Here is a 55956-nt window from a genome sequence, read left to right as displayed (position 1 = left end):
ATCTCAACCGCCTGCGGCGGGGTCGGGTCGAGAGCATCGAGACCTCCGGCCTGCACATCGACGTGGTCCGCGACCTCAAACGGATCAATTCGCACATCACGGCGATTGCCTACGAGGTTCTGATCACCGAGGAACCCCGTTGGCTGGAGCGCAAGCGCGCCTGATCCCGGCCACCCGGCCGCTTCCGGATGCTTCGCACTGCTGGCCGTGCCATATCCGGCCGCCTCCTGAAACCGATCGAACCCGGCGTTTACAGCCCCCACGAGCGCGGAGGGCCAGCCTTCTGTCCGCGCAGCCGCAGCCCGGGTCTTGCGAAGGGGCTTGTTCTCTCCGGAAGAAAAGACGTAAAATGCATAAGAACGCATAAATTGCGAAGTCTGATGGATCTCAGGGAATGCAGGATTTCGGGGCTGCCTTTGCGGAAGCCTTTGCGCTGATCGTCGGATTGGATGCGGAGCTGGTGGCGATCATCGGCTTGTCGCTGCGGGTGACCTTTTCCGCCGTGATCATCGCCTGCCTGCTCGGTTTGCCTTTGGGCGCACTGCTCGCCGTCGGCCGTTTTCCCGGCCGTGGCGTCGTCATCGTCGTGATCAGCGCCCTGATGGGCCTGCCGCCCGTGGTCGTCGGCCTGGCGGTCTATCTCATGCTTTCCAGCGCCGGGCCGCTGGGGGTCCTGCAACTGCTCTACACCCCGACGGCGATGATCATTGCCCAGGCCGTCCTGGTGACGCCCATCGTCGCCGCGCTGACCCGCCAGGTGGTCGAGGATCTGCACGGCGAGTACGACGAACTGCTGCGCTCCATGGGCAGCAGCCGTCTCGGTACGATAGCGACGCTGCTTTGGGATGCCCGCTACTCCCTGCTGACGGCGGCTCTGGCTGGGCTCGGGCGTGCCCTGGCGGAGGTCGGTGCGGTGATGATTGTCGGCGGCAACATCGCCCATGTGACCCGGGTGATGACGACCGCCATCGCGCTGGAAACCTCGAAGGGCGAGTTGGCGCTGGCGCTCGGCCTCGGCATCATCCTGGTATGCCTTTCGATTCTCATCAACGCCGGACTCCTGGGCCTGCGGCGCACGGCGGAGCGCCTGGCCTATGCCTGATGGTGCCGTGATGCCGCTCTGCGAGCCCTGTCACCCGCAGCCGAACACGCCTCCGGCGGTTGTGCTTGATAACCTGGTGCTGGAGCGTGGTGGCAAGCGGCTGATCGACGGTCTCAGCATGACGGTCCCCGCGCAGGGTGTGACGGCCGTCATGGGCCCCAACGGTGCCGGCAAGAGCCTGGCGCTGCGCCTGATCGCCGGGCTCATCGCGCCGAGCGCCGGGCGCCTGGAATGCATGGCGGGCGAAGAGACGCGTCGGCGGATCGCTTTCGTCTTCCAGAAACCGGTTCTCTTGCGCCGCTCGGTGCGCGCCAACCTGGATCATGCGTTGCGCACCTACGGGACGCCGCGCCGGGAGCGCGCGGAGCGCCTCGCCGAACTCCTGGCTCTTGGCCAACTCACGGAGCTGGCCGAACGGCCGGCCCGGGTGCTGTCCGGCGGCGAACAGCAGCGTGTCGCCATGGTGCGTGCCCTGGCCGCGGCGCCCAAGGTGCTGCTGCTGGACGAGCCGACCGCCAGTCTCGACCCGCAGGCAACGGCGGCCATCGAAGCTCTGATCCGCCGCGCGGTGGACGATGGCGTCAGCATTGTCCTGGTGACCCACGAGGCCGGGCAGGCCCAGCGCCTGGCTGACAACGTTTGCTTTCTGCACCAAGGCCGGCTGCGCGAGGCGGCGCCGGCCGCTGCGTTCTTTCACAGTCCCAGCAGCGTGGAAGCACGTGCCTATCTGGCCGGTGAGTTGCTCATTTAGAGCGCCAACCCATACCTTGAGGAGAGAGGTCCATGCAGGTGAAAGCCCTTACGTTCGCAGTCGCCCTGGTCGCAGCCACAGCCATACCCGCTGCCGCGGCCTGGGCCGAAGACTTCATCATCGTGCAGTCGACGACCTCGACCCAGAACTCCGGCCTTTATGATCACCTGTTGCCGCAATTCCAGGAGGCCAGCGGGATCGAGGTGCGGGTTGTCGCGGTCGGGACCGGCCAGGCGATCAAGAACGCACGCAACTGCGACGGCGATGTGCTGCTGGTTCATGCCAAGCCGGCGGAGGAGAAGTTCGTCACCGAAGGTTATGGCGTCAGCCGCGCCGATGTCATGTACAACGACTTCGTCATCGTCGGACCGGCCGACGACCCGGCGGGTATCGGTGGCGGTGCCGACGTGGCCGAAGCGCTTGCCAAGATAAAGCAGTCAGAGGCGGTTTTTGCGTCGCGCGGCGATGATTCCGGTACCCACAAAAAGGAACTGGCGCTCTGGAATGCCGCCGACGTCGATCCCAGCAGCGCCAGCGGGACCTGGTACCGGGAAACCGGCTCCGGCATGGGGGCGACCTTGAATGTCGCCATCGGCATGGGCGCCTACACCATGACCGACCGGGCCACCTGGATCGCCTTCGGCAACAAGCAGAACCACAGGATTGTTGTCGAGGGCGATACGCGCCTCTTCAATCAGTACGGCGTCATCCTGGTGAATCCCGAGCGCTGCGAGAACGTGAAGGCCGAGATGGGCCAGAGGTTCATCGACTGGATCCTCTCCGACGAAGGCCAGTCCGCCATCGCCGACTACACCCGCGATGGTCAGCAGCTCTTCTTTCCGAACGCCCGGATGAGCTAGCGCTGGATGAGCTGAGGCCCAGTCAGCCTGGACGGCGTGCGGCAAAGCGCACGACCTGCGCGATGCCGCGATGCCGCCGTCCTTCTTCCAGGTGCACCTCTCCCTCCAGCGCTTCCACGACAGTCAGGCCGGGTGTGGCCGCCCGCAGTTCGGAGAGATCATAGAGCAGGTCCGGATTGTCCGGCCCCATGGTTGGCTGAGCGGCCTGCGCCTTTGCAAAGGCCTCGACGACCAGCCAGCCCCCGGGGGCGAGCGCTGCTGCGGCCTGGTCAAGAGCGCGCAGCCGCGTGCCTGTCGGCGCCTGCAGGTAGAGCAGCGTTATCAGATCCCAGGTCTCGGCGGGTTTCGCGCTCCAACTGTCCAGATCGGCGGTCAGCCGCTTAACCGCGACGGCGTTGTCCCGGTCGAAGGCCAGGGCCCTTTCGGTGGCCACCGCGGAGATGTCGAGCGCCGTAACGGTCAGGCCTTGCCGTGCCAGCCAGGCTCCGTTGCGCCCGTCGCCATCGGCCAGGCAAAGCGCACTGCGCGCGTCGAAGTCCGAGCGGGCGGTCACCATCCGGAGGTATTCGTTGGGCGCCGTCCCGAACGGCGGTTCGTCCGAGGCTGCGTAGCGTGCGTCCCAGCGCTGCGCTGCTGAGGAGGGCTTGGTCATCCCGGCCGCCTGTCCTTCGTGAGACCGTGATCTAGGGTCCGTTCCACTGGACCCGGCCGAAGCCGCTGACATCGTATCCGCCAAGAGCTTCGGCTTTCTCCGCGAAGGCCGGGCGGCGGCAGAAGGCCATGAGGCTCTGCATCGGCGGTTCGAACCAGCAGCGGCGGTCGGCGACCAGATCGAAGCGCTCCTCGGCGAGGGCGAGGAAGGGCAGTCCGAACTGCCGCGCCATGGCCTGCAGACCGAGCGCGGCTTCCGCGTCCCCGGCGGCGACGGAGGCCGCCGCTTCGGTTTCCGTGCGCGCCAGTCCGGGCAGCCAGTCGATGTCTTCCGCCGAGAGGCCGTCGCGCTTCAGCAGGTGATTCAGCAGCAGCGCCGCACCGGCGGCCGGCTGGCGCCGAACCACCTTGCGTCCGCGCAGATCGGCGGGTGCCTGCACGTCTTTTTCCAATCCCTTCGCCAGGATCAGTCCCTGCTGCCGCCGGGCGAACTCGACCACCACCACCGGCTGGCCCGCCAGCTTCGCGGCGACGTGATTGACGTTCCAGTCGTCCCGCGCTGCCTCGAAGACATGCATGCCGGCGGCAGCAGCTTCGCCGGTTGCGATCCGCTCAAGCCCGTCTAGGGAGCCGTCGAAGAAGGTCGCGAGCCCCGATCCGGACTCGCGAATGGCCCAGTCGAGCAGGGGATCGTGGCTGCCGGCGACCACATTGGGCCGCGCCGCGGCCGGCTTGGTCGCGCCTGCGCTGCCGGTCAGCCAGGCTTCCAGTTCCAGTCGCGGAAACAGCAGCTTGCCGGTGACGCGCCGGCACGGGATCTCGCCCTCGGCGGCGAGGTCATAGACCTTGCGTTCCTTGACCCGCAGCAACTCGGCCACTTCCTTGGTGGTCAAGAAGGCGGGGGAAGCCTCTCCCTCTGTCATGGCTGGGCTCTCATGGGCAGGCTCTCATGGCCGAATGCCACGATGACGGGGGGATGAAACGATGACCACGCGGGTGCCCTCGGGTGAAAGAAGTGCCAGTGGAAAAACCTTGCGGGCGGATGATAGGGCATCGCCGATCGCAAAGGCAAAGCCAGCCAGGCAAAGCGGCCTTTCCTCGGCGGACCTGGAGGCAATGATCCGGACTCTGTGCTGCGGGTCGTTTCGGCAGCCTGCTGGAATGCACAAATTCTAGGCGCCGCTCTGGACATGATTAATCCCTAGGCAAATGAGAATTATCGTTGTTTTACAAATGTTTGTATACGACGTTTCCCCGCCGGCAAGGAATTGCGCGGACTTCCGCCGCAATCATCCCCGCTCCACGGACTGGCACGCGGCTTGCTGAGACTATGAGTGCAGGGCGTCTAGGGTTCCGGCCGTTTGGGTGACGGTGTCTGGTCCGAGAGGCGCACTCCGGGCAACGCACCCGGAGCCACGGCGGGCCAAAATCCCGGGAGATCACTGCAAGAGGTCTGAGGCCGTCTTACAGGTGATTCCCATTCCTGATGTCGACCTCTGACGCAAAGAAACGAGATCGAACAGGAGGTTTGGGATGCTGCAGTTTCTATCGCAGAGAGGGGTCGGGCGGCGCAGCTTCGCAGCGATTGTTGCCGCGCTTTGTTTTGCGGTCTTGACCGCATCGGGTCAGCCGGCGGAAGCCGCCAAGAAGGAGAGCTTCCGCATCGCCTGGTCCATCTATGTCGGCTGGATGCCCTGGGCCTATGCCGACGAGATGGGCATCGTGAAGAAGTGGGCGGACAAGTACGGCATCGAAATCGAAGTCGTGCAGATCAACGACTACATCGAGTCCATCAACCAGTTCACCGCCGGTGCCTTCGACGGCACCGTCATGACCAACATGGATGCGCTCAGCATTCCCGCCGGCGGCGGTGTCGATTCGACCGCGCTGATCCTCGGCGACTTTTCCAACGGCAACGATGGTCTGGTGGTGAAAGGCGGTGGAGGTATCGCCGCGCTGAAGGGCAAGAACGTCAACCTGGTCGAGCTTTCGGTGTCCCACTACCTGCTGGCCCGGGCGCTGGACAGCGTGAAGCTGGCGGAGCGCGATCTGACGGTCGTCAATACCTCCGACGCCGATATGGTGGCCGCCTTCAAGACGGCGGATGTCGAGGCGGTGGTCACCTGGAACCCGCTGCTGAGCGAGATCGCCGCCGAGCCGGGCGCCAAGGTGCTCTACACCTCTGCCGATATTCCCGGTGAGATCATCGACATGATGGTGGTGAACACCGAGGTTCTGAGTGCCAACCCGGACTTCGGCAAGGCGCTGGTGGGCGCCTGGTACGAGACCATGGCGATCATGTCCGCTGACGACGAGGCCGGTAAGGCCGCGCGCACTTTCATGGGCGAAAAGTCGGGCACCGACCTGGCGGGCTATGAAGCGCAGCTCGCCACCACCAAAATGTTCTACGAGCCCGCCGAGGCGATCGCCTTCGCCAAGAGCCCGGAACTGGTTGAGACCATGGACGTTGTGCGGCAGTTCCTTTTCACTCACGGCATCCTGGGCGAGGGCGCACCGAGCCCGGACTATGTCGGCATGACATTCCCCTCCGGCGCGACGCTGGGCGACCAGGGCAACACCAAGCTCCGCTTTGACGCCAGCTTCATGAGCATGGCCGCGGACGGCATGCTGTAAGGCGCGGCGGATTTGCCAGCGGCGCGGCATGGCACGGGCACTGAACCGGCGGCCGGGGCGGGCGGGACTGATCCTGCTGGGGGCCTTGCCCTTCGTTGTCCTGGTCGCCGTCTACCTGGTCGCCTCCGACGCCCGCCTGGCGGTCAATCCGGCGGACAAGCTGCTGCCGTCGCCGGAAAGCCTTGCTGCCGCCATCGATCGTCTCGCCTTCCAGGCCGATCCACGCAGGGGAACCTACATCCTATGGTCGGATACGCTGGCCAGCCTGCTGCGCCTCTTCCTGGGGCTTGCGATCGCCACCGGCATCGCGCTGGCCGCGGGAATCGCCATCGGCCTGCTGCCCCTGGTGCGCGCCGCCTTCGCGCCCCTGGTGGCGGCCCTCTCCATGGTGCCGCCGCTGGCCATCCTGCCGATACTCTTCATCGTCTTGGGGCTCGGCGAGCTGTCCAAGGTCGTCCTCATCGTCATTGGGATCGCGCCGTTTCTGGTGCGCGATCTCTCCATGGCCGTCGGCAGCCTGCCGCGCGAGCAGCTCGTGAAGGCGCAGACCTTGGGAGCCTCCACCTGGCAGATCGTGACCCGTGTCGTGCTGCCCCAGACCCTGCCGCGCCTCATCAGCGCCCTGCGGCTTTCGCTGGGGCCGGCCTGGCTCTTCCTTATCTCAAGCGAGGCCATCGCCTCGACCGAAGGGCTCGGCTACCGGATCTTTCTGGTGCGCCGCTACCTCGCCATGGACGTCATCCTGCCTTACGTCATCTGGATCACGCTGCTCGCTTTCCTGCTCGACTATTTGCTGCGGCTGCTCGCGCGGCGCGCCTTCGACTGGCTGCCGGGGGAGCAGCAGCCATGAGCCTGATCTCGGTCAGAGACGTCTCGCAGACCTATGGCGCCCAGACCGTGCTGGAGCGCATCAACCTGGACATTGAAGCGCAGGAGTTCTGCACCATTGTCGGCGCGAGCGGCTGCGGCAAGTCGACCTTCCTCAGGCTGCTCTTGAGCGAGGAGCGCCCGACCCGCGGCGTTATCGAACTGGACGGGGCCCCGCTCGGCAGCGAGCCGGATGCCGACCGTGGCGTTGTCTTCCAGCGCTACTCGGTCTTTCCCCACCTGACGGTCATGGAGAACCTGATCCTGCCTTTGGAACTGCGGGCTTCGAAGCTGTGGGGCCGGCTCTTCGGCGCGCGCCGGCGCGAGGCCATGGCACAGGCCGAACACCTGCTGGAGCGTGTTGGCCTCGCCCATGCCCGCGATGCCTTTCCAAAGACCCTTTCCGGTGGCATGCAGCAGCGCCTCGCCATCGCCCAGGCCCTGATGCCCCGGCCCAAGGTTCTGCTGCTGGACGAGCCTTTCGGCGCGCTCGACCCCGGCACGCGGGCGCGCATGCACGAGATCATCCTGTCGCTCTGGCAGGAAGAGAAGATGACCATCTTCATGGTCACCCATGACTTGAAGGAGGGCTTCAAGCTCGGCACGCGCCTGCTCGTCTTCGACAAGCTGCGCTGGGACCCCCATGCGCCGGAGGCCTACGGCGCCACCATCACCTACGACCTGCCGCTGAAGGATCGCCGAACCCTGCCTGACGGCGTCGCTGCCGCTGTGAGCGGGAGCGAGCGCGACGACACTCAACGCCTGCCTGAGAACAAAGGATCTCTTGATGTTTTGCACTGATAACCGCCGGCGCGCCACCAAAGCGGCCGGCCCCGCGGCGCACCTGCCGGGAAGCCGGCGCCACCACCACCCGGACTTCGACAAGATGCAGCTCCAGGGCTGGCGCTCGGCCCTGAAGGAGGCCGACCTGCCGGAAGACGGCTGGCAGAAAGAGCGGCAGTGGGCGGTAAAGGTCGGCCTGGCGGCGGCGGACAGCATCGAGGACCGGGGCATCTCCACCTTCGCCCGGGGCGAACTGCCCCACTATGCCGGCATCAACACCTTCCTGAAGGCTCCCTATATCGAGGACGTGGCCAAGGTCGGCGGCTACGACGCGGCGGTGATGGGCGTGCCCTTTGACGGCGGCACGACTTATCGGCCCGGTACCCGCTTCGGGCCGCAGGGTATCCGCCGGATCTCCGCCCTCTACACGCCCTACAACTACGAGATGGGCGTCGATCTGCGCGAGCAGATGACGCTCTGCGACGTCGGTGATGTCTTCACCATCCCGGCGAACATCGAGAAGACCTTCGACCAGATCTCCCGCGCCGTCTCCCACGTGTTCTCCTCCGGCGCCCTGCCGCTGATCATGGGCGGCGACCACTCCATCGGTTTCGCCACCGTGCGCGGCATCGCCCAGTGCACCTCCAAGCGCATCGGCATCATCCACTTCGACCGCCATGCCGACATCCAGGAGAAGGACCTGGACGAGCGGATGCATACGACGCCGTGGTTTCATGCCACCAACCTGGAGAACGTGCCGGCGACCAACCTGGTGCAGATCGGAATCGGCGGCTGGCAGGTGCCCCGCGAGGCGGTGGTGGAGGCGCGCAAGCGCGATACCACCATCATCTCCATGGCCGATGTGGAGAAGCTGGGCCTCGATAAAGTCGCCGAGATCGCCCTGGAGACGGCCTGGGCAGGGGCCGATGCCGTCTACCTGAGTTTCGATATCGATTCCGTCGACTGCGGCTTCGTGCCCGGCACCGGCTGGCCGGAGCCCGGGGGCTTCCTGCCGCGCGAGGCTCTCAGCCTGGTCAGCAAGGTGGCCGCCGAGGGGATCTGCGGCATGGAGGTGGTGGAGGTCTCGCCGCCCTACGACACCTCCGACATCACCTCGCTGTTTGCGACGCGTGTGATGGTCGACGTGCTGGGCACTCTGGTGGCTCACGGCAAGCTGGGTGCCCACCGCGCCCTCATCGAAAAACCCATGATTCCCGCCGTGGAGGGCGGCACCGCATGAGCGCCCGCCACAGCCACGCGCCGGGCCATAACCATCCGCCCGATCATGAGCACCTGCACTCCCACCTGCACGACGGACCGCATGCGGCGGTGCCGGGCCAGCCGCGGGACGACGAGGACCTGCTGGCCGATGCGCTGATGGAGGGGTTCGATGCTGCCGAGGACAAGGCGAGCTTTCTGCGCATGGCGCGCATTCCTCAGCACCTGCACGGCGCCGATGGATCGGTCCTGCGCCTCGTCGATGTGGAACTGCGCTACGCCTATCAGGTGGCAACCGCCTCGCCGGCGTTCAACGCCGACCATCTGGTCTATCTGCCGTTCCCGGCAAACATGATCCGCGAGCGCGCCACCATGGTTTTCGTCTACGTCTCGCTGCGGGAGCGGCGCGATGTCGACCTGAGGGAAATGATCCGACTGCTGGAAGACAAGGAGTAAGCGGCACAGAGGGAAGGCATAGGGGAGAGGGCGCGTCGCATCGCGGGCTGGTGGCCTCCAGGCTCCTGCGGGCACCTGGAGGCCGAGAGGCCTCAGGTGTGCAACATCAGCCTCCAGCGGAGCTTGCGATCCGCACCAGTGCCCATAGGCGCTGTCGCAGAAGGGGTCAAGGGATTGGCTGCCGGCGGCGCGGGACCGGAGGCGCTCGTCAGAGGTCTGACGGAAGTCACGTGGAGGCAATGTTATGTCTCTGCGCGATACGTTATTGTATTTAGCAAGTAGAATGAAAAAAGAATCTCAGAGAGATCAATAAAGATAACTATTCAATCTTGACATTGCTTGTCGCAATTCAGCAATATTTTGCGGTGCAACATCAACTCTAGCGGAGTGATCTCAATGAAATCCGTGATCAGGGGGGCGATGAGCGCTGCGGCCATGGCAGCCGTTCTCGCCGGCGGCGCAGCGGCCCAGGCGGCCGACGACGTCATCAAAGTCGGCGTGCTCCATTCACTTTCCGGAACCATGGCGATCTCGGAGACCACGCTGAAGGACACCGTCCTGATGATGGTCGACGACCTCAACAAGAGCGGCGGCCTGCTCGGCAAGCAGGTCGAGGCGGTGGTGGTCGACCCGGCCTCCGACTGGCCGCTGTTTGCCGAGAAGGCGCGCGAGCTGTTGGAGAAGGAGCAGGTCGACGTGGTCTTCGGCTGCTGGACCTCGGTTTCGCGCAAGTCCGTGCTGCCGGTCTTCGAAGAGCTCAACGGCCTGCTCTTCTATCCCGTGCAGTACGAGGGCGAGGAAAGTTCCCGCAACGTCTTCTACACCGGTGCGGCGCCGAACCAACAGGCCATCCCGGCGGTCGAATACCTGATGAGCGAGGACGGCGGCGGCGCTGAGCGCTTCGTGCTGCTGGGCACCGACTACGTCTATCCGCGCACCACCAACAAGATCCTGCGCGCCTTCCTGAACGAGAAGGGCGTCTCCGATGCGGACATCATGGAGAACTACACGCCCTTCGGCCATTCCGACTGGCAGACCATTGTCGCCGATGTGAAGGAGTTCGCCTCCCAGGGCAAGAAGACGGCCGTGGTCTCCACCATCAACGGCGATGCCAACGTGCCCTTCTACAAGGAACTGGGCAACCAGGGCATTGCCGCCGAGGAGATCCCGGTGGTGGCTTTTTCCGTCGGGGAGGAGGAGCTTGCCGGTCTCGATACCGGACCCTTGGTCGGCCATCTCGCGGCCTGGAACTACTTCATGAGCGTCGAGGCCGACGTGAACGACGGCTTCATCGAGCAGTGGCACGCCTTCATCGGCGACGAGGACCGGGTCACCAACGATCCCATGGAGGCCACCTACATCGGCTTCAAGATGTGGACCCAGGCGGTGAAGCAGGCCGGCACCACCGAGGTCAACGCCGTGCGGCAGGCCATGTACGGCCAGACCGTGCCCAACCTCACCGGCGGTACGGCGGTGATGAACGCCAACCATCACCTCTCCAAGCCCGTGCTGATCGGTGAGATCCAGGATGACGGCATGATCGAAACCGTCTGGTCGACCGACAAGGAAGTGGTGGGCGATGCCTGGAGCGACTTCATTCCGGAAAGCTCCAAGCTGACCGCCGACTGGACCTATCCCTGGGTCTGCGGCAACTGCGAGGCGCCGACCTACGCGACCAACTAGCCTGCTTGCGAGGGGGGAGAGGCGCCCGCCGTCTCCCCCTTCTGTTCTGTGACCCTTGTTCGGGTGGTGCCTGTGTTTCGTAAGGTCTTGAGGATATCGCTTGTCGCCGTCGCGCTGGCCGTCTTGCTGCCGGCGGCGGCGCGGGCGGATCTGCTTCAGGACCTTCAGGCCCTCACCGAGAAATCCAACGAAACCAAGGCTGCGGCGGTGGAGAGCCTGGCCGCCGGCGGTCATGAACGGGCGCTGCCCATCCTTGAAGCCTACCTCGATGGGCAGCTGTTTCAGGTCAAGGCCGATGACCGCATGGTGATCGGCGAAGAGGCGGGCAAAGGCTACCGCATCTTCGATGCCGTCACCGGCGAGGCCGCGGGCGAGCTTGGCAAGCGCAAACTGCGCAAGGTCAGAATCAACAATCGCCTGCGCCAGGTCGTGAAGGCCGCCCTCGGCGGGCTGACCCTGGGCAGCGCTGATCCGGCTGCGCGGATGCGCGCTGCCGATGCGGTCTTCCGCTCCGCGCCGGCGGAGATGGTCGCTCCGCTGGAGGCGGCGCTGGCGAGCGAGGAGAATGCTAGGGTTGCCGAGCGCCTCAGGCGTGCGCTGGCGGCCACGCGCCTCGTCAACGCCGAGGACAGCGCGCTGCGTGTCGCCGCGTTGCAGACCCTGGCGGACTTCACCGATCCCGATGTCCGCGCCGTAGTGGCCGGTGTCCTGCGCAATGACGATGCAGGGGCACCCCTGGAGAGCGACGCGGCGGTGCGCGCCGCAGCGCAGGAGACCCTCGCCACCATCGAGCGGGCGCTGGAGTTCAACAGGTTTCTCGCCAGCATCTTCCAGGGCATCAGTCTGGGCTCCGTGCTGCTGCTGGCGGCCATCGGCCTGGCGATCACCTTCGGGGTCATGGGCGTCATCAACATGGCCCACGGCGAGATGGTGATGCTGGGGGCCTACACGACCTTCGTGGTGCAGGAAGTCTTCCGTACCTCCTTCCCCGGCGCCTTCGACTATTCCCTGGCGGTCGCCATTCCGGCCGGCTTCCTGGTCACCGGCCTGGTGGGCATCGGCATCGAGCGCGGCATCATCCGCTTCCTCTACGGACGCCCGCTGGAGACCCTGCTTGCCACCTGGGGGCTCAGCCTGATCCTCCAGCAGCTTGTGCGCAGCATCTTCGGGCCGACCAATCGGGAGGTGGGGAACCCCTCCTGGATGAGCGGCGCCTGGGAAGTGGCCGGCGGCCTGACGCTGACCTACAACCGGCTCTGGATCATCGTTTTCGCCCTGGTGGTCTTCGCCCTCCTAATGGCATTGATCCGCTTTTCCAGCTACGGCCTGCAGATGCGTGCGGTGACCCAGAACCGCCCCATGGCCTCGTCCATGGGCATCCGCACCGGCTGGGTCGATGCCATGACCTTCGGGCTCGGCTCCGGCATCGCCGGGATGGCCGGCGTGGCCCTGAGCCAGATCGACAACGTCAGTCCCAACCTGGGGCAGGGCTACATCATCGACAGCTTCATGGTCGTGGTCTTCGGCGGCGTCGGCAACCTCTGGGGCACCCTGGTGGGGGCCTTCTCCCTGGGGCTGGTGAACAAGTTCCTGGAACCCTATGCCGGCGCCGTGCTCGGCAAGATCCTGGTGCTGGTCGTGGTCATCCTCTTCATCCAGAAACGTCCGCGCGGCCTCTTCGCCCTGCGCGGCCGCGCGGTGGAGAACTGACGCCGTGCTGCTCTCCAACGACCATGGCCGCCTGCTTTCGCCCCTCGGCGCGAAGATAACCCTCGGCCTGCTGCTGGCCGCCGGGGTGCTGGTCCCGTTGCTGAATCTGGCGGTGCCGCAGGACTCGGTCTTTCACGTCCCCACCTATCTGGTGAGCCTGCTGGGCAAGTATCTCTGCTTTGCCCTGCTGGCCCTCTCCGTCGATCTGATCTGGGGCTACTGCGGGATCCTGAGCCTCGGTCACGGCGCCTTCTTTGCCCTGGGCGGCTATGCCATGGGCATGCACCTGATGCGCCAGATCGGTGACCGCGGGGTCTACGGCCATCCCGTCCTGCCGGATTTCATGGTCTTCCTGAACTGGAAGGAACTGCCCTGGTACTGGTACGGCTTCGACTCCTTTCCCTTCGCCATGCTGATGGTGGTGCTGGTGCCGGGCCTTCTGGCGCTGGTCTTCGGCTGGCTCGCCTTCCGCTCTCGCGTTACCGGGGTCTACCTCTCCATCATCACCCAGGCCATGACCTTCGCCCTCCTGCTGGCCTTCTTCCGCAACGACATGGGCTTCGGTGGTAACAACGGTCTTACCGACTTCAAGGACCTGCTCGGCTTCGACCTGCAGTCCGACGGCACCCGCGCGGCGCTCTTCGCAACCTCGGCGCTGGCCCTTGCGCTCGCCTATCTGCTCTGCCGCTGGATCGTCGGCTCGAAACTTGGCCGCGTGCTGATCGCCATCCGCGATGCCGAGAGCCGTACCCGCTTCCTCGGCTACCGGGTCGAATTCTACAAGCTCTTCGTCTTCGTACTCTCGGCCATGCTGGCCGGCATCGCCGGGGCGCTCTACGTACCCCAGGTCGGCATCATCAACCCCAGCGAGTTCTCCCCGGCCAACTCCATCGAGATCGTCATCTGGGTGGCCGTCGGCGGGCGTGGCTACCTGCACGGCGCCATCCTGGGAGCGGTCCTGGTGAACTACGCCAAGACCTACCTGACCGGGGCAGCGCCGGAAATCTGGCTGTTCTTCCTCGGCGGCCTCTTCATCGCCGTCACCGTCTTCATGCCCAAGGGAATCATCGGCTCGCTGGAGCAGGTGTCGGCGCGTGTACCCCTGCTGGCGCGGGTCGCCGGAGGCAGGCAATGAGCGAAGCCGCGCCGGAGATGGCGCCGGCGGAGGTCGAGCCTTCGCAGCTGACAGAGGTGCCGGCGGCGGTGCGCGCGGCGGCCGACACGATCCTCTACATGGACGGTGTCACCGTCAGCTTTGACGGCTTCAAAGCGCTGAACGGTCTCAGCCTCTATGTGCTGGCGGGCGAACTGCGCGCCATCATCGGCCCCAACGGCGCCGGCAAGACCACGATGATGGACGTGATTACGGGCAAGACCCGGCCGGACAGCGGTCAGGTCTTCTTCCAGGGCGAGACCGACCTGACAAAGCTGGACGAGGCGGCAATCGCCAATCTGGGGATCGGCCGCAAGTTCCAGAAGCCGACGGTTTTCGAAAGCCACAGCGTCCTGGACAACCTGGAACTGGCGCTGAAGGGCAACCGGGGCGTCCTTGCCAGCCTGCTGTCCCGCCTCGCCGCCGATCAGGAGGCGCGGATCGATGCGGTTCTGGAGCGCATCGCCCTGCAGGATCAGCGCAGGCAACTCGCCGGCAGCCTCTCCCACGGTCAGAAGCAGTGGCTGGAGATCGGCATGCTGCTGATGCAGGACCCGGACCTGCTGCTGGTGGACGAGCCGGCGGCGGGCATGACCGACGCGGAAACCGCCAAGACCGCGGAGATGCTGCAGGAGATTGCGCGCTCCCATTCCGTCGTGGTGGTGGAACACGATATGGAATTCATTCGCGCCCTCGACTGCCACGTCACGGTGCTGCATGAGGGCTCGGTCCTGGCCGAGGGTTCGCTGGAGAGCCTGCAGGACAACCGCGACGTCATCGAAGTCTACCTCGGCCGGTGAGGAGACACGCGCTGTGCTGAAGGTCCAGGACATCGATCTCTTCTACGGCGCCAGCCAGGCGCTGCGGAAGGTCAGCCTGACGGCCGCCAAGGGGGCGGTCACCTGTGTTCTCGGCCGCAACGGTGTGGGCAAGACGTCTCTGCTGCGGGCCATTGCCGGCCAGCAGGCGGTGAAGAGCGGCTCGATCACCTGGGAGGACGAGGCGCTCGACGGTCTGCCGCCGCACCAGCGGGCGCGGCGCGGCATCGCCTTTGTGCCCCAGGGCCGCGAGATCTTTCCGCTGCTGTCGGTGGAAGAGAACCTGCGCAGCGGCTATGCGGCCCTGCGGCGAACCGAGCGCTTCATCGAAGACGAGATCTTCGAGCTCTTTCCCGTCCTGAAAGACATGCTGCGGCGGCGCGGCGGCGATCTTTCCGGCGGCCAGCAGCAGCAGCTTGCCATCGCGCGGGCCCTGGTGATGCGCCCGCGCCTGCTGATCCTGGACGAGCCCACCGAGGGTATCCAGCCCTCGATCATCAAGGACATCGAGCGGGTCATCCGCCTGCTCGCCGGGCGCGGCGATATGGCCATTCTGCTCGTCGAACAGTATCTTGAATTCGCAAGGGACCTGGCCGACAGCTATGCGGTGATGGATCGCGGGGAGATCGTTCTGACGGGTCGGGGTGAGGAGATGGTGGAGGCCGATGTCCGTCGCTACATCGCCGTGTGAGGCTGCGGCTGTCCCGTTGGACCGGGGGGCGGGGTCCGTCGTACCGCTGCGGCGTCCGGCAGTGCACGGCGAGGCGGCGCTATCGCTACGGCACCTGGACGGTGCGACCCGCCCGGCGGATCTCTATCAGCGCGACCCGCTGTCGCTGCGCCTGCCGCGCCCCGCGCGGGGCGACATCCTGGAGGCCTGCCTGATCACCACCTCGGGCGGCATCGTCGGCGGCGACCGGCTGGACATCGCCGTTACGGCGGGGCAGGGCGCGCGGGCGCGGGTTTATCCCCAGGCGGCCGAGAAGGTCTACCGTTCGACCGGCGCCGACAGCCGCATCGACGTTGCGCTGACAGCCGAAGCGGGCTGCTGGCTGGAGTGGTTGCCGCAGGAAACCATCCTGTTCGACGGCGCGCGCCTCAGGCGGCGCACCACCTTGGACCTGGCAGCGGGCAGCCGGGTACTGGCCGGCGAGTTTCTGGTCTTCGGCCGCCGTGCCTCCGGCGAGCAGCTTGCCCGGGGATTGATCCACGATGCCTGGCGCGTGAGTCGCGACGGCACGCTGGTCTGGGCCGATGCCCTGCACATGGACGGTGACCTTGCCGCGCCGTTGACATCGCCGGCCTGTCTCGGTGGGGCAACGGCTTTCGCCTCGATGATCTATGCAGCCGACGATGCGGCGAGCCATCTTCCGGCGCTGCGCGATCTCCTGCCGGCGGAAGCCGCCGAGGCGCAGCATGCGCTGACGGCGGTGAACGGTCTCGTGGTCGGGCGCTTCATCGGCGAGGCCCGGGCGGTGCGCCAGAGTTTCGGCGGTTTCTGGGCGGCGGCGCGGGCGGCTCTGGCAGGCCTGCCGCCGTACCTTCCCCGCCTTTGGCAACTTTGAAGAAAAATGAGAAAAATTAAGGGAGTAAGACGTGAACCTGACGCCGCGTGAAAAGGACAAGCTGCTGGTGGCCATGGCCGCCATGGTGGCGCGCAACCGCCTGGGTCGCGGGTGCAAGCTGAACTATCCGGAGGCTATCGCGCTGATCTCCGACTTCGTGGTGGAGGGCGCGCGGGACGGGCGCCCGGTGGCCGACCTCATGCGCGACGGCGGCACGGTCCTCGGCCGCGATCAGGTGATGGAGGGCGTCGCCGAGATGATCCACGAGATCCAGGTGGAGGCCACCTTTCCCGACGGCACCAAGCTGGTGACCGTGCACCAGCCGATCCGCTAGGGAGGGCGCGCGATGATTCCCGGAGAAATCATGGTCGCCGAGGGCGACATCACCCTGAACGAAGGGCGGGAGGCGATCACCCTGATGGTCGCCAACAGCGGCGACCGCCCGATCCAGGTCGGCTCCCACTATCATTTCTACGAGACCAACGAGGCGCTGGTCTTCGACCGCGACAAGGCCCTGGGCCGCCGGCTCGACATCGCCGCGGGAACCGCCGTGCGCTTCGAGCCCGGCCAGAGCCGCGAGGTCAGCCTGATCCCCTATGCGGGCGCGCGCCGGGTCTACGGCTTCAACGCCAAGATCAACGGCCCCCTCACCGAAGACAGGGAGGGCTAGCGCCATGCCGCAGAAAATCGACCGCGCCGCCTATGCCGCCATGTTCGGCCCCACGGTCGGGGACCGGGTGCGCCTGGCCGACACCGAGCTTGTCATCGAAGTCGAGGAAGACAAGACAACTTACGGAGAAGAAATCAAGTTCGGCGGCGGCAAGGTGATCCGCGACGGTATGGGCCAGGCCCAGGCCAGCCGTGCCCAGGGCGCCGTCGACACGGTCATCACCAACGCGCTGATCGTCGACCACTGGGGCATCGTGAAGGCCGACGTGGGTCTGAAGGACGGGCGCATCGCCGCCATCGGCAAGGCCGGGAACCCGGATGTGCAGCCCGGCGTCGACATCGTCGTAGGCCCGGGCACCGAGGCGATCGCGGGCGAGGGGCGCATCCTCACGGCGGGTGGGATCGACGCGCACATTCACTGGATCTGCCCGCAGCAGATGGAGGACGCGCTCTACTCCGGCGTCACCACCATGCTGGGCGGCGGCACCGGGCCCGCCGAGGGGACCAACGCCACCACGGCGACGCCCGGGCCCTGGCACATCGCGCGCATGCTGCAGGCTGCCGAGGGCTTTCCCATGAACCTCGGCTTCTTCGGCAAGGGCAATGCCACCAAGCCGGATGCCCTGCGCGAACAGATCGCCGCTGGCGCCTGTGCACTGAAGCTGCACGAGGACTGGGGGACCACGCCGGCGGCCATCGACACCTGTCTTTCGGTGGCCGAGGAAATGGACATCGGCGTGGCCATCCATACCGACACCCTGAACGAGTCCGGTTTCGTCGAGAACACCGTGGCCGCCTTCAAGGGGCGCACCATCCACGCCTTTCACACCGAAGGGGCCGGCGGCGGCCATGCGCCGGACATCATCAAGGTCTGCGGCGAGACCAACGTCCTGCCGTCGTCCACCAACCCGACGCGGCCCTTCACGGTGAACACGGTGGACGAGCATCTCGACATGCTGATGGTCTGCCACCATCTGGACCCCAAGATCCCGGAGGACCTGGCCTTCGCGGAAAGCCGCATCCGACGGGAGACCATCGCCGCCGAGGACATCCTCCACGACCTCGGCGCCTTTTCCATGATCGCCTCCGACAGTCAGGCCATGGGGCGCGTGGGGGAAGTGATCATCCGTACTTGGCAGACCGCCGACAAGATGAAGAAACAGCGCGGCACCCTGCCGGAAGACAGTGACCGGAACGACAACTTTCGGGTCAAGCGCTACATCGCCAAGTACACCATCAACCCGGCGCTGACCCACGGCATCGCCGACTCGGTGGGCTCCATCGAGGTGGGCAAGCTGGCCGATCTCGTGCTCTGGAAGCCCATGTTCTTCGGCGTGAAGCCGGATCTGGTGCTGAAGTGCGGCAGCATCGCCGCGGCGGCCATGGGCGATCCCAACGCCTCGATCCCGACGCCGCAGCCGGTCCACTACCGCCCCATGTTCGCCGGCTTCGGCAAGGCCATGACCGAAAGCGCCGTCACTTTCGTTTCCCAGGCGGCGGCAGAGGGCGACGCGGGACGGCTGCTCGGGCTCTCCCGCCAGGTCGTGCCGGTCTCCGGTATCCGCAAAGTGACAAAGAAAGACATGGTGCTGAACGACTACACGCCTGACGTGGAAGTCGATCCTGAGACCTACGAGGTGCGGGCCGACGGCACGCTGCTGACCTGCGAGCCGGCGGAGGTGCTGCCCATGGCGCAGCGCTACTTCCTGTTCTAGGCGCCGGCGCGATGCAAAGAGCGACCACCGTGCGCGCGGCCGGAACCTGGTCCCCGGCGGAGGCCTGCGATGCGGTGCGCCTGGATTTCGACGCGCGCCACCGCCGCCGAATCGTCATGAAAGGCGAGGCGGGCGTCGAGTTTCTGCTGGATCTGCCCGAAGCCATGGCGCTGTCGGACGGCGACGGCCTGGTACTGGAGGAAGGTGGAACGGTCGCTGTGGTGGCGGCGCCCGAACGCCTGATCGAGGTCCGGGCCGGCCCTGGCGCCGACCTGCTGCGCATCGCCTGGCATCTCGGCAACCGTCATCTGCCGACCCAGTTGCTGGGCGACCGGCTGCGCATCCGTGAGGATCATGTGATCCTGGAGATGCTGCAGAAGCTGGGCGCGCGCACGGAACGGATCGAAGCGCCCTTCAGTCCCGAAGGCGGCGCCTACGGTCACGGCCGAACACATGGTCACGGGCATGGCGGGCACGGGCATGGCGGGCAGGGGCATGACTGAACCACTCGATCACGCCGGGCTTTACCGCCTGATGACCTGGCTGTCGCCGTCCTACCCTGTGGGCGCCTTCAGCTACTCGCACGGCCTGGAGTATGCCGTCGAGAACGGCGCGGTGACCGATGCGGCGGCGCTGGAGGCTTGGCTGCGGGACCTGTTGCTGCTCGGCTCCGGACGCAACGATGCCTGCCTCTTCCGCCATGCCTTTGAGGCCGCGGATGATCCGGAGAAAGTGTGGAAAGTCAGCATATTGGCGGCGGCTTTTGTCGCATCGTCTGAGCGTCACCTGGAAACGACCGCGCAAGGCCGCGCCTTTGCCGAGGCCACCCGCGACGCTTGGCCTTGTGCCGCGCTCGACCGTCTGCTGTCGGTTGCGGCGGGGCCGCTGCCTTATCCGGTCGTGGTGGCCGTTGCGGCGGCCGGACATGGTTTGCCGCTGGCCGCCAGCCTCCACGCCTACCTGCACGGCTTTGCCGCCAACATCGTTTCCGCCGGGGTGCGTCTCATCCCGCTCGGCCAGAGCGACGGGCAGCGCGTGACGGCGGCGCTGGAGCCAGCCATTGCCGAGACCGCGGCACTGGCACAGACCATGCCGCTGGAGGATCTCGGCGGTGCTTCCGTCCTGGCCGACCTGGCGGCAATGAAACATGAAACCCAGTACACGAGGTTGTTCCGATCATGACCACAGCACAGACAGGCCCTTTGCGGGTCGGTATCGGCGGGCCGGTGGGCTCCGGCAAGACGGCGCTGATGGACGCGCTCTGCAAGACGCTTTCGCAGCGCTACGACATCGCCGCCATCACCAACGACATCTATACGCGCGAAGATGCGGAGTTCCTGACCCGTTCGGGCGCGCTGCCGCCGGAGCGGATTGTCGGGGTGGAGACGGGCGGCTGCCCGCATACGGCCATCCGCGAAGACGCCTCCATCAACCTGGCCGCCGTCGCCGACCTGCGCACGCAGTTTCCCGAGCTGGACCTGGTGCTGATCGAGTCCGGCGGCGACAATCTGGCGGCCACTTTCAGCCCGGAACTGGCCGATATCACCATCTACGTCATCGACGTATCCGCCGGCGACAAGATCCCGCGCAAGGGCGGGCCGGGGATCACCCGTTCCGACCTGCTGGTGATCAACAAGACGGACCTGGCGCCGTTGGTGGGCGCGGATCTTGGCGTCATGGACCGCGATGCCAAGAAGATGCGCGGCGAGCGGCCCTTCGTCTTCGCCCAGGTGAAGGCGGGGCAGGGGGTAGCCGAGGTCGCCGCCTTCATCGAGCGCCTCGGCGGCCTGGCGGGAGACGTCGAAAGCTCCGTCGCCTAGGGGACAGTGAGGCGTTGGTCGAGGGAGTCCACTACGTCTTTCGAGACGGCCTTTCAGGCCTCCTCAGGACGAGGCGTGGAGCTTAGCTGTTTGACCTCATGCTGAGGAGCGAAGCGTCTCGAAGCACGAGGTCAAACAGCACTCCCGCTCCAAGTTGCTCAGCCCAAGATCTCGCCTGCCTCAGCCGGCGTTGGCGATTTCGCCGAGAAAGACGTCGGCGAAGTCCCGCAGCTTGGCGGTGCCGACGCCGTTGACGGCGGCGAACTCGCTGTGGCTGCGCGGGCGCCGCCGGGCCATGTCGGTCAGGGCCTTGTCGGGGAAGATGACATAAGCGGGGACACCGCGCTCCTTGGCGAGGCGCAGGCGCAGTTCCTTGAGCCGGCCGAGCAGGGAGTTCTCCTCCGCCGTCAAGGCGGTTTCCGGCGTCTGCTTCCGGGCTCGCGGTTTGCGGCCGTGTGCGGCCACCCGGTCCGGGCGGTAGTGGAAGGCTTCGGCGCCGGCCAGGAGGTTGCGGCCTTTGGCGGTGATCTTGAGGCCACCGTATCCGGCAATATCGAGCTGCAGGAAACCGGCGGCCACAAGCTGGCGGATCAGGGAGCGCCAGGCCTCCTTCTTGCCCTCCGCCCCGGCGCCGAAGCCGGCAAGCTGGTCGTGCCCGGACTTCACCACCTTCTCGGTCGCCGTGCCGCGTAGGATGTCGACGATATGGGCGACGCCGAAGCGCTGGCCGGTCTGCTCGATGACAGCCAGGATCTGCCGGCCCTCCGCAGTCCCGTCGCTGAGATCCACCGGGTTGCGGCAGATGTCGCAGTTGCCACAGGGTTCCAGGTCTTCGCCGAAGTAGTTCAGCAGCAGGCGCCGCCGGCAGGTGGGGGACTCGCAGTAGCCGATCAGGGCGTCGAGACGCTGGTGCTCGCGCCTGCGCCGGTCGTCGCTGCTCTCTTCCTGCTCGATGAAAACCCGGCGCATGCGGATGTCGTCCAGGCCGTAGAGCATCTGCGCTTCGGCGGGCAGGCCGTCGCGGCCGGCGCGGCCGATTTCCTGGTAGTAGGCCTCCACGGAGGCTGGCAGGTCGCAGTGGAAGACGAAGCGCACATCCGGTTTGTCGATGCCCATCCCGAACGCAATGGTCGCGACCATCACCACGCCATCCTCGGTCATGAAGGCGTTCTGGTTTGCATCCCGCGCCTCCTTGTCCATCCCGGCGTGATAGGCCAGGGCCTTGATGCCGTTCTCCACCAGAAATGCTGCGGCTTCCTCGGTCTTGCGCCGGGACAGGCAGTAGACGATGCCGCTGACGCCGTGGTGGCACTGGAGAAACGCCAGCAACTGACTCTTCCACTGCCGCTTCACCTCGACGCCGAGCTGCAGGTTCGGGCGGTCGAAGCCCAGCACGAAGCTTTCGGCGTCTCCGCCGAAGAGCTTGTCGACGATGTCACTTCGCGTGGTGGCGTCGGCCGTCGCCGTCAGGGCCGCAATCGGAACCTCGGGAAAGATCTCCCGCAGCTGCGCCAGGTCCTCGTACTCCGGGCGGAAGGCCGGTCCCCATTGGGAGATGCAGTGCGCTTCGTCGACGGCGATGAGCCGGACGTCCAGCCGCTTGAGGGCGGCCAGCATGCGCTCTGTCATCAGGCGTTCGGGCGCCAGGTAGAGCAGGCGGGTTTCCCCTGCGGCAACGCGCCGCCAGGAGTCGACGTTGTCGGCGCGCGGGCGCGCCGAATTGATGGTTTCCGCCGCGACCCCGGCCAGACGCAACGCGGCGACCTGATCTTGCATCAGGGCCACCAGCGGCGAGACCACGATGGTCAGGCCGCCCCGCGCCAGGGCCGGCACCTGAAAGCAGAGTGATTTCCCGGCCCCGGTCGGCATGACGGCGAGCGCCGAACGCCCGGCCAGCAGGGTGTCGATGATCTGCGCCTGACCCGGGCGGAAGCTGTCGAATCCGAAGACGTCTTTGAGTATCAGCGCTTTCTGATCGCTCACGCGCACCCCGCAGCGTCGGAGGCGGCCTGGGGCGGTCCCACCAGCAGAGGGGTTCCATGTCGGCTTGCGAATCGAAAGGGCCGGATCAGCATGACCCGACGTTCATGCCTGGGCCCCGTCCGGGCCTCAACCCTTTTTGCTGTGGGTAACAGGGATCGGCGCGACGGCGCCGCGTGCAGCCCCGCCATGCGGACGCGAAGGGCCTATTCTGCCTCTTCAGCGGCCCCTTCGGCATCGTCGTCCACCTCGATGACCGAGATCGGCTGCTTCAGCTTCTTTAGTTTGTTGTACTGCTTAAGCTTCTCGATCATGGCCGGGGAGAGGCGGTGCCCGCTGGCGAGGACCAGGACGTCGGTTTCGGTGACCACGTCGGCGGCCAGCTTGTGGGATTCCTTGAGCTGGAAGAGCTCGACCTGCTGAACCTCCGGCTCGGCTGACGCGGTGCCGCCGCTGTCTTCCTCGGGGAGCAAGCAGGCCTGGGCCGCCTTCAGGATCTCAGGGTCGTACTGCGCGCGCTCCCTGGCCAGGGTCTCGAAGGCCGTGCGGCTGGGCCATTCGCCTGTTGTCGCCCGCGCCAGGTCGGAGAGTACGCGCAGGATCCGTGCCTCCCGCGGCAGCGCCTCGCCTGTCTTGCCGCCGCCGGGAAAGCCGCTGCCGTCGAAGCCGGCGGCTTGGTAGTAGACGGCTTCCGCGACGGCGTCGAGCCGGGGGATGTTCTTGATCAGGTCGCGGGCGGTCTCCGGCGTCCGCGCCAGCATCTCGGCTTCGACGTCGCTCAGCGTCTCGCCGTCGCGCAGCTTCTGGCTCACTTCCCTGGGCAGGGTGATGCGGCCGATTCCGTGCAGCATGATGGTCATGTTCAGAGCCCAGCCGTCGCTCAGCTTCATGAAGCGCGACAGCATGCGCGCCCAGAGCTGCAGCCGGGCCGTCTCCTTGAACGCCTCCGGGTCGTTCAGGGAGAGCACATCGACCAGAACCTTGATGCTGCCGGCCAGGGTCTTCTCCAGCAGTTCCCGTTCGGCGGCGATCAGCCGGTACTGCTGCTGCGCCGCTTCCACTGCGACGGCCAGGTCGTCCGGGCCACAGGGCTTGGTCAGGAAGCGGAAGATGTGGCCTTCGTTGACGGCGTCCATGGCTGTTTTCTGATCGGCATTGCCGGTCAGCATCATGCGCACAGTCAGCGGGGTCTTCTGCTTGACTTGGCGCAGAAAGCTGATGCCGTCCATCTCCGGCATCTGCTGGTCGCTGACCACGACAGCAAAGGGGCCATGCTGGTCGATCATCTCCAGGCCGGCCGCGCCCCCTTCGGCGGTCTTCAGGTCGAACCGCTTGCGCAGACCGCGCTTGAAGGCGCTCAGGATCTGCGGGTCGTCGTCGACGAAGAGGACCTTTTCGCTCACGCAGCGCTCCCGAGCCGGCGCCAGCCTTCGGTCCAGTCGGCAATACTTTCGACGCAGCCTTCCTGGCCAAGGAATTCCGTGTCCAGGCGTGCGGCGACCGTGTTTGCCGGCTCTCCGGCGTCGCAGGCGCTGACAATGCCGAGCGCAGAATGGACGGCCAGAAGCGGCAGCCGCGCATCGTCGCCTTGCTGGGAGGCACCGGGCTGGCGATGGTGGCGGATCGCCTCGACGACCGCCGGGGGCATGCCCCAGGCGGCGGCCAGGTAGGCCCCAAACACCGCGTGGGACGCGGCAAAGATGCTCCGCTCGGCCTCTTCCAGGCTCTTGCCCTCGTCGACCAGGGTGACGACGCGCGCGTAGTCGTCGCAGGCCTGATCGCAGAGCAGCAGACGGCCGAGATTGTGGAGCAGGCCGGCGAGACGGGCCTGTTCAAGCACGTGAGGGGAGGCCCCCCGCTGCTCTGCGATCCAGGCGGACAGTTCGCTGACGCTGCGTGCCTGAGCGATCGCCTGCTCGTAGGTCGTGCGGCAAGGTCCCGAAGGATAGGGCGAGACGAAGGACTCGTTCACGAGCAAGGCACGCAGGACGTCCCAGCCCAGCAGGTTCGCAGCCGCCTTGGGACTGAACACCGGATCGCCGATCCCGAAGTAGGCGGAGTTTGCGAGCTGCATCACCTTTGCGGCGAGTGCCGGCTCATCGGCGAAGAGCTCCACCGCCTGATCGATGGTCGCAGATTCCGAGTCCAGGAGCGCGGCAAGGGCATCGAAGGTGCTCCGCGAAGTGGCGAGACACCGAACGCCGGTCACCAGCGCCCCCGTGTCGATGCTCTCGAGCTCGCTGCGCCGCTGCAGACAATGGCTGATGACCGCGACAATCCGTTCGCTGTTCGATGGCTTCGGAAAGAACTGGTGGCTGGTTACGACCGTGCGGAATGTCGCCTCGGTGTCGGCCTCCCCGGACAGGATGAAGCGCAACATCTGCGGATAACGCTCCGCCACCTGGTCCAGCAGTTCCGCGCCCCCGATTCCGGGCATTTTCATGTCCGTGACAAGCACATCGTAGCTTTCCCCCTCAAGCAGTTTCAGTGCCTCCTCGCCGCCCTCGGCGAAGTCCATGGCCCACTCGTTACGCATGCTGCGCAGCATGCGCCGAAGGCCCTGAAGGATGTTGCTTTCGTCGTCGACGAAGAGAACTCTCGGCTTCATCTAGACAGCCTCCTTCAGGGCTTCGGCCTCCCCAACCGGCAGATGAATGATGAATGTGGTGCCGACGCCGACCTCGGATTCCACCGAGATGGTTCCGTCGTGCTTTTGCGTGATGCTGCTGTAGGCGATCGACAGGCCTTGACCGGTCCCCTTGCCGACGCCCTTGGTCGTGAAGAAGGGGTCGAAGATCTGCTTTTTGTGTTCGTCGGAGATGCCGCAACCGGTATCGCTGATGCGGATTTCGGCCATCTTGCCGCGCTGCAATGTCTCGATGGTGATCTTGCCCAGGTCCTCCTTGTTCAGGCTTTCGATCGCGTGGGCCGCGTTGATCACCATATTCAGGATGACCTGGTTCAGCTCGCCCGGCAGGCAGGGCACCATGGGCAGATTGTCTGCGAACTTGGTTTCCACCTCGGCGATGTACTTCCACTCGTTGCGGGCGACCGTCAGGGTGGTGTCGATGGCCTTGTTCAGATCGACAAGGCTCTTTTCCGCGGTGCCCGGGTGCGAGAACTCCTTGATCGCGGTGACGATCTTGCTGATCCGCGCAACGCCGTCCAGGCCCTGCGCGATGGAGGTGGGAACCTCCTCTTTCAGGAAGTCGATGTCGGCGTCGTCCTTGCAGGCCTTCACCGCGGCGATCTCGTCGCCCAGGACGCCGGCAGCTTCGGCGGCCTGCAGCAGCGTCTCCTGCGCTTCCAGCACCTTCATCAGATCGGTGAAGGCGTCTTTCAGAAAGTGGCCGTTGTCGCTGACGTACTGAACCGGCGTGTTGATCTCATGGGCGATGCCGCTCGCAAGGGTGCCGAGCGACTCCAGTTTCTGCGTCTGGCTCAGTTCCTGTTCCAGCTTAGCCCGCCTTTCCTCGGCTTCCTTGCGGGCGGAGACGTCCTTCAGGATCCAGACCGTGAAGGTGCTGCCATCCATATCAAGCTGGGTGATGGCCAGCTCCATTGGGAAGGTCGCACCACCTTTGCGCTGGCCCACGGACTCGATGGACTTGTCCGAGGTGTTCAGTTCCTGGTGGAGCTCCGAAACGGCATCGTATCCACGTGCCGCTTCGCGGGTCTCCGGGCTGAAGAGCTCAAAGAAGTCGGTTCCCAGCATCTCTTCCTTGGACACTTCGAAGGTCAGTTCGGCCACGCGGTTGGCGCGGACGATCTGATCCTTCTCGTCGACCAGGAAGATCGAAGCCATGGCGTGGTCGAGAACCGCCTGGAGCTGCTGCGACTGAGCCTTGATGAGCTGCGCCGACTTGGAGACCTGCTCGCTGGCCAGGTAGAGGTCGCGGCTCTTGGTCTCCAGCAAAGACTCAGCCTGCCGTCGCGCAATCTTCTCGCGCGCCAGACGCTTCTTGAGAACGTCCGTATCCATGGTTCTAAGACGCTCTTGTAAGCAGGAACCGGACGCTGCTGCCGCTGTCGTCGATGTCCTGGCGTTCGACGCTCATCTTCTCGCCGAAGTAGTCGACACAGCCCAGGATCAGGCCGTGCGCGGCATCGCCAAGGCAGCGCTGCGACTCGTAGATGACTTCAAGTTTGTCGTCGCCCTGGCGCGTGGCCGTGATCATAGGCGGCTTTGAATCGGTGTAGAGCTTGCGGACCTCTGCGTGAACGATGCTCTCCACGCCTTCAAGGAAGGTGAAAGCGTCCTTGATCCCCGAGAAGAAGCGCGGGTAGGTGCGCACGAAGCGTTCGAAGAGATAGAACCCATAGGCGCGGACGAGGTCGGTGACCGGTGTATCGGTCTCCTTGCTCAGCTGAACCACCAGTTGGACCAGCTCGGTGTGGTCGTAGGTCCCAATCGTGGTGTAGGCGCAGCCCGAAGGAACATCGACCTGGTCGATGATGCGCTCGGTCAGCTCAGGCGAAAACTTCTGGTCCACCATCTCCAGAAACTCGGTGAAGAGTATGCCCTTCATGGTAGCGTTTCTCCCGTCGGCTCCAGCGGGTGGCGGGGTGCCCAGCCAGGCCCAATCCTTGGCCCTAGGTCGCCGGAGACGGCGGCGATGAGCTCCCGGTCTGCAGGTGAGAGGAGAAAATCCCTTCGCTCACCTGCGTTTCTGATCAAGAACTATCGACAGTAATTCTAGACAAAGCGTTAATTACTTTAGATTGAAAATACCGAAAATGATTATTTATAGAAGGTTGAGTTGCGTGGGGTTTGAGGGCCGCAACTGCTGCTGGTCTTGGGGGTGCTGACAGCCTTTCAGGCGGCTGCGGCGTCCGCGTAGACCCCGCGCAGGGCCTCGACGAGCGGGGCGACAAGATGTCGCTTCGGGCAGTCACTACGCAGGCTGACCGCCAAGTGCCTTAGCACCGGGGGCGACCCGAAGGAGCGGACCCGGATGTCCTCGGGAAATCCGCTGCCCGCTGCGGCGGCCGGAACGATGGAGACCCCCAGGCGCTGACGCACCAGAGAGACGACCGCTTCCAGCGTATCGATCTCCATGCGGGAGGTCACCGCGATCTTGCGCCGCTTCAACTCCGCGTCGATCAGCCTTGCCACCCGGGCCTGGCGGCTGAACCGTACATAGGGCTCCGAGGCCATGACCTTGGTGACGTCGCGCCCCTTGATGTCGCGGTGGGCGATCAGCACCAGCGGCTCGCTGCAGACCCGATGACTGACGAGGTCCGAATCTCCCGGTGCCGCCTCCGTGACGACAGCGCAATCGAGGGTGCGGCGGCGCAGCCGTTCTTCCAGGTCGTGCGAGAGCCCGGTGGTGAGGCGTACGGAAACCTCGGGCCGCTCCGTCTGCAGCCGGCGCAGCGCGGCGGGGACCGACGAAGCCACCGCGGTGTGCACCGCGCCGACCCGCAGGACACCCCGCGCCGGATCCCGCGACAGGCTTTCGCTCAGCGCCTCCCAATGGGCGATCACGTCGCGGGCGCGGCTGACGAAGTCCCGGCCTTCCTCTGTCAACTGCGGCGGCCGGCTGCGGCGGTCGAACAGCGTGATGCCGATCTCGTCTTCGAGAGCGCGCAACTGAAGGCTGACAGCCGAGAGCGAGAGGCCAAGCTGCGTGCTGGCTTCTGCGAAGCTGCCGCAGTCCGCCGCGGCGATCAGGGTGTAGAGCGACTTAACGTCCATGCGGGGCCGCGGATGCTTCTTTTCCTGTTTTTCTAAACTTAGTTAGCGCTTGATTGAGATTTGCAAAAGCATAGACTGGCCATAGGCAGAACGAAACAGTCTTTGTGCAGGGAGCAAGTGCCGATGCGCGGTGCGGATCATTTGGCGGGCGCCATGGCGCAGGCCGGCGTCGACGTGGTCTTCTCGCTCTCGGGCAACCAGATCATGCCGCTCTACGATGCGCTGATCGACCCGGGCATCCGCATCGTTCACAGCCGTCACGAGGCCGCAGCGGTTTTCATGGCCGATGCCTACGCACAGGTCTCGGGCCGTATCGGCGTTGCCCTGGTGACGGCCGCCCCGGGCTTCGGCAATGCCCTGGGCGCGCTCTACACCGCCGCTATGTCGGAAAGCCCGGTGATCTTCCTGTCCGGTGATTCGCCGCTCGGGCTGGACGGGAAGGGGGCTTTCCAGGAGTTCCCGCAGGGCGCGGCGGCGCGCCCCTTTGTGAAGGCCAGTGAGCGGGTACAGAATGCCGACGACCTCGCCCCGGCCTTTGCGAGAGCCGTTCGGCTGGCCAGGGCGGGCCGCCCCGGCCCGGTGCATCTCGCGCTGCCCTTCGATGTCTTGAACGCAGAAGCGGGACCGGCGGTGCCGATGACCTCTGCGGACTTTGCCGCCCCGGTGCGCAGCGCCGACCCCGAGATGCTGGCAGCGATCCAGGCACGGCTTGCGGCCTTTGAGCGCCCCTTGTTGTTCGCCGGCCCCAGCCTGAACGTCCTGCGTGGCGGCGACCGCATGACGAAGCTTGGCGAGGCGCTCGATCTTCCGGCCATTACACTGGAAAGCCCGCGGGGCCTGCGGGATCCGGCTTTGGGCGCCTTTGCCGAGGTGCTGGCCACCGCGGACTGTCTCTTCTTCCTCGGTAAAGCGACCGACTTCATGTCCGGCTTTGGCGGGCTGGCGCAGTCTTCTGCCGCACCCGTGATCCTGGTTGACCCTGACCCCACCGCCATCACGCGTGCCAAGGAGACGCTGGGCGGGCGCCTCGAGCTTACGGCGATTGCCGATCCGGGGCCGGTGGCGGCAGCCCTGACGGCAGCGGGCGGTGGCGGAGAGGCGCGCGCCGCCTGGCGCCGGGAGGTGGCCGACGCGCTGGCCTGCCGCACGGAGCCGGAGCACACCCAGGCCATTCACGCCGCTGAAGTCGGTGCCGTGGTGCAGTCCGCCTTGCAAGACAGCGCCGATGCGATCCTGATCTGCGACGGCGGGGAGTTCGGTCAGTGGATCCAGGCCACGACCCGCATTCCCCGTCGAATCATCAACGGGCCCTCCGGCGCCATCGGTGCGGCGCTGCCCTATGCCATCGGCGCCAGACTGGCGCAGCCCGATGCGCCGCTGGTCGCCCTGATGGGTGATGGTACCGCAGGCTTTCATCTCAGCGAATTCGAAACGGCGGCGCGGGAGCAGACCGCCTTCGCCGTCATCGTCGGCAACGACGCGCGCTGGAACGCCGAGCAGGTGATCCAGGTCCGGGACTATGGCGCGCAGCGCAAGATCGGCTGCGACCTTCTGCCCGGCGCGCGCTACGACAAGGCGGCCGAGGCGCTCGGCTGCCGGGGCTTTCACGTGACCGAGGCCGGGCAGCTCCAGGGCGCACTCGCCGATGCGCTGTCCGGCGGCGCGCCGGCCTGCATCGATGTCGCGATCGCGCCGCAGGCGGCGCCCAGCGTGTCGCGCAGGTCCCCGGAACCCGTGAAAGCGCCGGCATGACCGAAGGGCCGGGAAACGCGCTGAACGTGCGCATCTGGCGCGGCAAGGCGGAGGGTCGTTTCGAGACTTACCGCGTCCCGGCCCGCGACAACCAGACAGTTCTGGACGTGGTCACGGAAGTGCAACGCCGCCAGGCGCCGGACCTGGCATACCGCTTTGCCTGCCGCGTCGGCGTTTGCGGCTCCTGCGCCATGACCGTCAACGGCCGCCCGCGCTGGACCTGCCGCACCCACGTGCGTCGGGTCGCGCTGGAAGGGACGCTGACCGTGGAGCCGCTGCGCAATCTGCCGCGGATCAAGGACCTGGCCTGCGACATGGCGCCCTTCTTCGACAAGTGGCAGCGCGCCGGCGGCCGGTTTTCCGGAACCGCAAGCCGGCGGGAGCCGCCGCAGCGGGTTGATCCGCAGTCACCACCGCGCCTGGCCGCTTCGGCGGCGATCGAGTGCATCAACTGCGCGGTCTGTCACGCGGCCTGTGACGTGGTTGCCTGGAATTCCGACTACCTGGGCCCGGCTGCCCTGAACCGCGCCTGGACGCTGGTGAACGATGCGCGCCACGGGCCGCGCTCGGACACCCTGGACCGCGCCTTTGCCGAAGGCGGCTGCACCTCCTGCCACAGCCAGGGCAATTGCACGCGCCACTGTCCGGTCGGTCTCAGCCCGTCGGAAAGCATCGCCGCGCTGAAGCGCAGCGCCTTCTTCGGCCTGCCGAAACTGGAGGCCCCGGAGTGACGGAACGGCGGCTCTTTGTGCTCCAGCGGCTGACGGCGTTGATTCTCGCGCCGCTGGTGCTGGCGCATCTGGGTCTCATCCTCTATGCGGTGCGCGACGGCCTGACGGCGCAAGAGATCCTGGGCCGCACCCAGGGCAGCCTTGGTTGGGCGCTCTTTTACGGAGCCTTCGTGCTGGCCGCCGCCGTCCATGCGCCGCTTGGTTTGCGCACCATCCTGCGCGAATGGACTGCCGCCAGCCCGCGCCTTGCAACGCTTGTCTCTCTGGCTTTCGGCATCTTGCTCGCCGCTCTGGGCCTCAGGGCCGTGATCGCGGTGGTTGCCTGAGCTCATGCAGCCCCTGCGCAACCACGAGAGCTACCTGGCCTTCCTGGGCCACCGCCTGTCGGGGCTGGCTTTGGCCGTCTTCCTGCCATTTCATTTCCTCGCGCTCGGTCTGGCGCTCGAAGGCGCCGAACGGCTGGATGCCTTCCTCGTCTTCGCCGAGCTGCCGCTGGTAAAGGTTGCGGAGTGGGGGCTGGTCACGCTGCTCACGCTACACCTCTGCTTCGGGCTGCGCCTGCTGGCGCTGGAGCTGCTGGTCTGGCCTTACCGCAACGACCCGCGCCTGCGCTGGATCTTTCCGGGAACAGCCGCCGCCATCGCCGTCGGCGTGGCCTTCTACGCGCAGGTCTGGTGAGCCATGCGGATCGAGCGGCTGAAGACCGATATTCTCATTCTCGGCAGCGGCGGCGCCGGCCTCTTCGCCGCGATTCACGCCAAGCAGGCCAATCCCGACCTCGACGTGACCATCGCCGCCAAGGGTCTGCTGGGCAAGTCCGGCTGCACCCGCATGGTGCAGGGCGGCTACAACGTCGCGCTGGGCGCCGGTGATTCCATCGAGCGGCATTTCATGGACACCATCGTCGGCGGCAAGTGGCTGCCGCGCCAGGACCTCGCCTGGACGCTCTGCGTCAAGGCGGTCGAGCGCATTCGGGAAATGGAGAACGAGGTCGGCTGCTTCTTCGATCGCAATCCCGACGGCACGCTTCATCAAAAGGCCTTCGCCGGTCAGAGCTTCGACCGCACGGTACACAAGGGCGATCTGACGGGCATCGAGATCATCAACCGCCTGATGGAGCAGGTCTGGGCGCTGGATGCGCGCCGGCTGGAGGAGCACCGCGCCATCGAACTGATCCCGGCGCGCGACGGTTCCGGCATCGCCGGCGTTTTGTTGATCGACATCCGCGACGGCAGCTACCGGCTGGTTGAGGCGAAGGCCGTGCTGCTGGGCACCGGCGCCGGACCCACAATGTACCTCTACCACACGCCCTCCGGCGACAAGAGCTGCGACGGGCTGGCCATGGCCCTGCGCTACGGCCTCGCGCTGCGCGACATGGAAATGGTGCAGTTCCATCCGACCGGTCTTCTGGGCGGGCCCGACACCCGGATGACGGGGACGGTTCTGGAGGAGGGGCTGCGCGGCGCCGGCGGCTATCTGCTGAACGGCGCCGGGGAGCGCTTCATGGAAAACCAGCATCCGGCTGGCGAGCGCGCGACCCGCGACATCGTCTCGCGCGCCATCTATGCGGAGATGCGTGCCGGTCGGACGACCCCCATGGGCGGGGTCTTCATCGAAATGGCGCACCTGGGGCCGGAGCGGGTCGAAGATCTCTTCCCGGGTATGGTGAAGCGCTGTGCCGACTGCGGCTTCGACCTGGCCGGCGGCCGGGTCGAGGTGGTGCCGACGGCCCACTACATGATGGGCGGCGTCGAGTTCGAAGCCGACTGTTCGACCGCATCGCCCGGTCTCTTTGCGGCGGGGGAGGACTGCGGCGGCGTCCATGGTGCGAACCGCCTGGGCGGCAACGGTGTCGCCAACTCCACCGTCTTCGGCGGGATCGCCGGCGAGTCCATGGCCGCCTTTGTTGCCGGGCAGCGGAACTGGCGGGAACCCGACGAAAGCGTCATCGATGCCGCCATCGCGCGGGCGGAGCGGCCCTTTACGCAGGCCGGTGGCGACCTGAATGGGCTGCGCGAGACGCTCTGGCAGCAGATGTGGGACAACGTCGGCATCCTGAGAACCGCCGCCGGCCTGGAACAGGGCCGCGCTGCGGTAGCTGACCTTGCCGCGACCCTGGAAGGGACCGGCCTGGCGGACGCCGACCGGGCATTTAATCTCACCTGGCACGACTGGCTCAATCTGCAGAACCTGCTTACCATCTCTGGCGTTATCGCCGAGGCGGCGCTGGCCCGCGAAGACTCCCGCGGTGCCCATTTCCGCGAGGACTTTCCGGAGACCGGCGATCTGGCGAAGAGCGCTTTCACCCGGGTGCGCTTGGAAGGGCAGGATCTTGAGACTGCGATGGTGCCGGTGATCTTCGACCGGGTGCAGCCGGGCGAGTCGCTGATTGCCGACGAGGCCGGGGCACCGCCGGTAGCGGCGGTTTAGGGAGGATGACATGATCGAGAATGCGGCGATCGAAGCGGCCGGCTACGAAGTCATGCGCAAGGCCGCCATCGATATTCCGGAAGACTATCTGGCCGGCATAAAGGGCATGATCGACGTGGAAAACGGCGATCTCTCGGCCTTTGTTCTGCAGTCCATGGTGGAGAACTGGGAAGCGGCCAGCGAGGACCGGCGGCCCATGTGCGCCGACACCGGCCTGCCGCGCTACTACGTCAAGGTCGGCGACCGTGCGGCCTTTGCCGGCGGCTTCACCGGGATCGAGCGGGCGCTGCGCAGCGCGACGGCCCGGGCCACGCAGGACGTGCCGCTGAGGCCCAACCGCGTGCACCCGCTTTGGCGCAGCGAGCACAACAACAACGTCGGCATCAACGCGCCGGAGATCGAGTGGAGCTTCGAGCCGGAGGCGGACTGGATCGACATCACCACCGTGCACAAGGGCGGGCTCTTCGGCTCCGACTACCGCATGCTCTTTCCGGGCGACGGTATCGACGGCATCAAACGCTTCCTGCTGGATACCCTGATCGCCTTCGGCAAGCGGGGGCTGGCCTGTCAGCCGGCCATCGTCGGCGTCGGCATCGGCGGCTCCAAGGACACCTGCATGGTGCTCGGCAAGCAGGCGGCCTGCCTGCGTGTCGTCGGCGACCGCAACCCCGACCCGAAGATCGCCGCCCTGGAACTGGACCTGAAGGTGCTGGGCAATTCCATCGGCATGGGCGCCATGGGTTTCGTCGGCTCCTCCATGGTGGTCGATTGCCACATCGAGGTCGGCTACACCCACACCGGCGGCATGCCGGTTTCCGTGCACACCTTCTGTCTGTCGTCGCGCCGTGCCACGGCACGCCTCGCCGCGGACGGGTCCGTTACCTACCGCAGCGACCCCCAGTGGTTCACCCCTTACATGCGCCGGGAGACCGTGGAATGGCCAAGCCAGGATCGAAGCTTAAACAGGTCCGCCTGAGCCTGCCGGCGAAACCGGAAGACATCGCGGCGCTGGAACTGGGTTCCGTCGTCTATCTCAGTGGCCTTGTCTATACGGCCCGCGAAGGCGTCTACAACCGGGTGCTGGTTGAGGGGGGTGCACTGCCCGACGGCCTGACCGAGGCCAGCAACGTGAACTTCCACTGCTCGCCAGCCGCGGCGCCACAGCCCGACGGCAGCTACGTCATCGGTGGCGTGACCGCGACGGCCAGCTTCCGTTTCTCCAAGTATCTCGGTGACTGGCTCGACCTGACGGGCACAAAGATCGTGATCGGCAAGGGCGGCATGCCGCGCGACGACTACAAGCAGGTCTTGGCGCCGCGCGGTGCGGTCTATCTGACCACTGTGGGCTACGGCACCGGCGCCCTGCTGGGCCGGGGGGTCAAGGCCGTACGCTCGGTGCATTGGCTGGAGGAGTTGGGCATCGCCCAGGCGCTCTGGCTGTTCGAGGTGGAGGGCTTCGGGCCCTTCATCGTCGACAGCGATCTTACCGGCAATTCGCTCTTCGCTCAGCAGGGTGACATCGTCAACAAAGGGATCGGCAGGCTCTACAAGGGTCTGAAGCCGCCGGCGCTGCATCGCTACGGCGAAACCGACGACCGCGAAGACGAGGTGATGTAGGCGGCTAATCCAGCTTGAAGCCGCTAATCCAGGCGGAACCCTTTGGCGCGGACGAAGGCGCCGAAGCCGGCGCGCTCGGCCTTTGCGTACTGGCGTGTTTTGTCCTCCGACCAGCCGTAGTCGGTGTCTTCGCCGAAATCCTCGACGAAGCGCTGCGCAGCATAGTGTCGCAAGGGATCATAGGTGGCGATGGCTTCGCGAACCCCATCCTCATTGAAGCGGTTCTCGTGCAGCGTGACGGAAAGCGGCAGGCGCGGGCTGATCGGGGCCGCTTCGGCCGGCCAGCCGACGGCCAGCCCCGCCACCGGAAAGACGTGATCCGGCAGGCCGAGAAGGTTGCTGACCTGCTCGGCATCGTTGCGCAGTGCCGAGATCGGGCAGGTCCCGAGGCCCAGGGCTTCGGCGGCCACGACGAAGGTGGCGAGCGCGATGCCGCCATCCACCGCGGCGTTGAAGAAGGCATCCAGGTGGTCGTTGGCGAAGGCATGGCCGCGCCAGTCGTGGATCTGGCGCTGGCGGCGGTTGTTGCCGCAAAAGACCAGAAGGCTGGGCACGCCGGCGGTCCAGGTCTGATCGGCGATCAGGCGGCCGAGTTGGGCCCGCAGGTCCTTGTCCGTCACGACGACGATGTCGCGCTGCTGCAGGTCGCTCTTGGTCGGTGCCGAGAGGGCGACGGCGGCGAGCAGGCGCAGCAGGGCGGGGTCCACGGGCTCCGGCTTGAAACGGCGGACGGAGCCGCGGCCGGCCATTGTCGCCAGGCTGTCGAGCGCCGTCAGTTGTTCATCGGTCCGCAGCGAACCTGCGTCGCTGAAGCGCGCAGCCAAGGCGGACTGCAGGGCTTCGAGCCCCTGCGAGCGGTCCATTTGGGATTTCCTCTTCCGGTTGTCGCTGCGGCTGGCGCCAGAAGGTGCCGCCGGGATTGGGCCCTGTCCACCCATATTCGCCGCCCCGGTCGCCCCGGGTTTTGGTTCAACCCATCGTCAGGCGCTGCGGCGGTTCTGCCCGATCATGCTCTCACGCAGGTAGTCGGCAACCTGGCGGGCCGCCGGGTTGGTTTCGATGTTGCTTTCGTAGAGGTTGATCGTGAAATTCGGCAGCTCCGGCAGACCGCTGTCCCGCCTCAGGACCTCCATGTCCCCCGGAATGAACGACCCGAGAAAGGCCGTCACCGCCAAGTCCGAGCGCACGGTGGTCATGGTCGCTTCGAGGGTGCCGTACTCGAAGACCGGGCGCCAGGGAATCGCCCGCGCTTCCAAGGCCTCGACGATGGGGTCGCGGAAAGCGCAGGTCTCGCTGACGATGGACAGTGGCAGGGGGCGCTTACGGTGGGCCGTGCCGTTCTTGCTGCCGATCCACAGCAGACGTTCGACGGAGAGGCACTCGCCCTTGGACTCGCCAAGCGGCTCCTCGACCAGTGCCACATCGACGCTGCCGTCGCGCAGGCTTGCGAGAAGCGCCTTGGAAGTGGCGCAGTTGAGCGATACCTCGATCCGCGGGTTGGCCTCGGCAAAGCCCTCGAAGACCAGCGGCAGATAGGTCGACACAAGGTCGAAAGGAATGCCCAGGCGCACCTTTCCATCGATGGCCGGACCGGTCATCTCCTGCAGGATTTCATCGTTCATGGCCAGCAGGCGCTTGGCGTGGCCGAGCATCTGGTCGCCGCGGGCCGTAAGCTTGAGACCGCGCCGCGCGCGATCGAAGAGCACGCAGTCCAGCATCTCTTCCAGGCGCTTCACCTGCTGGCTCACGGCCCCCTGGGTAAGGCCCAGGCGGTCCGCGGCTGTGGTCATGCTTCGGGTGCCTGCGACCGCGGCGAAGGCCCGAAGCAGGCCGATGTCGAGGTTTCTGTTCATGGTTCAATCATCATGATTGCTAATTTTAAATATTAATAGAATTGCCTTTCATAATATCTTGAACGAACCCTAATGTGAAGCCTCTTCGAAACCGTGGACGAGGGGCTGCCATGTCGGAGGTCTTTCCATCCCTGCTGCTCTTTGCAGTGGTTGCCACCATCACGCCCGGCGGTGCCACCACCTTGGCCACGGCCTCAGGCGTGCGTTTTGGGTTTCAGCGCAGTCTGCCGCTGGTGCTCGGGATCGCCGCCGGGCTTGCCGTTCTGGCGGCCTCCGCCGCCTCCGGCCTCGGCGCCCTGCTGCAGGGGTTTCCGGGGCTGGGACTGGGGCTGAAGCTGGCCGGCACGGCCTACCTGTTCTGGCTGGCCTGGCGCATCGGCTCTGCCGGCACGCCGGACGATCAGGCGGCTGATGCGGCCCGGCCGCTGGGGTTTGCCTCCGGGGCCGCGCTCCTGCTGGTCAACCCCAAGGCCTGGGCCATGGTTTTCGGCGCCGCGGCCTCCTTCGCCTCGCTCTCGGCCCAACCCCTGGAACTGGCCGTGGTGATGGCGGGCACCTTCGGTGCTGCCGCAGTCGGATCGCTGTGCCTCTGGTGCGCCGGCGGTTCGTTGCTGGCGCGCGCGCTTAGCAAGGACTGGCAGTGGCGCGCGGTTAACATTGTCCTCGGCCTGCTGCTGGTTGCCTCCGTTCTGCCGATCTGGATCGCCTAGCCGCGCACCGTCTGCGCAGCCTTGTCTTGTCTTCATTCTTCGGCTGAAATCGCGCGCATGACACCGCTTGCGCGTTTCCAGCCAATCCATGGGTGAGGCCGATCCAGGCACGAACCTCTGGTCAACCACTGCCGGGGAGACGCTTGCCGCCGCGCCGCTGGAAGGGGATGTCTGTGCCGACGCCGTGATCGTCGGCGGCGGCTTCACCGGCTGCTCCGCCGCGCTGCATCTGGCGGAAGCCGGCGTAGGGGTGCGTCTCCTGGAAGCGCAAAGCATCGGCTTCGGCGGATCCGGGCGCAATGTCGGGCTGGTGAATGCCGGCCTCTGGCTGCCACCCGAAGAGGTGGAGCAGGCCTTGGGGCAAGCGGTCGGCGGCCGCCTGAACGCTGCACTGGCCGCCGGGCCGGATCTGGTCTTCTCCCTGATCGACCGCCTCGGCATCGACTGCGAGGCGATGCGCAGCGGCACCCTGCACTGCGCCCACAGCCAGGGCGGTCTCGATGACCTGAAGGACCGCCTGCGTCAACAACTGGCGCGGGGCGCGCCGGTCGAACTGCTGGATGCGGAAGAGACGGCCGCGCGGACCGGCACGCGCATCTATCGCGGTGCGCTCCTGGACCGCAGGGCCGGCACCATTCAGCCGCTCGCCTATTGCCGGGGCCTTGCGCGCGCCGCCCGCGATGCCGGGGCCGTGCTGCATGAACAGACGCCGGTTCTGAGCATCGCCCGCGCAGGGGATGGCTGGCGGGTTGCAACGCCCGGCGGCAGCGTCTCGGCCGGGGCGCTGCTGATCGCGGTGAATGCCTACGGGCGGCCCATGGCGGGCCTGACGCCGCCGGCCTACGTGCCGGTCCACTACTTCCAGATCGCAACCCGGCCCCTGACCGACAACCTGCGGCGCAGCGTTCTGCCGGAGCGCCAGGGCTGCTGGGATACGGCGCCGGTCATGTCGTCCTTTCGGCTGGATGCCGCCGGACGGCTGCTGATCGGTGCCGTGGGGTCGCTGGAGGGAGCGGGTGCGCGCTGGCACCGTGGCTGGGCCGCGCGCAAGCTGGCGGCCCTGTTTCCCGATCTCGCGGGTATCGACCTGGAGCATGCCTGGTGCGGGCGCATCGCCATGACGGGCGACCATCTGCCCAAGATTCTTCGCCTCGGGGAGCGCAGCGTTTCCGTCTTCGGCTACAGCGGCCGTGGGATCTCGCCCGGGACCACCTTCGGCAAGGCCGTGGCGGCCTATCTGGTCGACGGTGACGAGCGCGCGCTTCCCTGCGACCCAGTCGACGCTCATAGCGAGAGGCTTGCCGGCGTAAAGCAGGCCTACTATGAGTTCGGCGCTTCGCTAACCCATGCGGTCGGCGAGCGTTAGCCGCCGCAATCCTCCGCAACCACACCTCCACGAGCAGAGCTGCCCCATGAGTGACAAACCCCGTCTGTGGATCACCCGCAAGCTGTCCGCTGCGACCGAAGCGAGAGCCCAGCGCGACTACGACGTCATCCCTAATCCCGAAGACGAGGTCTTCTCCGCGGAGGAGTTGATCGCCAAAAGCGCAGAGGTCGACGCAATTCTGCCCTGCCACTCGGAAGTCTTTTCGGCTGACGTGGCCGCCCGGCTTTCGGACCGGGTGAAGATCATCGCCAACCACTCGGTCGGTGTCGATCACTGCGATCTTGCGGCCTTGAAGGCGCAGGGCATCGTCGTCACCAACACGCCGGACGTGCTCTCCGACGCCACGGCGGAGATCGCCTTCCTGCTGCTGCTGGGCGCGGCGCGGCGCGCTTCGGAGGGCGACCGCATGGTTCGGGCCGGGGCCTGGACCTCCTGGAGCCCCGCCTTCATGGTGGGCCAGCAGGTGACGGGAAAGCGGTTGGGCATCGTCGGCATGGGCCGGGTCGGACGGGTCATGGCGCGGCGCGGCCGCGGCTTCGATATGGAGGTGCACTACTACAACCGCAAACGCCTTCCCCCGGAACTGGAGGAGGGCGCGACCTTCCATGACAACCTGGACGATCTGCTGGCGGTCTCCGAGTTCCTGTCACTGCACTGCCCGGCGACGCCGGAAACCACCGACCTGATGAACCGGGAGCGTCTGGCGAAGCTGCCGGCGGGGGCGATCCTGGTCAACACCGCCCGCGGTGCCCTGGTGGACGAGGCGGCCCTGATCGAGGCCCTTCAGTCCGGCCACTTGGCGGCTGCGGGCCTGGATGTCTTCCGCCAGGAGCCCGGCGGCAATCCGGCCTTTGCGGCACTCGACACCCTCTTCATGCTGCCGCACATCGGCTCGGCGACCCGGGACACCCGCGACGCGATGGGCTTCCGCGCGCTGGACAACCTGGACGCCTTCTTCGCCGGGCGCGAGCCGGCCGACCGGGTGGCCTGACCGGTATCCAGCGCTCTATGGCGGAAGCCCGCCGAAAACGCTATACCCTTCAGCAAGCAAGGCGGCCGCAAGGCCCCGTAAGCTGAGGGGGAGGGGGATCCTCCAGGACCGTTCCGACCCAGGTCGTGCCTTTTCAGGCGCCGGCCGGACGCTGGCGGTGCCTTCGGCAGCTAGGAAAGCAGGGCCTTCGCGCGAAGGCCGCAAAGGGAGAACAGGAGGGAAGAGCATGAACAAGGCATTGGGGGGAATGGCGCGGGGAATGGCTCTGGGTGCAGCGGGGCTGCTGGCGGGCCTCGGAACGGCCCAGGCCGAGCCCATGAAGATCGGCATGATCACGACGCTCTCGGGGGGCGGCTCCAGCCTGGGGATCGACGTGCGCGACGGCTTCCTGCTGGCGGTGAAGCAATCCGGCGCCAAAGATGTCGAGGTGATGGTCGAGGACGATGCCCGCAAGCCGGATCTCGCCAAGCAGATCGCCGACAAGTTCATTCAGCGCGACAAGGTGGATATCCTGACGGGCATCATCTGGTCGAACCTGGCCATGGCGGTGGTGCCGGCCAGCGTGCGCCAGGGTATCTTCTACATCAGCCCCAATGCAGGGCCTTCGGCACTGGCGGGCAAGGGCTGCCACGAGAACTACTTCAACGTCGCCTGGCAGAACGACAACCTGCACGAGGCCATGGGCGGCTACGTTCAGGCCAACGGATTCAAGAAGCCTTTCATCCTGGCACCCAACTATCCAGCGGGTCAGGACGCGCTCACCGGCTTCAAGCGCTACTACACCGGGGAGCTGGCAGGCGAGATCTACACCAAGCTCGGCCAGACCGACTATGCGGCAGAGATCGCCCAGATCCGCGCCGCCGATCCGGACTCGATCTTCTTCTTTCTGCCCGGCGGCATGGGCATCGCCTTCATGAAGCAGTATGCCCAGTCCGGCCTCGAAACACCGGTCTTCGGCCCCGCTTTTTCCTTTGACCAGGGTATCCTGAAGGCCGTGGGCGATGCGGCGCTCGGCGTCAAGAACACCTCCCAGTGGTCGAAGGATATCGACAACCCCGCCAACAAGGCCTTCGTCGAAGCCTTTCAGGCGGAGTACGGGCGCCTCCCGTCGCTCTACGCCAGCCAGGGCTACGATGCTGCCAACCTGATTCTGGCGGCCCGGGACAAGGCCGGCGGCCTGGAGGACAAGGCAGCCTTCCGCGCGGCCCTGAAGGAAGCGGACTTCGAGTCCGTGCGCGGCGCCTTCGCGTTTGCCGACAACAATCATCCCGTGCAGGACATCTACGTGCGCGAAGTGGTGAAGGAGGGCGATGTGCTGACCAACAGGATCGTCGGCGTCGGCCTTGCCGGGCATGCCAACGCCTATGTCGCGGACTGCAAGATGTAACGCCGCGGCGACGCAGGTTACGGGGGCTGCCGTCCGGCGGCCCCCGTTTGTTTTCAGGGTCTTCCACCAGCCGCCGGGCGCAGCGTGTTCTTTGCCTTCCTGATCGAGCAGCTTCTGAACGGCCTCCAGTTCGGCGTGATGCTGTTTCTGATGGCCGCCGGCCTGACGCTCGTCTTTGGTGTCATGGGCTTGATCAACCTTGCCCACGGTTCGCTCTTCATGCTGGGTGCCTTCTTCTGCTCGTGGATTGCAGAGGCCAGCGGCTCGTTCTGGATCGGCCTCGGCGGCGGTTTCCTGGCCGCGGCCGCGGCCGGCGCCCTGATCGAATTCGCCGTCATCCGGCGGCTCTATGACCGCGACCACCTGGACCAGGTCCTGGCCACCTTCGCGCTGATCTTGATCTTCTCCGAGGTCACGCGCTGGGTCTTCGGTGATCAGCCACTCTATCTCGACATTCCGCCGCTGCTCTCCGGCTTCCTGCCTCTGCCCGGCGGCGGAGGCTATCCGGTCTACCGCCTGGCGATCATCGTCGTCGGCCTGCTGACCGCCTACGGGCTTTACCTGCTGATCACGCGGACACGGCTCGGCATGCGCATCCGCGCCGGGGAATCGGACCGCGAGATGATCGGCGCCCTCGGCGTCGATATCCGCAAGCTCTACACCGCCGTCTTCGCCCTCGGTGCTGCGCTGGCCGGGCTTGCCGGCGGCATGGTGGGGGCGCTGCAGTCGGTACAGGTCGGCATGGGTGAACCAGTGCTGATCCTGGCCTTTGTGGTCATCGTCATCGGCGGCATCGGCTCGGTGAAAGGGGCGCTCGTCGCCTCCATCCTGGTGGGCCTGACCGACACCCTGGGCCGGATCTTCCTGCCGCAGGCCTTCGCGCTGGTGTTGCCGGTTGCCGAAGCCACCGCCGCCGGCTCCGCCCTGGCCTCGGTCGCCATCTATCTTCTGATGGCGGCGATCCTCGCCTGGCGGCCGAAGGGCCTCTTCCCGGTGAACGCGTGAGCCGCCGGCGATGATCGAACGCTCCCGCGAAACCCTGGTGAACGCCGTGCTGGCCGGGCTGCTGCTGGCAGCGCCCCTGGTCGCAACGCTGCTGGACGAGCCCTTCTACGTCTCCCTGGCCAGCCGGGTGGCGATCCTGGCCCTGGCCGGCGTCGGCCTCAATCTCGCGCTTGGTTACGGCGGCATGGTGAGCTTCGGCCATGCCGCTTTCTTCGGCCTCGGCGGCTATGTGGCCGGCATCGCGGCATTCCATGCCTTCGAGGGCTCGGCCTTCCTCTCCTGGCCGGTCACCATCGGCGGCAGCGATCAGCTTCTGGTCGTCTGGCTGGTGGCGGCCCTGGTGACCGCACTGGCGGCGCTGGCCATCGGCGCCATTTCGCTGCGCACTTCCGGCGTCTACTTCATCATGATCACCCTGGCCTTTGCCCAGATGATCTACTACCTCGCCATTTCCATCCCCGCCTACGGCGGCGAGGACGGGCTTGCGATCTACCTGCGCAACCAGCTGCCGCTCGCCGACAGCAGCGACCCGCTGGTGTTCTTCTTCCTCTGCTACGGTCTGCTGCTGCTGGCGCTGTTTCTCTCCGCGCGCATCGTGGCTGCGCCCTTCGGCATGGCGCTGCAGTGCGCGCGCATGAACGAGGTGCGTCTCGCCACCTCCGGCATCGCACCCTATCCGATAAAGCTCACCGCCTTCGTGATCTCCGCCGTGATCACCGGGATCGCCGGCGCGCTCTTCGCCGACTTGAACGGCTTCGTCGGCCCTTCCATGCTGTCCTGGCACCGCTCGGGCGAGATCATGATTTTCGTCATCCTGGGCGGCGTCGGGCGCCTGTTCGGCCCGCTGGCCGGAGCTGCGCTCTTCATTCTGCTGGAAAGCTTTATCGGTGGCTTCACCGACCGCTGGCAGCTTTTGCTCGGCGCGGTGCTGCTCGGCGTCGTGCTCTTCGCGCGCGGCGGGGTGATGGGGCTGCTGGCGGGGAGGGCGCGCCATGACTGAGCCGCTGCTGGAACTTCAGGGCCTGAGCAAGGCCTTCGGCGCCGTGAAGGCCTGCGACGGCGTCGATCTCACGCTCCTGCCCGGGGAGATCCACGCCCTCATCGGCCCGAACGGCGCCGGCAAGTCGACCCTGATCGCCCAGGTCGCCGGCTGGCTGAAACCGGACGCCGGGGCTGTGCACCTCTTGGGAGAGGACGTTTCCCACCTCTCCGTCGCAGCCCGGGCGAACCGCGGCCTGGGGCGCAGCTTCCAGGTTTCGTCTCTGGCCGGGGAGTTCAGCGCGCTCGGCAATGTCCTCCTGGCGCTGCAGGGGCGTGACCACGGCGCCTTTCGCTTCTGGTCGCCCCTGCGCAAGGACACGCGCCTGCGCGCAGAGGCCGTGGCGATCCTGGAGCGCGTCGGCCTGGCGGAACGCGCCACGGTGCAGGTCTCGACTCTCTCCCATGGCGAACGCCGCCTCCTGGAGATTGCCCTGGCGCTCGCCTTGCGGCCAAAGGTGCTGCTGCTGGACGAACCCATGGCCGGCCTCGGCCCGGAAGGCACGCGCCAACTCACCGAATTTCTGCAGCCGCTGAAGAACGAGGCGGCGATCCTGCTGGTGGAGCACGACATGGATGCGGTCTTCGCTCTGGCCGACCGCATTTCGGTCCTGGTCTACGGCAAGGTCATCGCCTCCGGCCCGGTGGAGGACATCCGCCGCTCCGCCGCGGTGCGCGAAGCCTATCTGGGGGATTCCTGATGCTGGAGGTCAGAGGCATCGAAGCCGCCTACGGCTCCTCCCAGGCGCTCTTCGGCGTCAATGTGGCCGTCGGTGAAGGGCAGATGGTGGCCTTGCTCGGGCGCAACGGCATGGGCAAGACCACGACCATCCGCACCCTCTGCGGCCTGATGCCGGCGCGCGCCGGAACCCTGCGCTTCCTCGGCGAGGACATCGGCGGCCTGCCGGCCTACCGCATCGCCCGGCGGGGCATCGGCCTGGTACCGGAGGGGCGGCGCTGCTTCCCGAACCTGACGGTGCGCGAGAACCTGTTGGCCACCGCGCGGGGCGAGGGTTGGGACCGGGCCGCCGTCGCCAGGCTGTTCCCGCGGCTTGAGGAGCGCGCCGAGCAGATGGCGCGCACCCTTTCCGGCGGCGAGCAGCAGATGCTGGCCATCGGCCGCGCCCTCATGACCAATCCGCGCCTGCTGATCCTCGACGAGGCGACCGAGGGCCTGGCGCCGGTCATCCGGCATGAGATCTGGGCCGCCATCGCCGCGGTGAAAGCCCGCGGCCAGGCGATCCTCATCGTCGACAAGAACCTGAAAGACCTGCTGCCGCTTTCGGACGCCTGCGTGATCCTGGAGAAGGGCCGCAGCGTCTGGCGCGGCAACCCGGACGACCTGGCAGCCGATGCCGACCTTCAGGACCGCTATCTCGGCCTGTGAAGACTCACGCAGCGTGGGTGCGTCGTGATTGCAGGGCGGTTGCTCCCTTGCCCTCCGCCGTCTCGCGCCGGGACAGCAGGGAGGATTTCTTGTGGATGCCGAGCGCCCGTTCCAGGACGGCCATGCCCTTGACCAGGGCCGCGCGGTCCTCCGCCGACAGGCCCTCCATCAACTCCGCCTCAAAGCGCAGGACCTTCGGTGCCAGCCTGCGGTAGGCGGCGATCCCGGCGGAGGAGAGGGCGAGGTGTTCGATGCGCCGGTCCCGTTCGTCGGTGTGGCGTCGCAGCCAGCGGCGGCGCTGCAGGGCGGCCACCGCCCGGCTGACCTTGGTCTTGTGCATGGCCGAGTGCGCGCCGATCTCGGTGGCCGTGGCGACGCCGAACTGGCCGAGGGTGGCCAGGGTCCGCCACTCCGGCACCGTCAGACCGAACTCGTTGCGGTAGATCGCCGAGAACTGGCGGCTGGCGATGGCCGCCGCCCGGTTCAGCCGGTAGGGCAGGAAGGCCTCCAATTCCAGGGCGTCCGGCGCCTGGGCCTGCGATGGATCGGTCTTCAGGGTCATTGCACGCAATCCCTGTTGTGGTCCCCGTTCGGTGTCGCTGCCAATTGGGAGTTGTTTCCCTGCAGCTTGATAGTTACATCTGCAACTATCACAAAGGCCCGGGTCTGTGCAAGCGGTCCGGCACAGGTCTGCAGGAAGGGCGGCCCGCGGTTGCCGCTTGGGAATAAGGATGAAGGAGTGAGCCCATGGCGCTGAGCTATCTCTCAGGCTTCGGCAACGAGTTTCAGAGCGAGGCGCTGCCCGGTGCCCTGCCGGTGGGGCAGAACTCGCCCCAGCGCTGTCCCTACGGCCTCTATGCCGAGCAACTGAGCGGCACCGCCTTCACCGCACCACGGGCCAGCAACGCGCGCACCTGGCTCTACCGCATCCGGCCCTCGGTCAGCCACCAAGGTCCCTTCCAGAGCGTGGATCTGCCGCTCTGGGAGACGGCACCGCGGCCGGCGGCGGCGGGGCTGGCCTTGGGTCCGCTGCGCTGGGGGCCGCCGCCGATCCCGGAGGAGGCTCTGACCTTCGTGACCGGCATGCGGACCGTGACCGCCGCCGGCGATGCCCGCGTGCAGGACGGCATGGCCGCCCATCTCTACTTCGCCAACCGCTCGATGGAGCGGGAGTATTTCTACAACGCCGACGGCGAGATGCTGGTGGTGCCGCAGCAGGGCGGCCTGCGCTTTGCCACCGAACTGGGCGTGCTGGAGGTGACGCCGGGCGAGATCTGCGTACTGCCGCGCGGCATGAAGGTCCGCGTCGAACTGCTTGCGGGACCGGCAAGAGGTTACGTCTGCGAGAACTACGGCGCGTGCCTTGCGCTGCCCGGCCTCGGGCCCATCGGCGCCAACGGCCTCGCCAACCCGCGCGACTTCCAGGTGCCGGTCGCGGCCTACGAGGACACGACGGAAGAGGCGCGCCTGACGGTGAAGTGGGGCGGTGCCTTCCAGGCCTGCAGCATCGCCCAGTCGCCGCTCGACGTGGTCGCCTGGCATGGCAACTACACCCCCTACAAGTATGATCTCCGGACCTTTTCTCCGGTCGGCTCGGTCCTGGTGGACCATCCGGATCCGTCGATCTTCACGGTGCTGACCTCGGCCTCGGCGACGCCGGGCACCGCCAACGTGGACTTCGTCATCTTTCCGGACCGCTGGATGGTGGCGGAAGGCACCTTCCGCCCGCCCTGGTACCACATGAACGTGATGTCGGAGTTCATGGGCCTGATCTACGGCGTCTACGACGCCAAGCCGGACGGCTTCCAGCCCGGCGGCATGAGCCTGCACAACGCCATGCTGCCCCACGGTCCCGACCGCAACGCCTTTGCCAAGGCGAGCACGGAGGACCTGGGCCCGGTCAAGCAAAGCGGCACCCTGGCCTTCATGTTCGAAACCAGATTTCCACAGCAAGTGACTGACTTTGCGGCTAATCTGGAGACCTTGGATAAGGATTACGTGACCTGCTGGGACGGCCTGGAAAAGCAGTTCGACGGCACGCCATAACGGCCGGTCTCGGCCAAGAAGAGGGGACCCATGAAACTCGCAACGCTGAAAGACGGCCGCCGCGACGGCCGCCTGCTGATCGTTTCGCGCGACCTTTCCAGGGCAGTGGAGGCGCAGACTGTGACGACGCTACAAGCCGCCCTCGACGACTGGGCCGCGACGGCCCCGGGCCTGGAAGCCGAGGCTGCGGCTCTGGAGGAGATCGTGGAAGCGGGGGGCGACGGCGGCGACAGCTTTCCCTTCGAGCCCGCGAAATGCCATTCGCCGCTGCCGCGGGCCTATCAATGGGCCGACGGCTCGGCCTACGTGAACCACGTGGAGCTGGTGCGCAAGGCGCGCGGCGCGGAGATGCCGGAAAGCTTCTGGACCGACCCGCTGATGTACCAGGGCGGCTCCGACTCTTTCCTCGGGCCTTGCGACCCGATCCCCTTCGTCGACCCGGCCTGGGGTCTCGATCTGGAGGGCGAGGTGGCGGTGATCGTCGACGACGTCGGCCCGGGCACGGCTCCGGCACAAGCGGCGCAAGCCATCCGTCTGGTCATGCTGGTGAACGACGTCAGCCTACGCGGCCTGATCCCCGGCGAACTGGCCAAGGGCTTCGGCTTCTTTCAGGCCAAGCCGTCCTCGGCCTTTTCGCCGGTCGCTGTGACCCCGGATGAACTGGGCCCTGCCTGGGATGGCGCGAAGCTCAGCCTGCCGCTTCTCGTCCACGTGAACGGCGAGCCTTTCGGCAAGGCCGAGGCGGGGGAGGACATGACCTTCGACTTCGGCCAGCTCATCGCCCATGCCGCGCGCTCCCGCCCGCTGGCCGCCGGCAGCATCATCGGCTCCGGCACCGTCTCCAACCGCGACGCCTCGGGCGGCCCCGGCAAACCGGTCGGCGCGGGCGGGCGCGGCTATTCCTGCATCGCCGAGGTGCGCATGGTGGAAACGATCCTGGGCGGCGAACCCAAGACCCCCTTCCTGCAGGACGGCGACAGCGTGCGGATCGAGATGTCGGATGCCGACGGCCGATCGATCTTCGGCGCCATCGACCAGCGGGTGGAGCAGGCGGGCTAACACCGGGCCGTCGGCGGCTCAGCGCCGGCTGCGGCGCTCCGCTTCGGCCATCAGGTCCGCTCCCTCGGGTCGCTGCGGATGCAGACGCAGGAGTTGGCGGGCTAGGTCTCTTGCCTCGTCGAAGCGTTGCTGCTCCATCAGAAGGAAGCCCAGGCCGTAGAGGATCTCGGGATCCGACGGCGCCAGGGCCAGGGAGTCGCGCATGCGCGCCTCGGCGGCCTCGGGCCGCTCCGCGCGGGCCAGAGCGAGGGCGAGGTTGTAGTGCAGCCGCGCGTCGCCGGGCAGCAGCCGGGCTGCGGTCTCCAGTTCCTCTATGCCGGCGCTCAGGTCCCCGCGCTCGATCTCCAGCAGACCGAGCGCGCGCCGCAGGCTACCGGCGTTGGGGAGCCTTGCGAGACCGGCGCGGAAGCTCGCAGCGGCCTCGGCGCTGCGACCGCGCCCCTGCTGCAGGCTGCCAAGCCGCAGCCAGGCGTCCTCGAAGTGGCCGTTCAGATCGAGCGCCCGATTCAGCGCCGCCTCCGCCGCCCGCGGATTGCCGGTCCGCAGCGCCAGGCTGGCGATGTTCATCTGGGTCTCCGGCAGATCGGCCGACGCCAGCAGGCTCGTACGGTACTCGGCCGCCGCCCGGTCGAAGGGCAGGACGGCCTCGGCGGGAAAGGCGAGGGGCGTGACGTCGACCATCAGGCGCGCTGCGGCAATGCGCACGGCCTTCAGCGGGTCCTCCAGCAGCGGGGCCACGCGTGCCACCCGCTGGGGGCCTTCGGCGACCTCCTGCAGCAGCACGGCACTGCGCCGCACCAGCGGGTCCGGATCTTTCAGCAGGGTTGCGGCGGCGTCCGCGGCCGCCGGACCGTAGCGCCGCAGCAGGTCGAGTGCAGTGGCCCGCAGGATGCCGGGCTGGCCCTCGTCTTGCGCAAGCACTACAAGCGCTGACTCCGCTTTCGCCTCTCCGCGGCGTCCCGCTGCGATGATCTCCCCAAAGTGGGCCCGGCCACCGCGGCCATCCGGGTACCAGGCCGCTACCTGCTGCGCCGCCCAGGCAGGGTCACGCTCAGCGTGGCAGAGCGTGCAGGCGTTGGGCGTACCGATCTCGACGGAGAGGTCCGGCCGCGGCACCCGGAAGCTGTGGTCGCGCCGCGGGTCGACGATCATGTAGGTGCGGGCCGGCATGTGGCAACTCACACAGGTGGCACCGGCGGTCCCCGCTTCGTGGAAGTGATGCTCCGGCGAGTCATAAGTCTTCGTCGTCAGGCTCGGAAAGGCGCTGTTGCCGGCCGGACTGTGGCACTGGGTGCAGAGCGCGTTCCCTTCGGCCTTCAGTTGCGCGCTGTGGGGGTCGTGGCAGTCGCTGCAGGTGACGCCCTCAGCGTGCATGCGGCTTTGCAGGAAAGAGCCGTAGACATAGACCTCGTCGAGGATCTGACCGTCGGCGTGATAGAGGCCCTCGCGGAGCAGGGCGGGGACGAAGTGGTCGAGAAAGGGCGCACCGGCGGGCCGGCTCTCGGCGCCCAGAGACTGCCGCCTTGCGTGACAGGCGGCGCAGACTTCGATCTCCGTGCCCGGACTGCGCTCCCGCTGAGAGGGGCTCAGGCTTACGGTCAGGCCTTTGGTGCCTTGCTGCGCGGGGCCGTCCGGGTCGCGCGCCCAGGCGACATGGGCCGCGCCGGGGCCATGGCAGGACTCGCAGCCGACATTGGCTTCATGCCAGCGGCTGTCGAAAGCGCCGCTGCGCGGATCGAGCCCCTTCGTAAAGCCCGTGGAGTGACAGTCGGCACAGCGGCTGTTCCAGTTGTTGAAGGTGCGGCTCCAGTGCAGACCGTCCTCTTCGGCGATCTCGGGGCCGGGATAGAGATGGAACCACTGCTTTGCCTCTACGTCCCAGGCGACGGTGAGCGCCTGAAGCCGTCCGCCGTCGAGCATCACCAGGTATTGCTGCAGCGGCGCCACGCCGACGGCATAGAGGATTTTGTGTTCTTGCCAGGTGCCGTCCGGATTCCGAGACCGGGCGACAAAGGCATCGCCGCTGCGCTCGAAGCGCCAGGTTTCTCCCTGCTGGTCGAAACGGTTGCCACTGAAGTCGGCGAGGACGGTGTCGTCGGCCGCTTCCTTCAGCGCCCAGTCATGATGGGAGCCGAGCCAGGCCGCATGTTCGTCCGTATGACAGTCTGCGCAGATGGCGGTGCCGAGGTAGCCTGAACCCGTCGGATCGCTGGGCGCCTCTGCGGCGGCGTAGGACAGTGGCGGAAGAAGCAGCCACACCAAGAAGGAGAACAGAAGGCCGGCGCGAAGGAGTCTGCACCCGCGTCTTGCTGCAGCTTTTCCTAATGTCTGCGTCACAAAAGGATCACACCTTGAGGTAGAGAATCTTTCAGCCAAGAGTAGCGGTAATCGGTCTGTTGTCCTAGGCTTGGATAGGGTGCAATCGGAGAGGGGGAGTTCTGAGATGAGGATGCCGTTCCCGCGCAGTCGAACTGCCGTCATCACCGCCGCCGTTGTCGTGGTCCTCTTCCTTGCAGGGCTCCCGTCTCCCGTTCAGGCGCAAAGCGAGAGGCCGAACATCCTCGTCATCTGGGGCGATGACATCGGGATAACCAACGTCAGCGCCTATGGCTTCGGCGTCGTGGGCTACCGCACGCCGAACATCGACCGCATCGCCGCCGAGGGGATGATGTTCACCGACTACTACGGCGAACAGTCCTGCACCGCCGGGCGCTCGTCCTTCATCACCGGCCAGAGTGTCTTCCGCACCGGTCTGTCGAAGGTCGGCCTGCCCGGCGCGGAGCTGGGCATGCGGACGGAGGACCCCACCATTGCCGGCCTTCTGAAAGCGCAGGGCTATGCCACTGGCCAGTTCGGCAAGAACCACCTGGGCGACCAGAACAGGCACCTGCCCACAAACCACGGTTTCGACGAGTTCTTCGGCAATCTCTATCACCTGAATGCCGAGGAAGAACCGGAGCACGAAGACTATCCCAAGGACCCCCGGTTCAAGGAGCGCTTCGGGCCGCGGGGGGTGATCAAGTCCGCGGCGGACGGCGCCATCGAGGATACCGGCCCGCTGACCCGCAAGCGTATGGAGACCGTCGACGACGAGACCATTGCCGGCGCCCTCGATTTCATGGAGCGTCAGGCGGAAGCGGAAACCCCCTTCTTCCTTTGGTGGAACGGCACCCGCATGCACTTCCGCACCCACGTGAAGGAAGAGCTGCGCGGCATCTCCGGCCAGGACGAGTATGCTGACGGCATGGTGGAGCACGACCGTCATGTCGGCCAGTTGCTGGACAAGCTGGAGGAACTGGGAATCTCCGACAACACCATCGTCTTCTATTCCACCGACAATGGGCCGCATATGAACACCTGGCCCGATGCCGCCATGACGCCCTTCCGCGGTGAGAAGAACACCAACTGGGAGGGCGGCTGGCGCGTACCGGCGATCGTGCGCTGGCCCGGCCAGATCGAGGCGGGGCGGGTGTCGACCAACATCATGCACCACATGGACTGGCTGCCGACGCTGCTGGCGGCCGCCGGTGTCTCGGACATCAAGGAGCGGCTTCTCGAAGGGGGCGTGGAAGCCATCGGGCGGGAGTACAAGGTCCATCTCGACGGCTACAACTTCCTGCCCTATCTGACCGGCGAGAGCGACGATGCGCCGCGCGACGAAGTCTTCTACTTCTCCGACGACGGCGACCTGACAGCGCTTCGTTACCAGGACTGGAAGCTGATTTTCATGGAGCAGCGCGTCGAGGCCACACTGCAGGCCTGGGCCGAGCCCTTCGTGCCGCTGCGCGTTCCCCTGATCTTCAACTTGCGGCGTGATCCCTATGAGCGCGCGCAGTTGACCTCGAACACCTACTACGACTGGCTCATCGACCGCGTGTACCTCATCGTGCCGGCGCAGGCCTACGTGGCCAACTTCCTCGGCACCTTCGAGGAGTTTCCGCCGCGACAGGAGGCTGCCAGCTTCAGCATCGACCAGGTCCTGGAGCGGATGCAGCAGAACATGGGGTCGCGGTAGCAGCGTCTGGTCTTCAGATCCGGAGGGGGTCATGACCCGTCTTCGCCTGTTTGTTCTCGTTCTTGCCGTGGTTCTGCTGTCTGGGCCCGCAGTGGCGGACCCTTTGCCGTCCTGGAACGACGGCCCGTCGAAGGCGGCCATCCTGTCTTTCGTTGAACAGGTGACGGAAGCCGGCGGCGCGCACTACGTACCGCCGCCCAAGCGCATCGCCGTCTTTGACAACGACGGCACGCTGTGGGCGGAACAGCCGATGTACTTCCAGCTCATCTACGCGTTCAACTACGTAAAAGCCCTTGCGCCGCGTAACCCCGGCTGGGCCGAAAGCCGGGTCCTGCGGGCCGCGATGGTCGGCGATGTCGCGGAGGTTCTGCGCAACGGCCAGCAGGGCGTGATGCAGGTCGTCATGGCCAGCCATGCCGGCATGACGGTCGATCAGCTCCAGGCATCGGTCCGTGACTGGCTGGCCGAAGCCCGCCACCCGACGACCGGGCGGCCCTACACGGCCATGGTCTACCAGCCGATGCTGGAGCTACTGACTTACTTGAGGGCGGAGGGCTTCAAGACATTCATCGTGTCCGGCGGCGGCATCGACTTCATCCGGGTGTTCGCTGAGGAGGTCTATGGCATTCCGCCGGAGCAGGTCATCGGCTCCAGCCTCGTCGCCGAGTTTGTGGAGACGGCTGAAGGAGGGGTGATCCGCAAGCTGCCCGAGGTCAACTTTATCGACGACAAGGCCGGCAAGCCGGTGGGCATCAACCTCCACATCGGGCGAAGGCCCATCGCCGCTTTCGGCAACTCCGACGGCGATCTGCAGATGCTGCAATACACGACTGCCGGCGAGGGTCTACGCTTCGGCCTGATCGTCCGCCACAACGATGCCGAGCGCGAGTGGGCCTACGACCGCGACAGCACCATCGGCCGCCTGGATACGGCGCTGGACGCTGCCGAGGAAAGGGGCTGGACCGTCGTCGACATGAAGTCCGACTGGCGCGTCATTCACCCAGCGGAAGCGGACTGAGGCCTAATGAGCGGCGGTCTGAGCGCTGCGTTCATCCAAAGCCAGGATCTGCTCATAGAGCCCCGGCTCCTCAAGGATCGCGGTTGCCACCTCCAGGCTGATGTCGGCGCCGTCGCCGCGCGGCGGGCAGAGCGCGCGGAAGGCTTCGACAGCTTCAGCGTCTTTGGGGTCTATGTCGCGGGTCCGCGTGGCCCAGTCGATGATGCCGCGCTCCGAGCGTAATGCGGTGAGGATCTCTCCGGTCGTGGCATCGCCGCCGGAGCAGACGGTCGGCATGACGCCGCGCTTATCCAGCCGGTAATCGCTGGGCACTATCGCCTCTGCCCAGGTCAAGGAGATTGCGGCGGCGTTGGGCAAGGGCACGACGTTTCGAATAGTGCCCGAGCCAAAGGTGGTGCTTCCAACAACGACGGCGCGTCTGCTGCCTTGAAGTGCTGCAGCGACAATCTCCGCGCCTGATGCTGTTTGCTCATCCGTCAAAATGACCAGCCGCAATCCATTTGCCTTCTGATCTCGTGCCGCAGAGAAATGCTGGTGACTGTCAGGATGTCGGCCTGATGTCGAGAGGATTTTCCCCTCGGCCATGAAGCTGTCGGCAAACTCGATGCTCGTAGGTAAAAGGCCGACGGGATTGCTGCGAAGATCGATGATGATCCCGAGATAATCCTTGGTGTCGTCACCGAGGTTCTCGTTGAGGATCGCATGAAGATCCTTGACTGTTGCACGACCGAGCGAGGCGACGAGAATGCGAAGCGTCTTGCCTTGATGATGGGCGCCCACTGTGTTGCTACCTGATAGCTCACGGCGCAGTGTTACCGGGACCGCTGTGGTTTCATCCTCGGTCAGCATCGTAAGCGTAACGGGGCTATCAACAGGTCCCAACAGGCGCGCAAGAAACTCGGCGGAATCTGCATCCTGCACCGGAACCCCATCCACAGCCAGGACTGTGTCGCCGCGGGAAATCAATTCGGACTCGAGCAAGCCGATGCTCAGTATAGAAGAGACCTGCCAGCCATCGACGCTGGGTTTGAAAGAGGCATTGACCGTTCCGGGACCCAACGGAAGCTTTTCCCTGATCGCCACACGTTGTCGGTGAGGCCAGTACTTACCCCCGAGACTTAGACTGTCGGCAATGCCGTGCGCGAAGCTGTCAGATAGTTCCGTAAGGTCGGGCGCACCTTCCTCTGGAAAGGTATCGCGCAGCCGCGTCAGCGCAAGAGCGGTCTGTTGTCCAAGCAAACGTGGGTCCAGTTGCACGCCTCGATCGATGCGATGAACCTCGGCGTCGCCAACGAGAACGATAACTGCGCCTGTCTCGACCTTCACTTGCGTCGGCGGATGGTTTTCGGCGACTTGGCGTAGACCGTCGACAGTCAGCTCGAAAAGATCAGGTTCCTCGATGTAGAAGTCGTCAACCTGCTCCAGCACGGAGGTTGCGAGTATCTCGACACGCTCCGGGGACATCTCCATCCAGCCGCCGGATCCGCTGGAAGCGCAGCCGGTCAGGGATAGAAGTCCCAAGAAGCAGAGAACGAGAACAGATCTGAATTGCGCCACAGGAGCCTCCGACCAAGCCCAAACAGTCCAGTTTCTTTACTGCTCGCAAATTCTCGTTATGGTTTCAAGGGGCTTTTGCACCCTCGCGAGCCGCGGCGAGCGGCGAGGGTCGGATGCGGCGAGATGATCTACCCGTAAACCGCCTGCGAGAAGGCGCGGAAGAGGCGGGTGGAGAATGCGTTTTCCAGGGGCTTGTACTCCGGGTGCCACTGGACGCCGAGGGCGAAGGCCTTGGCGCCGCTGACGGTGACCGCTTCCGGCGTGCCGTCGGGGGCGTGGCCTTCGATCGTGAGGCCCGCGGCGGGCCGGTCGACGCCCTGGCCGTGCAGGGAGTTCACCTCGATCTCGGTGGCTCCGGCGATCTCGGCAAAGCGGCCGCCGGCGGTGAAGGTCATGGCGTGGCGCGGGCCATAGCGTACATCCGGATCGTCGTGCTTGGGCATGCGGTGGTCCATGCGGCCCTCGACCTCGTGAACCCGAGGGTGGAGTGTACCGCCCAGGGCCGCGTTCAGCTCCTGGAACCCGCGGCAGATGAAGAGCGTCGGCAGGCCCTTCTCCAGCGCCGCCTCGATCATCCGAAAGGTCATGGCGTCGCGCGCCTGGTCGTAGGGCTCGTAGCGCTCGCTGGGGGTGTGGCCGTAGAGCGTCGGGTGGACGTTGGAGGGACTGCCGGTGAACAGCAGGCCGTCGAGGGCCTCCAGCATCGCCGCCGCCTCCTGGCTCTCGGCCATGGCCGGGATCACCAGCGGCGTGCAGTCCGCCGCCTCCCAAACTGCCCGCAGGTACTTGTCGCCGACCACATGGTAGGGCGCGTTGTCGTAGGTGCGGTAGTCGGCGGTGACGCCGACGAGGGGGCGTCTCATGCCGCCGAAGCCCCACGGGCCTGCATCTCCGCCAGCAGTTCCGCTGTCTCGGCGATGCGGGCATAGCCTTTCATGACAGCCAGGCTGGCCGCCTCCTGTTCCGCGCTCTCGGTGGCGCAGGCGTCGGCCACCATGGTGACCAGATAGCCGCGGTCGGCGGCGTCGCGCACGGCTGATTCCACGCACTGGTTGGTGAAGACGCCGAAGACCGCCAGGCGCTCGATCTCCAGGTTGCGCAGCAGGTAATGGATGTTGGTGGCGTTGAAGATGCCCGAAGCCGTCTTGGGGAGGACGATCTCGTCACCCTTGGGTGCCAGGGCCGGCATGACCTGCCCCCCGGGCGAACCACGCGGGATCAGGAAGTCGCTGCGCTTGTGGTCCAGGCTGCGGTCGCGGCCGTCCTTGGTGAGCGCCTCGATCACTGTATAGATCACCTCGATACCGGCAGACCGTGCGCTTTCGACCAGCTTGGCTGCGTTGGGCAGCACCGTGCTGTCCAGGCGCTGCCAGTAATGATCGCTCGCGGGAAAGCCCAGGTCTTCGGCCAGAGCCCTGTCGCAGAACCCGCGTTGCAGATCCACCACCAGCAGAGCCGAACCGCCGGCCGAGAGGCTGAAATCGTAGCCGGGAGCGCCTTCGGTCATGGTTACGCCGTTTCCGCCTTCTCGCGGTGGTAGTCGAAGGTGGCGTTGATCATGTCCAGCAGGTGCTGGCCGGAGGTGGTGGGCGGAAACTTGGCCGGCCGCTCCGCGCTCACGCAGCTCGGCAGGGCCTCAACCTTCGCACGGAAGTTCGGATCGTAGAAGAAGGGCAGGGAGTAGCGCTCTGTCCCCGAGAGGTTCACCACCCGGTGCTGGGTGGAGGCGAAGAGGTCGTTTGTCCAGCGCGCCATCATGTCGCCGATGTTGATGACGAAGGCGCCCGGAATGGGCGGCGCGTCGATCCAGGTGCCGGCGGCATTCTTCACCTGCAGGCCG

56 protein-coding genes and 1 riboswitch (1 of these 57 only partly in view) are annotated in these 55956 nt (G+C 66.3%); of the genes, 40 read left to right on the top strand and 16 right to left on the bottom strand.

The annotated features are described in order from the left end of the window. The 4 genes from Q0982_RS09200 to Q0982_RS09185 form a co-directional block, all read left to right on the top strand. A protein-coding gene (locus Q0982_RS09200) for a Na/Pi cotransporter family protein (protein ID WP_299394469.1) crosses the window boundary here: on the top strand, nt 1-164 show its final stretch. 1480 nt of this gene lie to the left of the window's left edge; the window shows 164 of its 1644 coding nt (coding positions 1481-1644); its start codon lies beyond the left edge, outside the window; the stop codon is at nt 162-164. 230 nt (nt 165-394) lie between these two features. Next, the gene (locus Q0982_RS09195; protein ID WP_299394466.1) at nt 395-1102 is read left to right on the top strand and encodes an ABC transporter permease; all 708 of its coding nucleotides are present in this window, start codon (nt 395-397) and stop codon (nt 1100-1102) included. Continuing rightward, nucleotides 1095-1853: an ATP-binding cassette domain-containing protein gene (locus Q0982_RS09190; RefSeq protein ID WP_299394465.1), complete on the top strand. Its 759-nt coding sequence runs from the start codon at nt 1095-1097 to the stop codon at nt 1851-1853. The genes Q0982_RS09195 and Q0982_RS09190 overlap by 8 nt, the downstream gene beginning before the upstream one ends. Before the next feature lie 32 nt (nt 1854-1885). Beyond that, nucleotides 1886-2713 (top strand): substrate-binding domain-containing protein, encoded by an 828-nt coding sequence (locus tag Q0982_RS09185; RefSeq protein ID WP_299394463.1) that lies wholly within the window; start codon nt 1886-1888, stop codon nt 2711-2713. Nucleotides 2714-2735: 22 nt separating this feature from the next. Here the strand turns inward: Q0982_RS09185 and Q0982_RS09180 are convergent, their stop codons facing one another. Next, complete coding sequence (locus Q0982_RS09180) at nt 2736-3365, bottom strand: methyltransferase domain-containing protein (protein ID WP_299394461.1); 630 nt, start codon at nt 3363-3365, stop codon at nt 2736-2738. Nucleotides 3366-3396: 31 nt separating this feature from the next. Continuing rightward, nucleotides 3397-4287 carry a helix-turn-helix transcriptional regulator gene (locus Q0982_RS09175; RefSeq protein ID WP_299394458.1) on the bottom strand — a complete coding sequence of 297 codons (891 nt, stop codon included), beginning with the start codon at nt 4285-4287 and terminating at the stop codon, nt 3397-3399. Nucleotides 4288-4698: 411 nt separating this feature from the next. Then, nucleotides 4699-4804: riboswitch (guanidine-I (ykkC/yxkD leader) on the top strand. 93 nt (nt 4805-4897) lie between these two features. On the opposite strand from Q0982_RS09175, the gene Q0982_RS09170 reads away from it, so the two are divergent. The 17 genes from Q0982_RS09170 (at nt 4898) to ureG (ending at nt 20455) form a co-directional block, all read left to right on the top strand. Next, the gene (locus Q0982_RS09170) at nt 4898-5998 is read left to right on the top strand and encodes a putative urea ABC transporter substrate-binding protein (RefSeq protein WP_299394456.1); all 1101 of its coding nucleotides are present in this window, start codon (nt 4898-4900) and stop codon (nt 5996-5998) included. Nucleotides 5999-6026: 28 nt separating this feature from the next. Continuing rightward, a complete protein-coding gene (locus Q0982_RS09165; RefSeq protein WP_299394455.1) occupies nt 6027-6848 on the top strand; it encodes an ABC transporter permease in 822 nt (273 codons plus the stop codon). Next, nucleotides 6845-7666, top strand: coding sequence for an ABC transporter ATP-binding protein (locus tag Q0982_RS09160; protein ID WP_299394454.1), 822 nt, complete (start codon nt 6845-6847; stop codon nt 7664-7666). Before Q0982_RS09165 ends, Q0982_RS09160 begins: the two co-directional genes overlap by 4 nt. Continuing rightward, nucleotides 7653-8888: an agmatinase family protein gene (locus Q0982_RS09155; protein ID WP_299394452.1), complete on the top strand. Its 1236-nt coding sequence runs from the start codon at nt 7653-7655 to the stop codon at nt 8886-8888. The genes Q0982_RS09160 and Q0982_RS09155 overlap by 14 nt, the downstream gene beginning before the upstream one ends. After that, nucleotides 8885-9322 carry a hypothetical protein gene (locus Q0982_RS09150; RefSeq protein ID WP_299394450.1) on the top strand — a complete coding sequence of 146 codons (438 nt, stop codon included), beginning with the start codon at nt 8885-8887 and terminating at the stop codon, nt 9320-9322. The genes Q0982_RS09155 and Q0982_RS09150 overlap by 4 nt, the downstream gene beginning before the upstream one ends. Nucleotides 9323-9757: 435 nt before the next feature. Beyond that, the gene (urtA, locus tag Q0982_RS09145) at nt 9758-11005 is read left to right on the top strand and encodes an urea ABC transporter substrate-binding protein (protein ID WP_322096988.1); all 1248 of its coding nucleotides are present in this window, start codon (nt 9758-9760) and stop codon (nt 11003-11005) included. 72 nt (nt 11006-11077) lie between these two features. Further along, complete coding sequence (gene urtB, locus Q0982_RS09140; protein WP_299394447.1) at nt 11078-12715, top strand: urea ABC transporter permease subunit UrtB; 1638 nt, start codon at nt 11078-11080, stop codon at nt 12713-12715. Between the two features lie 7 nt (nt 12716-12722). Beyond that, entirely contained in the window at nt 12723-13850 is a 1128-nt protein-coding gene (urtC, locus tag Q0982_RS09135; RefSeq protein ID WP_322096987.1) for an urea ABC transporter permease subunit UrtC, read from the top strand. A gap of 98 nt (nt 13851-13948) precedes the next feature. Further along, nucleotides 13949-14668, top strand: coding sequence for an urea ABC transporter ATP-binding protein UrtD (urtD, locus tag Q0982_RS09130; protein ID WP_299394478.1), 720 nt, complete (start codon nt 13949-13951; stop codon nt 14666-14668). Between the two features lie 13 nt (nt 14669-14681). Further along, nucleotides 14682-15377 (top strand): urea ABC transporter ATP-binding subunit UrtE, encoded by a 696-nt coding sequence (gene urtE, locus Q0982_RS09125; RefSeq protein ID WP_299394443.1) that lies wholly within the window; start codon nt 14682-14684, stop codon nt 15375-15377. Beyond that, nucleotides 15352-16251 (top strand): urease accessory protein UreD, encoded by a 900-nt coding sequence (locus tag Q0982_RS09120; RefSeq protein WP_299394440.1) that lies wholly within the window; start codon nt 15352-15354, stop codon nt 16249-16251. Before urtE ends, Q0982_RS09120 begins: the two co-directional genes overlap by 26 nt. A 31-nt stretch (nt 16252-16282) precedes the next feature. After that, nucleotides 16283-16585: an urease subunit gamma gene (locus Q0982_RS09115; protein ID WP_299394438.1), complete on the top strand. Its 303-nt coding sequence runs from the start codon at nt 16283-16285 to the stop codon at nt 16583-16585. Between the two features lie 12 nt (nt 16586-16597). After that, nucleotides 16598-16921 carry an urease subunit beta gene (locus Q0982_RS09110; protein ID WP_299394435.1) on the top strand — a complete coding sequence of 108 codons (324 nt, stop codon included), beginning with the start codon at nt 16598-16600 and terminating at the stop codon, nt 16919-16921. A gap of 4 nt (nt 16922-16925) precedes the next feature. Beyond that, nucleotides 16926-18635, top strand: a complete 1710-nt coding sequence (gene ureC / locus Q0982_RS09105) for an urease subunit alpha (RefSeq protein ID WP_299394432.1) — start codon at nt 16926-16928, stop codon at nt 18633-18635. Between the two features lie 11 nt (nt 18636-18646). After that, the gene (locus Q0982_RS09100; RefSeq protein WP_299394430.1) at nt 18647-19138 is read left to right on the top strand and encodes an urease accessory protein UreE; all 492 of its coding nucleotides are present in this window, start codon (nt 18647-18649) and stop codon (nt 19136-19138) included. After that, entirely contained in the window at nt 19131-19817 is a 687-nt protein-coding gene (locus Q0982_RS09095) for an urease accessory protein UreF (protein WP_299394428.1), read from the top strand. Before Q0982_RS09100 ends, Q0982_RS09095 begins: the two co-directional genes overlap by 8 nt. Continuing rightward, nucleotides 19814-20455, top strand: a complete 642-nt coding sequence (gene ureG / locus Q0982_RS09090; RefSeq protein WP_299394426.1) for an urease accessory protein UreG — start codon at nt 19814-19816, stop codon at nt 20453-20455. The genes Q0982_RS09095 and ureG overlap by 4 nt, the downstream gene beginning before the upstream one ends. Nucleotides 20456-20635: 180 nt before the next feature. On the opposite strand, the gene recQ is transcribed toward ureG, so the two are convergent. From recQ to Q0982_RS09060, 6 genes are all read right to left on the bottom strand, one after another. Further along, nucleotides 20636-22438: a DNA helicase RecQ gene (recQ, locus tag Q0982_RS09085; RefSeq protein WP_322096985.1), complete on the bottom strand. Its 1803-nt coding sequence runs from the start codon at nt 22436-22438 to the stop codon at nt 20636-20638. Between the two features lie 203 nt (nt 22439-22641). Then, nucleotides 22642-23838, bottom strand: a complete 1197-nt coding sequence (locus tag Q0982_RS09080; protein WP_299394421.1) for an HD domain-containing phosphohydrolase — start codon at nt 23836-23838, stop codon at nt 22642-22644. Next, entirely contained in the window at nt 23835-25043 is a 1209-nt protein-coding gene (locus Q0982_RS09075) for an HDOD domain-containing protein (RefSeq protein WP_299394420.1), read from the bottom strand. The genes Q0982_RS09080 and Q0982_RS09075 overlap by 4 nt, the downstream gene beginning before the upstream one ends. Continuing rightward, nucleotides 25044-26417, bottom strand: a complete 1374-nt coding sequence (locus Q0982_RS09070) for a sensor histidine kinase (RefSeq protein WP_299394417.1) — start codon at nt 26415-26417, stop codon at nt 25044-25046. A gap of 4 nt (nt 26418-26421) precedes the next feature. Continuing rightward, nucleotides 26422-26964, bottom strand: coding sequence for a heme NO-binding domain-containing protein (locus Q0982_RS09065; protein WP_299394415.1), 543 nt, complete (start codon nt 26962-26964; stop codon nt 26422-26424). Between the two features lie 287 nt (nt 26965-27251). Next, a complete protein-coding gene (locus Q0982_RS09060; RefSeq protein WP_299394413.1) occupies nt 27252-28133 on the bottom strand; it encodes a LysR family transcriptional regulator in 882 nt (293 codons plus the stop codon). A 123-nt stretch (nt 28134-28256) separates the two neighbouring features. On the opposite strand from Q0982_RS09060, the gene Q0982_RS09055 reads away from it, so the two are divergent. Genes Q0982_RS09055 through Q0982_RS09025 form a run of 7 tightly spaced genes read left to right on the top strand, consistent with a single transcriptional unit; the run spans nt 28257 to nt 34663 of the window. Next, on the top strand, nt 28257-29885 hold the full coding sequence (locus Q0982_RS09055; RefSeq protein ID WP_299394412.1) for a thiamine pyrophosphate-binding protein: 1629 nt from the start codon (nt 28257-28259) through the stop codon (nt 29883-29885). Next, complete coding sequence (locus Q0982_RS09050; RefSeq protein WP_299394410.1) at nt 29882-30616, top strand: succinate dehydrogenase/fumarate reductase iron-sulfur subunit; 735 nt, start codon at nt 29882-29884, stop codon at nt 30614-30616. The genes Q0982_RS09055 and Q0982_RS09050 overlap by 4 nt, the downstream gene beginning before the upstream one ends. Further along, on the top strand, nt 30613-30942 hold the full coding sequence (locus tag Q0982_RS09045; protein ID WP_299394408.1) for a succinate dehydrogenase: 330 nt from the start codon (nt 30613-30615) through the stop codon (nt 30940-30942). Before Q0982_RS09050 ends, Q0982_RS09045 begins: the two co-directional genes overlap by 4 nt. Then, nucleotides 30935-31294 carry a succinate dehydrogenase gene (locus Q0982_RS09040; RefSeq protein WP_299394407.1) on the top strand — a complete coding sequence of 120 codons (360 nt, stop codon included), beginning with the start codon at nt 30935-30937 and terminating at the stop codon, nt 31292-31294. Before Q0982_RS09045 ends, Q0982_RS09040 begins: the two co-directional genes overlap by 8 nt. Nucleotides 31295-31297: 3 nt before the next feature. Further along, nucleotides 31298-33046, top strand: a complete 1749-nt coding sequence (locus Q0982_RS09035; protein ID WP_299394404.1) for an L-aspartate oxidase — start codon at nt 31298-31300, stop codon at nt 33044-33046. A 10-nt stretch (nt 33047-33056) separates the two neighbouring features. Next, nucleotides 33057-34022 carry a fumarate hydratase gene (locus Q0982_RS09030; protein ID WP_299394402.1) on the top strand — a complete coding sequence of 322 codons (966 nt, stop codon included), beginning with the start codon at nt 33057-33059 and terminating at the stop codon, nt 34020-34022. Further along, nucleotides 33983-34663 carry a fumarate hydratase C-terminal domain-containing protein gene (locus tag Q0982_RS09025; protein ID WP_299394399.1) on the top strand — a complete coding sequence of 227 codons (681 nt, stop codon included), beginning with the start codon at nt 33983-33985 and terminating at the stop codon, nt 34661-34663. Before Q0982_RS09030 ends, Q0982_RS09025 begins: the two co-directional genes overlap by 40 nt. A gap of 23 nt (nt 34664-34686) precedes the next feature. On the opposite strand, the gene Q0982_RS09020 is transcribed toward Q0982_RS09025, so the two are convergent. Together Q0982_RS09020 and Q0982_RS09015 are read right to left on the bottom strand one after the other, a co-directional pair. Further along, complete coding sequence (locus tag Q0982_RS09020; RefSeq protein WP_299394398.1) at nt 34687-35526, bottom strand: nitroreductase family protein; 840 nt, start codon at nt 35524-35526, stop codon at nt 34687-34689. A 117-nt stretch (nt 35527-35643) separates the two neighbouring features. Further along, nucleotides 35644-36516, bottom strand: coding sequence for a LysR substrate-binding domain-containing protein (locus tag Q0982_RS09015; RefSeq protein ID WP_299394395.1), 873 nt, complete (start codon nt 36514-36516; stop codon nt 35644-35646). Nucleotides 36517-36626: 110 nt separating this feature from the next. On the opposite strand from Q0982_RS09015, the gene Q0982_RS09010 reads away from it, so the two are divergent. The 8 genes from Q0982_RS09010 (at nt 36627) to Q0982_RS08975 (ending at nt 44421) form a co-directional block, all read left to right on the top strand. Then, on the top strand, nt 36627-37226 hold the full coding sequence (locus Q0982_RS09010; RefSeq protein ID WP_299394393.1) for a LysE family translocator: 600 nt from the start codon (nt 36627-36629) through the stop codon (nt 37224-37226). A gap of 67 nt (nt 37227-37293) precedes the next feature. After that, nucleotides 37294-38592: an FAD-binding oxidoreductase gene (locus Q0982_RS09005; protein WP_299394390.1), complete on the top strand. Its 1299-nt coding sequence runs from the start codon at nt 37294-37296 to the stop codon at nt 38590-38592. Nucleotides 38593-38638: 46 nt separating this feature from the next. Next, nucleotides 38639-39604, top strand: a complete 966-nt coding sequence (locus tag Q0982_RS09000; protein ID WP_299394389.1) for a D-glycerate dehydrogenase — start codon at nt 38639-38641, stop codon at nt 39602-39604. Nucleotides 39605-39830: 226 nt separating this feature from the next. Beyond that, nucleotides 39831-40991, top strand: coding sequence for an ABC transporter substrate-binding protein (locus Q0982_RS08995; protein WP_322096984.1), 1161 nt, complete (start codon nt 39831-39833; stop codon nt 40989-40991). An 84-nt stretch (nt 40992-41075) separates the two neighbouring features. Beyond that, nucleotides 41076-41996: a branched-chain amino acid ABC transporter permease gene (locus Q0982_RS08990; protein WP_299394385.1), complete on the top strand. Its 921-nt coding sequence runs from the start codon at nt 41076-41078 to the stop codon at nt 41994-41996. 10 nt (nt 41997-42006) lie between these two features. Beyond that, complete coding sequence (locus tag Q0982_RS08985; RefSeq protein WP_299394382.1) at nt 42007-42996, top strand: branched-chain amino acid ABC transporter permease; 990 nt, start codon at nt 42007-42009, stop codon at nt 42994-42996. Next, nucleotides 42989-43735 carry an ABC transporter ATP-binding protein gene (locus Q0982_RS08980; protein ID WP_299394380.1) on the top strand — a complete coding sequence of 249 codons (747 nt, stop codon included), beginning with the start codon at nt 42989-42991 and terminating at the stop codon, nt 43733-43735. Before Q0982_RS08985 ends, Q0982_RS08980 begins: the two co-directional genes overlap by 8 nt. Next, nucleotides 43735-44421 (top strand): ABC transporter ATP-binding protein, encoded by a 687-nt coding sequence (locus Q0982_RS08975; RefSeq protein ID WP_299394378.1) that lies wholly within the window; start codon nt 43735-43737, stop codon nt 44419-44421. Before Q0982_RS08980 ends, Q0982_RS08975 begins: the two co-directional genes overlap by 1 nt. A gap of 4 nt (nt 44422-44425) precedes the next feature. Here the strand turns inward: Q0982_RS08975 and Q0982_RS08970 are convergent, their stop codons facing one another. Further along, complete coding sequence (locus Q0982_RS08970) at nt 44426-44983, bottom strand: MarR family winged helix-turn-helix transcriptional regulator (protein ID WP_299394376.1); 558 nt, start codon at nt 44981-44983, stop codon at nt 44426-44428. Between the two features lie 185 nt (nt 44984-45168). On the opposite strand from Q0982_RS08970, the gene hmgA reads away from it, so the two are divergent. Together hmgA and Q0982_RS08960 are read left to right on the top strand one after the other, a co-directional pair. Continuing rightward, entirely contained in the window at nt 45169-46467 is a 1299-nt protein-coding gene (gene hmgA, locus Q0982_RS08965; protein ID WP_299394373.1) for a homogentisate 1,2-dioxygenase, read from the top strand. 30 nt (nt 46468-46497) lie between these two features. Further along, complete coding sequence (locus tag Q0982_RS08960; RefSeq protein WP_299394372.1) at nt 46498-47526, top strand: fumarylacetoacetate hydrolase family protein; 1029 nt, start codon at nt 46498-46500, stop codon at nt 47524-47526. Between the two features lie 18 nt (nt 47527-47544). On the opposite strand, the gene Q0982_RS08955 is transcribed toward Q0982_RS08960, so the two are convergent. Beyond that, nucleotides 47545-49785 carry a tetratricopeptide repeat protein gene (locus tag Q0982_RS08955; protein ID WP_299394370.1) on the bottom strand — a complete coding sequence of 747 codons (2241 nt, stop codon included), beginning with the start codon at nt 49783-49785 and terminating at the stop codon, nt 47545-47547. Nucleotides 49786-49969: 184 nt separating this feature from the next. Here Q0982_RS08955 and Q0982_RS08950 point away from each other — a divergent pair, with 184 nt between their 5' ends. Then, the gene (locus tag Q0982_RS08950; RefSeq protein ID WP_322096983.1) at nt 49970-51541 is read left to right on the top strand and encodes an arylsulfatase; all 1572 of its coding nucleotides are present in this window, start codon (nt 49970-49972) and stop codon (nt 51539-51541) included. A 31-nt stretch (nt 51542-51572) separates the two neighbouring features. Next, nucleotides 51573-52559, top strand: a complete 987-nt coding sequence (locus Q0982_RS08945; protein WP_299394366.1) for an HAD family phosphatase — start codon at nt 51573-51575, stop codon at nt 52557-52559. Between the two features lie 3 nt (nt 52560-52562). Here Q0982_RS08945 and Q0982_RS08940 read toward each other — a convergent pair whose 3' ends face one another. The 4 genes from Q0982_RS08940 to Q0982_RS08925 form a co-directional block, all read right to left on the bottom strand. Continuing rightward, nucleotides 52563-54116 carry a S41 family peptidase gene (locus Q0982_RS08940; RefSeq protein WP_299394363.1) on the bottom strand — a complete coding sequence of 518 codons (1554 nt, stop codon included), beginning with the start codon at nt 54114-54116 and terminating at the stop codon, nt 52563-52565. Between the two features lie 128 nt (nt 54117-54244). Continuing rightward, nucleotides 54245-54979 (bottom strand): gamma-glutamyl-gamma-aminobutyrate hydrolase family protein, encoded by a 735-nt coding sequence (locus Q0982_RS08935; RefSeq protein ID WP_299394362.1) that lies wholly within the window; start codon nt 54977-54979, stop codon nt 54245-54247. Then, nucleotides 54976-55623, bottom strand: a complete 648-nt coding sequence (locus Q0982_RS08930) for a cysteine hydrolase family protein (RefSeq protein WP_299394360.1) — start codon at nt 55621-55623, stop codon at nt 54976-54978. The genes Q0982_RS08935 and Q0982_RS08930 overlap by 4 nt, the downstream gene beginning before the upstream one ends. A gap of 2 nt (nt 55624-55625) precedes the next feature. Continuing rightward, on the bottom strand, nt 55626-55956 hold a 331-nt coding region (locus tag Q0982_RS08925), incomplete at its 5' end, for a 2OG-Fe(II) oxygenase family protein (RefSeq protein WP_299394358.1).

Origin of the sequence: Pelagibius sp. (assembly GCF_028281305.1) — a bacterium.
Classification (GTDB): Bacteria; Pseudomonadota; Alphaproteobacteria; order Kiloniellales; family Kiloniellaceae; genus Pelagibius.
The sequence above is the reverse complement of the archived record's forward strand: the minus strand, read 5'-3'. Positions and strand labels throughout refer to the sequence as shown.

Excerpts from the sequence above, each read along its gene's own strand:
- Q0982_RS08995 (WP_322096984.1), top strand. The coding sequence starts at position 39,831 with ATGAACAAGGCATTGGGGGGAATGGCGCGGGGAATGGCTCTGGGTGCA.
- Q0982_RS09030 (WP_299394402.1), top strand. The coding sequence starts at position 33,057 with ATGATCGAGAATGCGGCGATCGAAGCGGCCGGCTACGAAGTCATGCGC.
- Q0982_RS09150 (WP_299394450.1), top strand. The coding sequence starts at position 8,885 with ATGAGCGCCCGCCACAGCCACGCGCCGGGCCATAACCATCCGCCCGAT.
- Q0982_RS09070 (WP_299394417.1), bottom strand. The coding sequence starts at position 26,417 with ATGGATACGGACGTTCTCAAGAAGCGTCTGGCGCGCGAGAAGATTGCG.
- Q0982_RS09160 (WP_299394454.1), top strand. The coding sequence starts at position 6,845 with ATGAGCCTGATCTCGGTCAGAGACGTCTCGCAGACCTATGGCGCCCAG.
- urtD (WP_299394478.1), top strand. The coding sequence starts at position 13,949 with ATGGACGGTGTCACCGTCAGCTTTGACGGCTTCAAAGCGCTGAACGGT.
- Q0982_RS09035 (WP_299394404.1), top strand. The coding sequence starts at position 31,298 with ATGCGGATCGAGCGGCTGAAGACCGATATTCTCATTCTCGGCAGCGGC.
- Q0982_RS09100 (WP_299394430.1), top strand. The coding sequence starts at position 18,647 with ATGCAAAGAGCGACCACCGTGCGCGCGGCCGGAACCTGGTCCCCGGCG.
- Q0982_RS09120 (WP_299394440.1), top strand. The coding sequence starts at position 15,352 with ATGTCCGTCGCTACATCGCCGTGTGAGGCTGCGGCTGTCCCGTTGGAC.
- Q0982_RS09175 (WP_299394458.1), bottom strand. The coding sequence starts at position 4,287 with ATGACAGAGGGAGAGGCTTCCCCCGCCTTCTTGACCACCAAGGAAGTG.
- Q0982_RS09075 (WP_299394420.1), bottom strand. The coding sequence starts at position 25,043 with ATGAAGCCGAGAGTTCTCTTCGTCGACGACGAAAGCAACATCCTTCAG.
- Q0982_RS08970 (WP_299394376.1), bottom strand. The coding sequence starts at position 44,983 with ATGACCCTGAAGACCGATCCATCGCAGGCCCAGGCGCCGGACGCCCTG.
- Q0982_RS08950 (WP_322096983.1), top strand. The coding sequence starts at position 49,970 with ATGAGGATGCCGTTCCCGCGCAGTCGAACTGCCGTCATCACCGCCGCC.
- urtA (WP_322096988.1), top strand. The coding sequence starts at position 9,758 with ATGGCAGCCGTTCTCGCCGGCGGCGCAGCGGCCCAGGCGGCCGACGAC.
- Q0982_RS09195 (WP_299394466.1), top strand. The coding sequence starts at position 395 with ATGCAGGATTTCGGGGCTGCCTTTGCGGAAGCCTTTGCGCTGATCGTC.
- Q0982_RS09065 (WP_299394415.1), bottom strand. The coding sequence starts at position 26,964 with ATGAAGGGCATACTCTTCACCGAGTTTCTGGAGATGGTGGACCAGAAG.
- Q0982_RS09095 (WP_299394428.1), top strand. The coding sequence starts at position 19,131 with ATGACTGAACCACTCGATCACGCCGGGCTTTACCGCCTGATGACCTGG.
- Q0982_RS09015 (WP_299394395.1), bottom strand. The coding sequence starts at position 36,516 with ATGAACAGAAACCTCGACATCGGCCTGCTTCGGGCCTTCGCCGCGGTC.
- Q0982_RS09110 (WP_299394435.1), top strand. The coding sequence starts at position 16,598 with ATGATTCCCGGAGAAATCATGGTCGCCGAGGGCGACATCACCCTGAAC.
- Q0982_RS08975 (WP_299394378.1), top strand. The coding sequence starts at position 43,735 with ATGCTGGAGGTCAGAGGCATCGAAGCCGCCTACGGCTCCTCCCAGGCG.
- Q0982_RS09180 (WP_299394461.1), bottom strand. The coding sequence starts at position 3,365 with ATGACCAAGCCCTCCTCAGCAGCGCAGCGCTGGGACGCACGCTACGCA.
- Q0982_RS08960 (WP_299394372.1), top strand. The coding sequence starts at position 46,498 with ATGAAACTCGCAACGCTGAAAGACGGCCGCCGCGACGGCCGCCTGCTG.
- hmgA (WP_299394373.1), top strand. The coding sequence starts at position 45,169 with ATGGCGCTGAGCTATCTCTCAGGCTTCGGCAACGAGTTTCAGAGCGAG.
- Q0982_RS09055 (WP_299394412.1), top strand. The coding sequence starts at position 28,257 with ATGCGCGGTGCGGATCATTTGGCGGGCGCCATGGCGCAGGCCGGCGTC.
- ureC (WP_299394432.1), top strand. The coding sequence starts at position 16,926 with ATGCCGCAGAAAATCGACCGCGCCGCCTATGCCGCCATGTTCGGCCCC.
- Q0982_RS09155 (WP_299394452.1), top strand. The coding sequence starts at position 7,653 with ATGTTTTGCACTGATAACCGCCGGCGCGCCACCAAAGCGGCCGGCCCC.
- Q0982_RS08935 (WP_299394362.1), bottom strand. The coding sequence starts at position 54,979 with ATGAGACGCCCCCTCGTCGGCGTCACCGCCGACTACCGCACCTACGAC.
- Q0982_RS08945 (WP_299394366.1), top strand. The coding sequence starts at position 51,573 with ATGACCCGTCTTCGCCTGTTTGTTCTCGTTCTTGCCGTGGTTCTGCTG.
- Q0982_RS08930 (WP_299394360.1), bottom strand. The coding sequence starts at position 55,623 with ATGACCGAAGGCGCTCCCGGCTACGATTTCAGCCTCTCGGCCGGCGGT.
- Q0982_RS09050 (WP_299394410.1), top strand. The coding sequence starts at position 29,882 with ATGACCGAAGGGCCGGGAAACGCGCTGAACGTGCGCATCTGGCGCGGC.
- Q0982_RS09170 (WP_299394456.1), top strand. The coding sequence starts at position 4,898 with ATGCTGCAGTTTCTATCGCAGAGAGGGGTCGGGCGGCGCAGCTTCGCA.
- Q0982_RS08985 (WP_299394382.1), top strand. The coding sequence starts at position 42,007 with ATGATCGAACGCTCCCGCGAAACCCTGGTGAACGCCGTGCTGGCCGGG.
- Q0982_RS08980 (WP_299394380.1), top strand. The coding sequence starts at position 42,989 with ATGACTGAGCCGCTGCTGGAACTTCAGGGCCTGAGCAAGGCCTTCGGC.
- Q0982_RS09185 (WP_299394463.1), top strand. The coding sequence starts at position 1,886 with ATGCAGGTGAAAGCCCTTACGTTCGCAGTCGCCCTGGTCGCAGCCACA.
- Q0982_RS09165 (WP_299394455.1), top strand. The coding sequence starts at position 6,027 with ATGGCACGGGCACTGAACCGGCGGCCGGGGCGGGCGGGACTGATCCTG.
- Q0982_RS09190 (WP_299394465.1), top strand. The coding sequence starts at position 1,095 with ATGCCTGATGGTGCCGTGATGCCGCTCTGCGAGCCCTGTCACCCGCAG.
- Q0982_RS09010 (WP_299394393.1), top strand. The coding sequence starts at position 36,627 with ATGTCGGAGGTCTTTCCATCCCTGCTGCTCTTTGCAGTGGTTGCCACC.
- ureG (WP_299394426.1), top strand. The coding sequence starts at position 19,814 with ATGACCACAGCACAGACAGGCCCTTTGCGGGTCGGTATCGGCGGGCCG.
- Q0982_RS09025 (WP_299394399.1), top strand. The coding sequence starts at position 33,983 with ATGGCCAAGCCAGGATCGAAGCTTAAACAGGTCCGCCTGAGCCTGCCG.
- Q0982_RS09020 (WP_299394398.1), bottom strand. The coding sequence starts at position 35,526 with ATGGACCGCTCGCAGGGGCTCGAAGCCCTGCAGTCCGCCTTGGCTGCG.
- Q0982_RS09060 (WP_299394413.1), bottom strand. The coding sequence starts at position 28,133 with ATGGACGTTAAGTCGCTCTACACCCTGATCGCCGCGGCGGACTGCGGC.
- Q0982_RS09000 (WP_299394389.1), top strand. The coding sequence starts at position 38,639 with ATGAGTGACAAACCCCGTCTGTGGATCACCCGCAAGCTGTCCGCTGCG.